General features: G+C 45.5%; 62 protein-coding genes (2 of these 62 cut by a window edge). 19 read left to right on the top strand and 43 right to left on the bottom strand.

Annotation, left to right across the window (positions count from 1 at the left end):
* The 23 genes from BM271_RS06425 to BM271_RS06315 all read right to left on the bottom strand — a co-directional run.
* Positions 1-298: the 5' portion of a F0F1 ATP synthase subunit epsilon gene (locus BM271_RS06425; RefSeq protein ID WP_046790966.1), read on the bottom strand. The gene continues 113 nt to the left of window position 1, outside the view; only the first 298 of its 411 coding nucleotides appear in the window; its start codon is at positions 296-298; its stop codon lies beyond the left edge, outside the window.
* 18 nt (positions 299-316) lie between these two features.
* A complete protein-coding gene (atpD, locus tag BM271_RS06420; RefSeq protein WP_046790967.1) occupies positions 317-1,729 on the bottom strand; it encodes a F0F1 ATP synthase subunit beta in 1,413 nt (470 codons plus the stop codon).
* Positions 1,730-1,754: 25 nt separating this feature from the next.
* Entirely contained in the window at positions 1,755-2,630 is an 876-nt protein-coding gene (gene atpG, locus BM271_RS06415) for an ATP synthase F1 subunit gamma (RefSeq protein WP_046790968.1), read from the bottom strand.
* A 32-nt stretch (positions 2,631-2,662) separates the two neighbouring features.
* Positions 2,663-4,171, bottom strand: a complete 1,509-nt coding sequence (gene atpA, locus BM271_RS06410) for a F0F1 ATP synthase subunit alpha (protein WP_046790969.1) — start codon at positions 4,169-4,171, stop codon at positions 2,663-2,665.
* A gap of 17 nt (positions 4,172-4,188) precedes the next feature.
* Entirely contained in the window at positions 4,189-4,731 is a 543-nt protein-coding gene (locus BM271_RS06405) for a F0F1 ATP synthase subunit delta (protein ID WP_046790970.1), read from the bottom strand.
* On the bottom strand, positions 4,731-5,246 hold the full coding sequence (locus BM271_RS06400) for a F0F1 ATP synthase subunit B (protein ID WP_046790971.1): 516 nt from the start codon (positions 5,244-5,246) through the stop codon (positions 4,731-4,733). Before BM271_RS06400 ends, BM271_RS06405 begins: the two co-directional genes overlap by 1 nt.
* Before the next feature lie 100 nt (positions 5,247-5,346).
* Positions 5,347-5,562: a F0F1 ATP synthase subunit C gene (gene atpE / locus BM271_RS06395; protein ID WP_046791568.1), complete on the bottom strand. Its 216-nt coding sequence runs from the start codon at positions 5,560-5,562 to the stop codon at positions 5,347-5,349.
* Between the two features lie 53 nt (positions 5,563-5,615).
* Entirely contained in the window at positions 5,616-6,350 is a 735-nt protein-coding gene (gene atpB, locus BM271_RS06390; protein WP_046790972.1) for a F0F1 ATP synthase subunit A, read from the bottom strand.
* Positions 6,351-6,363: 13 nt separating this feature from the next.
* A complete protein-coding gene (locus BM271_RS06385) occupies positions 6,364-6,717 on the bottom strand; it encodes an ATP synthase subunit I (RefSeq protein WP_046790973.1) in 354 nt (117 codons plus the stop codon).
* A 150-nt stretch (positions 6,718-6,867) separates the two neighbouring features.
* The gene (gene wecB, locus BM271_RS06380) at positions 6,868-8,001 is read right to left on the bottom strand and encodes a non-hydrolyzing UDP-N-acetylglucosamine 2-epimerase (protein ID WP_046790974.1); all 1,134 of its coding nucleotides are present in this window, start codon (positions 7,999-8,001) and stop codon (positions 6,868-6,870) included.
* Positions 8,002-8,021: 20 nt separating this feature from the next.
* Positions 8,022-8,651 (bottom strand): uracil phosphoribosyltransferase, encoded by a 630-nt coding sequence (gene upp / locus BM271_RS06375; protein ID WP_046790975.1) that lies wholly within the window; start codon positions 8,649-8,651, stop codon positions 8,022-8,024.
* A 61-nt stretch (positions 8,652-8,712) separates the two neighbouring features.
* A complete protein-coding gene (gene glyA / locus BM271_RS06370) occupies positions 8,713-9,948 on the bottom strand; it encodes a serine hydroxymethyltransferase (protein ID WP_046790976.1) in 1,236 nt (411 codons plus the stop codon).
* Positions 9,949-9,972: 24 nt separating this feature from the next.
* On the bottom strand, positions 9,973-10,533 hold the full coding sequence (locus BM271_RS06365) for a TIGR01440 family protein (protein WP_234960465.1): 561 nt from the start codon (positions 10,531-10,533) through the stop codon (positions 9,973-9,975).
* Positions 10,487-10,915, bottom strand: a complete 429-nt coding sequence (gene rpiB, locus BM271_RS06360) for a ribose 5-phosphate isomerase B (protein WP_046790978.1) — start codon at positions 10,913-10,915, stop codon at positions 10,487-10,489. The genes BM271_RS06365 and rpiB overlap by 47 nt, the downstream gene beginning before the upstream one ends.
* A gap of 63 nt (positions 10,916-10,978) precedes the next feature.
* Complete coding sequence (locus BM271_RS06355; RefSeq protein WP_046790979.1) at positions 10,979-11,386, bottom strand: arsenate reductase/protein-tyrosine-phosphatase family protein; 408 nt, start codon at positions 11,384-11,386, stop codon at positions 10,979-10,981.
* Positions 11,383-12,429, bottom strand: a complete 1,047-nt coding sequence (locus BM271_RS06350) for an L-threonylcarbamoyladenylate synthase (RefSeq protein WP_046790980.1) — start codon at positions 12,427-12,429, stop codon at positions 11,383-11,385. The genes BM271_RS06355 and BM271_RS06350 overlap by 4 nt, the downstream gene beginning before the upstream one ends.
* Positions 12,430-12,431: 2 nt before the next feature.
* On the bottom strand, positions 12,432-13,283 hold the full coding sequence (gene prmC / locus BM271_RS06345; protein ID WP_052749902.1) for a peptide chain release factor N(5)-glutamine methyltransferase: 852 nt from the start codon (positions 13,281-13,283) through the stop codon (positions 12,432-12,434).
* A complete protein-coding gene (gene prfA, locus BM271_RS06340; protein ID WP_046790981.1) occupies positions 13,270-14,349 on the bottom strand; it encodes a peptide chain release factor 1 in 1,080 nt (359 codons plus the stop codon). The genes prmC and prfA overlap by 14 nt, the downstream gene beginning before the upstream one ends.
* 100 nt (positions 14,350-14,449) lie before the next feature.
* Entirely contained in the window at positions 14,450-14,665 is a 216-nt protein-coding gene (gene rpmE / locus BM271_RS06335) for a 50S ribosomal protein L31 (protein WP_046790982.1), read from the bottom strand.
* A gap of 119 nt (positions 14,666-14,784) precedes the next feature.
* Positions 14,785-16,101, bottom strand: coding sequence for a transcription termination factor Rho (rho, locus tag BM271_RS06330; protein ID WP_046790983.1), 1,317 nt, complete (start codon positions 16,099-16,101; stop codon positions 14,785-14,787).
* A gap of 187 nt (positions 16,102-16,288) precedes the next feature.
* Positions 16,289-17,557: a UDP-N-acetylglucosamine 1-carboxyvinyltransferase gene (locus BM271_RS06325; RefSeq protein ID WP_046790984.1), complete on the bottom strand. Its 1,269-nt coding sequence runs from the start codon at positions 17,555-17,557 to the stop codon at positions 16,289-16,291.
* Between the two features lie 28 nt (positions 17,558-17,585).
* The gene (gene fsa, locus BM271_RS06320; RefSeq protein ID WP_046790985.1) at positions 17,586-18,236 is read right to left on the bottom strand and encodes a fructose-6-phosphate aldolase; all 651 of its coding nucleotides are present in this window, start codon (positions 18,234-18,236) and stop codon (positions 17,586-17,588) included.
* 309 nt (positions 18,237-18,545) lie between these two features.
* Entirely contained in the window at positions 18,546-19,403 is an 858-nt protein-coding gene (locus BM271_RS06315; protein ID WP_046790986.1) for a class II fructose-bisphosphate aldolase, read from the bottom strand.
* 113 nt (positions 19,404-19,516) lie between these two features.
* Here BM271_RS06315 and BM271_RS06310 point away from each other — a divergent pair, with 113 nt between their 5' ends.
* Positions 19,517-20,035, top strand: coding sequence for a DUF2529 family protein (locus tag BM271_RS06310; RefSeq protein WP_046790987.1), 519 nt, complete (start codon positions 19,517-19,519; stop codon positions 20,033-20,035).
* Positions 20,036-20,310: 275 nt separating this feature from the next.
* On the opposite strand, the gene BM271_RS06305 is transcribed toward BM271_RS06310, so the two are convergent.
* The 3 genes from BM271_RS06305 to BM271_RS06295 form a co-directional block, all read right to left on the bottom strand.
* On the bottom strand, positions 20,311-21,906 hold the full coding sequence (locus BM271_RS06305; RefSeq protein WP_046790988.1) for a CTP synthase: 1,596 nt from the start codon (positions 21,904-21,906) through the stop codon (positions 20,311-20,313).
* A 137-nt stretch (positions 21,907-22,043) separates the two neighbouring features.
* Complete coding sequence (rpoE, locus tag BM271_RS06300) at positions 22,044-22,571, bottom strand: DNA-directed RNA polymerase subunit delta (protein ID WP_046790989.1); 528 nt, start codon at positions 22,569-22,571, stop codon at positions 22,044-22,046.
* 73 nt (positions 22,572-22,644) lie between these two features.
* Positions 22,645-23,484 (bottom strand): GNAT family N-acetyltransferase, encoded by an 840-nt coding sequence (locus BM271_RS06295; protein ID WP_052749903.1) that lies wholly within the window; start codon positions 23,482-23,484, stop codon positions 22,645-22,647.
* Positions 23,485-23,648: 164 nt separating this feature from the next.
* On the opposite strand from BM271_RS06295, the gene BM271_RS06290 reads away from it, so the two are divergent.
* Together BM271_RS06290 and coaW are read left to right on the top strand one after the other, a co-directional pair.
* Positions 23,649-25,235, top strand: coding sequence for a BCCT family transporter (locus tag BM271_RS06290; RefSeq protein ID WP_143544908.1), 1,587 nt, complete (start codon positions 23,649-23,651; stop codon positions 25,233-25,235).
* 73 nt (positions 25,236-25,308) lie between these two features.
* Positions 25,309-26,106 (top strand): type II pantothenate kinase, encoded by a 798-nt coding sequence (coaW, locus tag BM271_RS06285; protein ID WP_046790991.1) that lies wholly within the window; start codon positions 25,309-25,311, stop codon positions 26,104-26,106.
* Here the strand turns inward: coaW and BM271_RS06280 are convergent.
* Entirely contained in the window at positions 26,101-26,814 is a 714-nt protein-coding gene (locus BM271_RS06280) for an ATP-binding cassette domain-containing protein (RefSeq protein ID WP_046790992.1), read from the bottom strand. The two genes, coaW and BM271_RS06280, sit on opposite strands and share 6 nt — an antisense overlap.
* Before the next feature lie 73 nt (positions 26,815-26,887).
* Here BM271_RS06280 and BM271_RS06275 point away from each other — a divergent pair, with 73 nt between their 5' ends.
* Both BM271_RS06275 and BM271_RS06270 read left to right on the top strand, forming a co-directional pair.
* Positions 26,888-28,354, top strand: a complete 1,467-nt coding sequence (locus BM271_RS06275; RefSeq protein ID WP_046790993.1) for a potassium/proton antiporter — start codon at positions 26,888-26,890, stop codon at positions 28,352-28,354.
* A gap of 50 nt (positions 28,355-28,404) precedes the next feature.
* Positions 28,405-29,019, top strand: coding sequence for a hypothetical protein (locus tag BM271_RS06270; protein ID WP_046790994.1), 615 nt, complete (start codon positions 28,405-28,407; stop codon positions 29,017-29,019).
* Positions 29,020-29,062: 43 nt separating this feature from the next.
* Here BM271_RS06270 and BM271_RS06265 read toward each other — a convergent pair whose 3' ends face one another.
* The 3 genes from BM271_RS06265 to BM271_RS06255 all read right to left on the bottom strand — a co-directional run bounded on the left by BM271_RS06265 (position 29,063) and on the right by BM271_RS06255 (position 31,765).
* Positions 29,063-29,479: an OsmC family protein gene (locus BM271_RS06265; protein WP_046790995.1), complete on the bottom strand. Its 417-nt coding sequence runs from the start codon at positions 29,477-29,479 to the stop codon at positions 29,063-29,065.
* Between the two features lie 75 nt (positions 29,480-29,554).
* Positions 29,555-30,772 (bottom strand): Nramp family divalent metal transporter, encoded by a 1,218-nt coding sequence (locus BM271_RS06260; RefSeq protein ID WP_046790996.1) that lies wholly within the window; start codon positions 30,770-30,772, stop codon positions 29,555-29,557.
* A gap of 51 nt (positions 30,773-30,823) precedes the next feature.
* Positions 30,824-31,765, bottom strand: a complete 942-nt coding sequence (locus BM271_RS06255) for an agmatinase family protein (protein WP_046790997.1) — start codon at positions 31,763-31,765, stop codon at positions 30,824-30,826.
* Between the two features lie 152 nt (positions 31,766-31,917).
* On the opposite strand from BM271_RS06255, the gene BM271_RS06250 reads away from it, so the two are divergent.
* The 6 genes from BM271_RS06250 to BM271_RS06225 all read left to right on the top strand — a co-directional run bounded on the left by BM271_RS06250 (position 31,918) and on the right by BM271_RS06225 (position 37,160).
* The gene (locus BM271_RS06250) at positions 31,918-32,262 is read left to right on the top strand and encodes an ArsR/SmtB family transcription factor (RefSeq protein ID WP_052749904.1); all 345 of its coding nucleotides are present in this window, start codon (positions 31,918-31,920) and stop codon (positions 32,260-32,262) included.
* Positions 32,262-33,566, top strand: coding sequence for an arsenic transporter (locus BM271_RS06245; RefSeq protein ID WP_046790998.1), 1,305 nt, complete (start codon positions 32,262-32,264; stop codon positions 33,564-33,566). The genes BM271_RS06250 and BM271_RS06245 overlap by 1 nt, the downstream gene beginning before the upstream one ends.
* 16 nt (positions 33,567-33,582) lie before the next feature.
* Complete coding sequence (gene arsC / locus BM271_RS06240; protein WP_046790999.1) at positions 33,583-34,002, top strand: arsenate reductase (thioredoxin); 420 nt, start codon at positions 33,583-33,585, stop codon at positions 34,000-34,002.
* A gap of 116 nt (positions 34,003-34,118) precedes the next feature.
* Positions 34,119-35,150, top strand: coding sequence for an NADH:flavin oxidoreductase/NADH oxidase (locus tag BM271_RS06235; protein WP_046791000.1), 1,032 nt, complete (start codon positions 34,119-34,121; stop codon positions 35,148-35,150).
* A gap of 46 nt (positions 35,151-35,196) precedes the next feature.
* Positions 35,197-36,084, top strand: a complete 888-nt coding sequence (locus BM271_RS06230; RefSeq protein WP_234960463.1) for an acetamidase/formamidase family protein — start codon at positions 35,197-35,199, stop codon at positions 36,082-36,084.
* Positions 36,081-37,160, top strand: a complete 1,080-nt coding sequence (locus BM271_RS06225; RefSeq protein ID WP_046791001.1) for a glycerate kinase — start codon at positions 36,081-36,083, stop codon at positions 37,158-37,160. The genes BM271_RS06230 and BM271_RS06225 overlap by 4 nt, the downstream gene beginning before the upstream one ends.
* A gap of 99 nt (positions 37,161-37,259) precedes the next feature.
* Here BM271_RS06225 and BM271_RS06220 read toward each other — a convergent pair whose 3' ends face one another.
* The gene (locus BM271_RS06220) at positions 37,260-38,093 is read right to left on the bottom strand and encodes an aldo/keto reductase (protein WP_046791002.1); all 834 of its coding nucleotides are present in this window, start codon (positions 38,091-38,093) and stop codon (positions 37,260-37,262) included.
* A gap of 195 nt (positions 38,094-38,288) precedes the next feature.
* Here BM271_RS06220 and BM271_RS06215 point away from each other — a divergent pair, with 195 nt between their 5' ends.
* Together BM271_RS06215 and murJ are read left to right on the top strand one after the other, a co-directional pair.
* Positions 38,289-39,311, top strand: a complete 1,023-nt coding sequence (locus BM271_RS06215) for an ATP-grasp domain-containing protein (protein ID WP_046791003.1) — start codon at positions 38,289-38,291, stop codon at positions 39,309-39,311.
* 14 nt (positions 39,312-39,325) lie between these two features.
* Positions 39,326-40,852 (top strand): murein biosynthesis integral membrane protein MurJ, encoded by a 1,527-nt coding sequence (murJ, locus tag BM271_RS06210; protein ID WP_046791004.1) that lies wholly within the window; start codon positions 39,326-39,328, stop codon positions 40,850-40,852.
* 43 nt (positions 40,853-40,895) lie between these two features.
* Here the strand turns inward: murJ and BM271_RS06205 are convergent, their stop codons facing one another.
* The 8 genes from BM271_RS06205 to BM271_RS06170 all read right to left on the bottom strand — a co-directional run bounded on the left by BM271_RS06205 (position 40,896) and on the right by BM271_RS06170 (position 47,825).
* Complete coding sequence (locus BM271_RS06205; RefSeq protein ID WP_082103695.1) at positions 40,896-42,056, bottom strand: aminotransferase class I/II-fold pyridoxal phosphate-dependent enzyme; 1,161 nt, start codon at positions 42,054-42,056, stop codon at positions 40,896-40,898.
* A gap of 32 nt (positions 42,057-42,088) precedes the next feature.
* Positions 42,089-42,616, bottom strand: coding sequence for a chromate transporter (locus BM271_RS06200; RefSeq protein WP_046791006.1), 528 nt, complete (start codon positions 42,614-42,616; stop codon positions 42,089-42,091).
* The gene (locus BM271_RS06195; protein ID WP_046791007.1) at positions 42,613-43,149 is read right to left on the bottom strand and encodes a chromate transporter; all 537 of its coding nucleotides are present in this window, start codon (positions 43,147-43,149) and stop codon (positions 42,613-42,615) included. The genes BM271_RS06200 and BM271_RS06195 overlap by 4 nt, the downstream gene beginning before the upstream one ends.
* Positions 43,150-43,159: 10 nt before the next feature.
* A complete protein-coding gene (locus BM271_RS06190) occupies positions 43,160-44,749 on the bottom strand; it encodes a gamma-glutamyltransferase family protein (RefSeq protein ID WP_046791573.1) in 1,590 nt (529 codons plus the stop codon).
* A gap of 82 nt (positions 44,750-44,831) precedes the next feature.
* Entirely contained in the window at positions 44,832-45,863 is a 1,032-nt protein-coding gene (locus BM271_RS06185; protein WP_046791008.1) for an SEC-C metal-binding domain-containing protein, read from the bottom strand.
* Between the two features lie 70 nt (positions 45,864-45,933).
* Complete coding sequence (locus tag BM271_RS06180) at positions 45,934-46,857, bottom strand: AEC family transporter (protein ID WP_046791009.1); 924 nt, start codon at positions 46,855-46,857, stop codon at positions 45,934-45,936.
* 12 nt (positions 46,858-46,869) lie between these two features.
* Entirely contained in the window at positions 46,870-47,157 is a 288-nt protein-coding gene (locus tag BM271_RS06175) for an AzlD domain-containing protein (protein ID WP_046791010.1), read from the bottom strand.
* Entirely contained in the window at positions 47,154-47,825 is a 672-nt protein-coding gene (locus BM271_RS06170) for an AzlC family ABC transporter permease (protein ID WP_159430859.1), read from the bottom strand. Before BM271_RS06170 ends, BM271_RS06175 begins: the two co-directional genes overlap by 4 nt.
* 126 nt (positions 47,826-47,951) lie before the next feature.
* On the opposite strand from BM271_RS06170, the gene BM271_RS06165 reads away from it, so the two are divergent.
* Positions 47,952-48,791: a Cof-type HAD-IIB family hydrolase gene (locus BM271_RS06165; protein WP_046791012.1), complete on the top strand. Its 840-nt coding sequence runs from the start codon at positions 47,952-47,954 to the stop codon at positions 48,789-48,791.
* Here BM271_RS06165 and BM271_RS06160 read toward each other — a convergent pair.
* Complete coding sequence (locus BM271_RS06160; protein ID WP_046791013.1) at positions 48,786-49,409, bottom strand: alpha/beta hydrolase; 624 nt, start codon at positions 49,407-49,409, stop codon at positions 48,786-48,788. The two genes, BM271_RS06165 and BM271_RS06160, sit on opposite strands and share 6 nt — an antisense overlap.
* 79 nt (positions 49,410-49,488) lie before the next feature.
* On the opposite strand from BM271_RS06160, the gene BM271_RS06155 reads away from it, so the two are divergent.
* Positions 49,489-50,415, top strand: a complete 927-nt coding sequence (locus BM271_RS06155) for a VOC family protein (protein ID WP_046791014.1) — start codon at positions 49,489-49,491, stop codon at positions 50,413-50,415.
* Positions 50,416-50,448: 33 nt separating this feature from the next.
* On the opposite strand, the gene BM271_RS06150 is transcribed toward BM271_RS06155, so the two are convergent.
* The gene (locus tag BM271_RS06150; protein ID WP_046791015.1) at positions 50,449-51,216 is read right to left on the bottom strand and encodes a MurR/RpiR family transcriptional regulator; all 768 of its coding nucleotides are present in this window, start codon (positions 51,214-51,216) and stop codon (positions 50,449-50,451) included.
* 152 nt (positions 51,217-51,368) lie between these two features.
* On the opposite strand from BM271_RS06150, the gene BM271_RS06145 reads away from it, so the two are divergent.
* Together BM271_RS06145 and BM271_RS06140 are read left to right on the top strand one after the other, a co-directional pair.
* Positions 51,369-52,946 carry an alpha-glucoside-specific PTS transporter subunit IIBC gene (locus tag BM271_RS06145; RefSeq protein ID WP_046791016.1) on the top strand — a complete coding sequence of 526 codons (1,578 nt, stop codon included), beginning with the start codon at positions 51,369-51,371 and terminating at the stop codon, positions 52,944-52,946.
* A gap of 24 nt (positions 52,947-52,970) precedes the next feature.
* Positions 52,971-54,296, top strand: coding sequence for a 6-phospho-alpha-glucosidase (locus tag BM271_RS06140; protein ID WP_046791017.1), 1,326 nt, complete (start codon positions 52,971-52,973; stop codon positions 54,294-54,296).
* Between the two features lie 224 nt (positions 54,297-54,520).
* On the opposite strand, the gene BM271_RS06135 is transcribed toward BM271_RS06140, so the two are convergent.
* Together BM271_RS06135 and BM271_RS06130 are read right to left on the bottom strand one after the other, a co-directional pair.
* Positions 54,521-55,120: a response regulator gene (locus BM271_RS06135; protein WP_046791018.1), complete on the bottom strand. Its 600-nt coding sequence runs from the start codon at positions 55,118-55,120 to the stop codon at positions 54,521-54,523.
* A complete protein-coding gene (locus BM271_RS06130) occupies positions 55,120-56,160 on the bottom strand; it encodes a sensor histidine kinase (protein WP_046791019.1) in 1,041 nt (346 codons plus the stop codon). Before BM271_RS06130 ends, BM271_RS06135 begins: the two co-directional genes overlap by 1 nt.
* Before the next feature lie 116 nt (positions 56,161-56,276).
* On the opposite strand from BM271_RS06130, the gene BM271_RS06125 reads away from it, so the two are divergent.
* Positions 56,277-57,206 (top strand): ABC transporter ATP-binding protein, encoded by a 930-nt coding sequence (locus BM271_RS06125; protein WP_046791020.1) that lies wholly within the window; start codon positions 56,277-56,279, stop codon positions 57,204-57,206.
* Positions 57,206-57,209, top strand: the 5' portion of a protein-coding gene (locus BM271_RS06120; RefSeq protein WP_046791021.1) for an ABC transporter permease. The gene runs 1,049 nt beyond the window's last position; the window shows 4 of its 1,053 coding nt (coding positions 1-4); it begins with the start codon at positions 57,206-57,208; its stop codon lies off the right edge, out of view. The genes BM271_RS06125 and BM271_RS06120 overlap by 1 nt, the downstream gene beginning before the upstream one ends.

The raw sequence follows: 57,209 nt of genomic DNA, 5'->3' as shown, positions 1-57,209 counted from the left end.
GTTCTTTTGCTGCAGCAGCCCGTTCAGTATCAATCTCACCGGCAGACTCACCAGCCTGAACAAGTACAGTCACTTTTTCAGGACGGATTTCAACGAAACCGTCTGTCACTGCAAAATACTCAAAGCGCCCATCGATTTTTGCGCGGAGGCCTCCGATTTTGAGTGCAGCTACTGTCGGGACGTGGCCGGCCATGACACCGAGCTCACCTTGTTTGGTCTGGAGTATGATAATTTCACAGTTCTCTTGAAAATAGACAGAACCGTCAGGTGTTACTACATCCAGTGCAATTTTATTCATTTGCTAACCCTCCCGATTTTAAACTTCTACACCCATCTCGCGTGCTTTATCAAGCACATCTGAAATACCACCGACAAGACGGAATGCATCTTCTGGGATATGGTCATATTTACCAGCAAGAATTTCTTTAAAGTCTTCAACAGTTTGTGAAACCGGTACATATGAACCTTTTTGTCCTGTAAACTGTTCAGCAACATGGAAGTTCTGAGACAGGAAGAACTGGATACGGCGTGCACGGTTAACTGTTTTCTTATCATCATCGGAAAGTTCATCCATACCGAGGATTGCAATGATATCCTGCAACTCACGGTATTTTTGAATCGTCGCCTGAACTTCACGTGCAACTTCATAGTGCTCTTCTCCTACAACAGCCGGAGACAGCGCACGGGAAGTGGATGCAAGAGGGTCCACCGCAGGGTAGATACCCATCTCAGAAAGACTTCTTTCAAGGTTTGTTGTTGCATCAAGGTGCGCGAAAGTTTGCGCAGGAGCCGGGTCAGTATAGTCATCGGCAGGTACGAATACTGCCTGGATGGAAGTAACTGAACCAACATTTGTCGATGTGATACGCTCCTGAAGCTGACCCATTTCTGTTGCGAGTGTCGGCTGATAACCAACAGCAGAAGGCATACGTCCCAAGAGTGCAGAAACCTCAGAACCTGCCTGAGTGAAACGGAAGATGTTATCGATGAACAGAAGCACGTCCTGTCCTTCTTCATCACGGAAGTATTCTGCCATTGTAAGTCCTGTTAAGGCAACACGCATACGTGCACCCGGCGGCTCGTTCATCTGGCCGAAAACCATTGCAGTTTTCTCGATGACTCCGGAATCTTTCATTTCGTAATAAAGGTCATTACCTTCACGTGTGCGCTCACCAACACCGGCGAATACTGAAATACCACCGTGCTCCTGTGCGATGTTATTGATCAGTTCCTGGATAAGAACTGTTTTACCTACACCGGCACCGCCGAAGAGTCCGATCTTACCGCCTTTTGTATAAGGAGCAAGCAGGTCGACTACTTTAATACCTGTTTCCAAAATTTCCATTTCTGTTTGCAGTTCATCAAATTTAGGTGCTTGACGGTGAATTGGATCTCTTCTTTCAGATTCAGGAATTGCTTCCTCAAGATCAATATGCTCACCCAGTACGTTGAATACACGCCCCAGTGTCACCTGACCTACCGGTACAGATATCGGCTTGCCTGTATTCCTTACTTCAGCACCACGCTGTAATCCATCAGTAGAACTCATCGCAATTGTTTTTACGACGTTATCTCCAAGATGGAGCGCGACTTCAAGAGCCAGGGTGATAGTTTTTCCGTCTTTTTCAATATCGACGAAGAGTGCGTTGTTCAATTCAGGAAGTTCCCCTTCATTGAATCTAACGTCAACTACCGGTCCCATGACTTGAATTACTTGACCTAAAGCCATTAGATTTCCTCCTACTCATTCTTGTTTATTCGAGTGCTGCTGCGCCGCCCACAATTTCAGTAATCTCCTGAGTGATTGCCGCTTGTCTAGCACGGTTGTATTGCAATGTCAGATCATCAACCAATTCTTTGGCGTTATCCGTCGCAGCCTGCATGGCTGTCATACGCATGGAATGTTCACTTGCCTTAGCATCAAGCAGTGCTCCATAGATCAAGCTTTCCGCATATTGAGGAAGAATCGTTTCAAGGATGGATTCCTTGTCCGGTTCGAATTCATATGATGAAAGACTCGAGGACTGTGACTCATTTGAAAGGTCACTGTCAGACAATGGTAATACTTTACGCATGTCAACTTCCTGTTGCAGAACAGAAATGAATTTATTATATACGATGAAAAGTTCGTCAAATTCTTCGTTGGCAAATGAACTGACTGCCTGCTGTGCGATTTCTTTCACGCTGCTGAAATCAGGTTGGTCTGCCAGTCCGGTACGGGAATTCGCAACAGGGTAATCACGGTTCTGAAGGAACTCCAGGCCCAGATTCCCGATTACAAACAGGTCATAGGAGTCGGCATTGTTGTTGTGGCGCTCTTTTATTTCATTCGTCACCACTTTCAGTACATTGGCGTTATAAGGTCCTGCAAGACCGCTGTCCGCTGTAATGACAATGTATCCTGTACGTTTGACCGGCCGTTCCTCGAGCATCGGGTGGGAACTTGTTGTGTCTCCGGATGCGATGGCCTGCACCGTCTCCTGGATCTTGTCCATGTAAGGCTGGAACTTTTTGGAGTTCTCTTCCGCTCTCTTAAGCTTCGAGTTCGCAACCATCTGCATAGCACGCGTGATCTGACTCATCTTTTTAGTAGATCCGATACGACCTTTTATTTCTTTTATTGAAGCCATGAATTCACCACCTTAATAATTATTCATCTTCATCAGTTAGAAGGATTGAATAGTTTCTTGAAGCTGTTTATCGCGCTCACATATGCTTCGTCATCAGGGAGCTGTTTAGTTTCACGGATTCCATCCAGTAGTTCTGGGTTGTTGGAGTCCAGCCAGCTGAGGAATTCATCTTCAAAGCGAGTGATGTCTCCAACAGGAATATCGTCCAGATGTCCGTTGACAAGTGCATAAAGGATTGCTACCTGGCGCTCGACCTGCAATGGCTTGTTCTCGCCCTGTTTAAGCACTTCAACAGTACGCTGTCCGCGTGCAAGTTTTGCTGCAGTCGCTTCATCAAGATCAGAGCCGAACTGGGCAAATGATTCAAGTTCACGGAATGCTGCAAGGTCAAGCCGCAGTGTACCTGCTACTTTCTTCATCGCTTTGATCTGTGCAGAACCACCAACACGTGATACTGAAAGACCGGCGTTGATCGCAGGTCTTACTCCTGAGAAGAACAAGTCAGACTGCAGGAAGATCTGGCCATCAGTAATGGATATAACGTTCGTTGGTACGAATGCACTGATATCCCCTGCCTGAGTTTCAATGAACGGAAGTGCAGTAATTGAACCGCCGCCAAGATCATCGTTAAGTTTTGCTGCGCGTTCCAAGAGACGGCTGTGCAGGTAGAACACGTCACCCGGATATGCTTCACGACCCGGCGGACGACGGAGAAGAAGTGAGAGTTCACGGTAGGCTGCTGCCTGTTTAGTAAGGTCATCATAGACGATGAGTACATGTTTGCCGTTGAACATGAATTCTTCTGCCATGGATACACCGGAATAAGGTGCAATGTAAAGCATTGGTGCCGGCATTGAAGCACCTGCAGAAACGACGATAGTATAATCAAGTGCACCGTTTTTACGCAATGTTTCCACTGTCGCACGTACAGTCGACTCTTTCTGTCCGATTGCTACATATACGCAGATCATGTCCTGATCTTTCTGGTTCAGAATTGTATCGATTGCCACTGTCGTCTTACCAGTCTGACGGTCACCGATGATAAGTTCACGTTGGCCGCGTCCGATCGGTACCAGTGCATCAATCGCTTTGATGCCGGTCTGCAGCGGTTCATCGACAGATTTACGGTCCATTACTCCCGTAGCAGGGCTTTCGATAGGTCTTGTCTTAGTTGCACCAAGCGGACCTTTACCGTCGATCGGCTGTCCAAGTGGGTTTAATACACGTCCGATGAGTTCTTCCCCGACAGGAACTTCCATGATACGCCCTGTACGTTTGACTTCATCGCCTTCTTTGATATCATCATACGGTCCTAGAATTACGATACCGATATTGTTTTCTTCGAGGTTCTGGGCAAGTCCCAGAACACCGCTAGGAAATTCAAGCAATTCTCCAGCCATTGCATCATTAAGACCATGAGCAAGTGCGATACCGTCACCAACCTGGATGACTGTTCCCACATCGGATACTTTCATATCTGCTTCATAGTTCTCAATCTGGCTTTTAAGAAGAGCGCTTATTTCGTCAGCTTTAATTGCCATCAAATATCACTCCTTAATTAACTGATAGTCCGTTCTCTGAATTGATTTTTCAAATCGGCAAGCTGTCCACGCAGGGAACCGTCATAGACTTTGGTTCCAATAAAGACCCTGATGCCGCCAATCAATTCTTCGTTCACTATATTTTCGATGAGCAGTTTGGAAAGACCAGTTTTTTGAATGAATACTTTTCCGATGGAATCAATCTCTTCATCAGAAAGTTCATATACTGATTCGATCACAACATGCTCCTGATTGTAATGCACGTTATATGCCTTGATGAAGTGTGTATAGACGGATTCAATTTCAGATAAAAGATTCCTGTCAGCCATGATCAAAAGCATATTATAAAGTGGTTTCACGACATCTTTGAATGCATGTTCCACAGTTTCTTTACGCTTGTCTTTAGCAATTGCAGGATTCACCATGAAATCAGAGAAATCCGTCACTTCCCTTACAGCTTTCATCACTTCATCAAAATCAGTTTTCACTTCATCAAGCTGACCGTTCTCAGAGACACTGCTGTAAAGCGCCTGGGAATATTTCTGTGCTGAACTCGCCATTATTTATCCCCTGCTTCCTGCAAGTACCTTGAAACCAATTCTTTTTGGTCCTCTTGATTGATTTCTTTGGAAATCATTTTCTCTGCAATCAGAACGGAAATTTCCGACACCTGACTGTTGATATCACGTATTGCTTTTTCTTTTTCTCTTTCGATGTCAACTTTAGCGTCTTTCATCATTTGATTTGCACGCGTATTGGCATCGTGAATAATATCTTCTTGTTCTTTCTTCGCCTGCTGCTTTGCGTTGTCCATCATAGAGGAGATTTCAGCCTGTGTATCTTTCAATACTGCTTCATTCTCTTCTTTAAGACGTACAGCTTCAGCTTTACGCTGTTCAGCATCATCAATCTCTGAGTGGATCAGATTCTCTCTTTCATCCATCACTTTTTTAAGTGGTTTCCACACAAAGTAGGAAAGTGCTCCGAGAAGAACCAGGAAAGTAACCAATTGCACTAAACTGCTTCCAATGGCTGTCGGAATTGTATCCGCAGCTCCTAAAATAAGAAATTCCACGTATGTACACTCCTTTCACGAGAGTTTCATTCTTTATTCATAGTCGACATAATAAGAGGGCGAAATCTTTGATAGAAGACTTCGCCAAATGTAACGTTTCTTAGAACATGAACATAAGCATGAATGAAATAACAATCGCGATGATCGGAACGGCCTCAACAACACCGATACCAATGAACATGATTGTCATGAGTGGACCACGTGCCTCTGGCTGACGTGAAACCCCTTCAACTGTTTTAGAAACGATAAGACCGATACCAACACTTGCGCCGAGTGCCGCAAGACCTGCTGCAATACCTACTGCGAGTAAGTTCATCATAAGATATAGTTCCTCCTAATATTTTTTGAATGATATTTATAAATTATATATTAATGATCGTCGCTAACTTTGTGGGATAGGTAGACCATTGATAACATAACAAAGATGAATGCCTGAATTGCACCGATGTAGATCGAGAAGCCCTGCCAGACCATCATTGGGATAAATCCTCCGACAAAGCCTAATGCGCCGCTCATCATTACTGTTGTCAGTAATGCAAGAAGGATCTCACCTGCATAGATGTTTCCGTAAAGACGGAGACCAAGCGTCAGATTGTATGTGAACTCTTCAAGTATTTTGAAGGGGACCATAAATCCAAACGGTTCCGCGTACGATTTGAGATAAGCTTTTGTCCCCCGCATTTTAACACCGTAATAATGCGTCAGAACGATCATTACACTTGCCAGTGTCAAAGTTACGGCTGGATCTGCTGTCGGTGATTTCCACCAGAGTGTATGATTTTCGTCAGGTGCTATAAAAGCGAAAGGCAGACCCACGAAGTTTGAAACTGCTATGTAAAGAATCAGTGTCAGAGCCAGGAAGTGAAACCTTCCTCCTTGTTTCCAGGCCATATTGCCGGAAATGATACCTTTGACGAAGTTCATCAGTACTTCCATAAGTACCTGACTTTTCCCTGTCGGTCTCACTGCGATATTCCTCGTCATGAAGAATGCGATCAGAAACACTATTAATGATGATATGATGATCATCATAGTTGTTGACAGGTCAAATGTTACTGGTAAACCAAAAACATCAATTGTCCATAACGGAGTTCCATGTTCCATTTTTTCACCTCTTTCACTTCGTCAATTCTTTAATCGCACGGAAAATAATCATGATATAGCTGAGGACGAGACCGCCTGCTATACCAAAAATGCTGAAGATGTCAGGGAATCTCACCCAAAACAAACATGTAACTATCACAATCAGTAACCGGGCAACAGTACCAGTTCTTATTTTACCTTCCGAACTGTCATAAGCTTTCTCCAAATTATAGTACCAGTTCCACAGCAGGAAAATGGACGCAGTGGTGCCAAGGAAAAACCCGGCTGCAATGGATGATTTGGTAAATAAATAGATGAGTAGGCTTATAGCAAGAGGGAAAAGTAAAAAATTCAGGAAATGTTTGTAAAATCGTCTGAAAAATGGCACTTTTAACACTGTCTCCTAGTGTGTTTTACGGTTATGTCTGGAAACCGTTACATTACTCTTGTAATGATATAGGAGTGCTTTTTTTATGTCAATAATATGTACGAAAATATTTGTTATGACAGTGCTCCCGACATATTATTGACATATTTTTCACACTCTGAAACTTTCCGGTTTCGCATCCAGTAATTCGTAATAATATTTTATATTTTCACAAATACGCTCAGATGCCTGTCCGTCACCGTAAGGATTGGGTGCAGATGCCATTTTTTCATACATCGCATTATCTGTAAGCAGCTGTTTCGTCAAATTATAAATGTTCTCTTTCTGAATGCCTGCCAGCTTAAGTGTCCCTGCTTCCACACCTTCAGGACGCTCTGTCGTATCTCTCAGCACCAATACCGGTTTGCCAAGGGATGGCGCTTCTTCCTGCACACCCCCGGAGTCAGTCAGAATGATGTGGCTTTTTGCCGCGAAGTTGTGGAAATCAAATACATCCAATGGCTCGATGATTTCAATACGATCATGATCAGATAGATATTTGTCTGCAATTTCACGGACTTTAGGATTTTTGTGAATTGGATAGACTACTGTGACATCTTCGAACTCTTCTACAATTTCCCGTACGGCACTGAAAATGTTTTCCATCGGCATACCGATATTTTCACGCCTGTGTGCAGTCAGCAGAATAACTTTATTATCTTTATGTTTCTCGATGATTTCACTTTCATAGTTTTCATTCACTGTTGTCTTAAGTGCATCGATTGCAGTATTTCCTGTAACAGAGATATACGTATCGTCCTTATTCTCTTTGAGCAGGTTTGTTTTTGACTGATCTGTCGGAGAGAAATGAAGATCCGCGAGTACACCTGTCATCTGACGGTTCATTTCTTCAGGAAAAGGTGAATATTTGTTGTTCGTTCTCAGTCCCGCTTCAACATGACCGATATCCACCTCATTATAAAACGCTGCAAGACTGCCAGCGAAAGTAGTCGTCGTATCCCCATGGACAAGAATCATATCCGGCTCGGCTTCTTTGATGACAGTCTCCAATCCTTCGATCACTCTGCCCGTCACTTCAGAAAGCGTCTGCCCCTGTTTCATGATGTTAAGATCGAAATCAGGTGTGATTCCGAAAATTTCCAGAACCTGGTCCAGCATTTCCCTGTGTTGGGCTGTAACCACTACAATCGGCTCAAGCTCCGGGTCCTTCTTAAGTTCCAGTACAAGCGGTGCCATTTTGATGGCTTCTGGGCGTGTACCAAAAATTGTCATGATTTTCTTCATTCTTTTTCTCCTTGTTGATTCTATTTTGTTCCGAAGAGTCTGTCTCCGGCATCCCCAAGACCCGGGACGATGTAACTTTTATCATTCAATTTTTCATCCAGCGCTGCGATGTAGATATCTACCTCAGGATGCGCCTCTTTTAATATTTCCACGCCTTCAGGTGCTGCAATCAGGCAGATAAACCTGATCTTGGTGGCACCTCGTTTTTTCACTGCCGTAATTGCCTCTACTGCAGATGCCCCTGTGGCAAGCATCGGGTCGATGACAAAAATGTCTCTTTCTTCAATATCTCCCGGGAATTTTGCGTAATATTCAATCGCTTCCAGTGTGTCAGGATCACGATATAGTCCGATATGTCCCACCCGGGCTGAAGGGATCAGTTTAAGTATACCCTCCTGCATTCCCAGACCGGCACGGAGTATGGGCACAATCCCCAATTTTTTACCGCTCAATCTTTTTGCCGTTGTCTTCTGAACCGGTGTATCCACTTCAACATCTTCCAGAGATAGATCCCGCGTCACTTCATATGCCATCAGCATTCCGACTTCATCGACCAGTTCCCTGAATTCTTTCGTCGATGTCTTCTCATCACGGATATAACTCATTTTGTGTTGAATCAACGGATGGTCCATTACTTGCACTTTGGACATAGTGTTCCTCCTGTCTTCTCAATTGTGCCGGAATAAGCCCATCTTATTCCGGCATCTTTTTTTATTGGTAGAGTGGGTATTTTGCAGTCAGTGCAGTCACTCTGTCTTTTAGTTCAGCGAACTCCTGACCATTTTTCACAGCTGTGAGCACTTCTGCCATAAGATCCGCCACTTCTCTCATATCATCTTCGTTAAAACCGCGTGTGGTCATGGCGGGTGTGCCCAAACGGATACCACTCGTGACAAATGGTGATTCTTCATCGAATGGAATCGCATTTTTATTACATGTGATGCCGATTTCATCCAATGCTTCTTCTGCCTGTTTTCCCGTCAGACCAAAAGTCTTCACATCAACCAGCAACAGATGCGTATCCGTACCGCCTGAAACGACACGGAGTCCTTTTTCCGTCAGTCTCTCAGCAAGTGACTTGGCATTTTTGATGACCTGCTCCTGATAAATCTTGAATTCAGGGTTCAATGCTTCACCGAATGCTACAGCTTTCGCTGCAATGACATGCATCAGTGGGCCGCCCTGGATTCCCGGGAAAATATTCTTATCAATTTTCTTCGCATGCTCATCCTTGGTAAGGATCAGGCCGCCGCGGGGACCTCTTAACGTCTTATGCGTTGTAGATGTAACGAAATCTGCATGTGGCACCGGATTCGGATGCAAGCCTGCAGCAATAAGCCCGGCGATATGCGCCATGTCCACCATCAGATAGGCACCGACCTCATCTGCGATTTCACGGAACTTGCTGAAATCGATTGCTGTCGAATACGCACTCGCACCTGCGACGATCATTTTAGGCTTATGTTCTTTTGCTTTTGCAAGAACATCCTCGTAATCGATCTGCTCATCTTTTTCTTTCACTCCGTAATCAACGAAATTGAAGAGTTTACCGCTGAAGTTGACCGGGCTGCCGTGTGTCAGATGTCCTCCGTGGTTCAAGTTCATACCGAGTACTGTATCCCCCGGCTCAAGCACTGAAAAGTAAACAGCCATGTTGGCCTGCGAACCAGAATGCGGCTGCACATTGGCATGGTCTGCTCCAAAAAGCTCTTTTGCACGTTCACGTGCGAGGTCTTCTACTACATCCACGTGTTCACATCCGCCATAGTAGCGTTTATGTGGGTAGCCTTCTGCATATTTGTTAGTCAATGTTGAACCTTGCGCTTCGAAAACAGCCTTTGATACAAAGTTCTCAGATGCGATTAATTCAATATTATTGTTTTGACGATCAAACTCTGCTTCCATTGCTTCAAAAAGTTTTGGGTCTTGTGACTCGATATGTGACATATTCTCTCTCCTTGAAATATATTATTAATAGTGAGCACGAGGGCCACCGATTAATTTCGGTCTGGAAAATGCTATCGTTACATTTGCGCGTCCCACCGTCTTCTGTTCCGTTCTGAACGGAACTGCGACATGACGCACATGCATACCAATCAATGTCTGTCCTATGTCGATGCCGCGGTCTGCCGTGACGTGCTCAACGACCACCGGTTCCCCGAGGTGTTGATAGGCGTACTCGCTCAGACTGCCTCCGGCTCCCCGGTGAGGCACAACATTTACAATCTCATAACCACGCTTTTTTGCAACTTTCTGTTCCATGGTTACGGCACGGTTGATATGTTCGCACCCTTGGAACATAATGTTGACATCAAATTTTTCTGCCATTTCGCTAAATGTCTCAAATATCACTTCGGCAACTTCCATCGAACTTTGTTTCCCGATATGATGACCAATCACTTCAGATGTTGAACATCCGATGACTATATCCTCACCCGGAACAAAAAAATCTGCATCTGTGAGATTTTCAATCAAAGCATCGATATCATTCTTCAATCTTGCAAACTCTTCGCTCATGTCTGCCACCTTCATATTCAGTATTCAGCCAAATATCGACAATATCATTTGCCAGCCCGGAGCCGATCACTCTCTCCCCCATGGCCAGCATATTCGAGTTGTTATGCTGTCTTGTTGCTTTTGCCGAGAAGCTGTCGTGTACCAGAGAGCAACGGATACCTTTTACTTTATTCGCGGTAATGCTCATCCCTATACCCGTACCGCAGATCAGGATCCCCCGGTCAAATTCGCCATCTGCAACTTTTTGTGATACCGGCTTTGCGTAATCCGGATAGTCCACAGACTCATCGGAATCCGGACCGTAATCCGTGACGTCCATCCCCTTTTCTGTCAGTTCCTGAACAACTGCCCTTTTGAGATTTACACCACCATGATCCGAAGCAATGACTATTTTCATAATTTCACCTCTTTGTTGATATTATATATGAAATTCATATTCAGCCAAATACTCTATAAATTTTTACAGTCCAAATTTATCAATATATGACTTAAGTTGATTGTACACTAATTCGTACTCTTTCGCAGAACCTCCGTAAGGGTCCAGAATCGGCACCTCGGACCCATCTGAAAATTCGCTGATCATTTTCACATCAGCCCCGGGAAAGCGCTGCTGTATCGCCATTTTGTGTTCCTCTGTCATTGTCAGCAGGAGGGCATCTTCAGTATCCCCCGTCCTCAATTGTTCAGGGGAGGAAGGCGGCACAAGCGACTCACGTTCTATTATATCAAGAGTGAACCTATTGGTCTCTCCGGCAATCACCATGAGGCCACGGGAAGCGAATTCCACATCCGGGAATTTTGTTTTTGCATAGCTTTCAGCCAGCGGGCTTCTGCATGTATTGCCGGTACACACGAATATTATCTTCATATATGATCATCCTTGATCACTTCATCACCGGCTGCTTTATAAATGCGGTTCATAAGCGCCTCGGTTTCAGCATTTTTGGAAAAGCCGTGTATATAGATCACGTCAACATCTGACTTATCCATCCTTCTCAGTGCGGCATACAGGTTCCTTGCCGCTTCACGGTGGCTGTCTTCACTTGAACAAAGACTTATGAAGTAGGCGCCCTCCGGAACATATTCTCTGCAGTTCTCAGGCGCAATGACCCCTATTTTTTCATCGCCGTCCGTGTCAATATGAGTATTATTCCTGAGTCCCCCCTCAATGACTGACAGTGGCTGACGCGGTGCATAATGCTTATATTTCATCCCCGGAGAAATCGGCTTTTCTGCACCTGTTTCATGTCTGTTCACAGTCTCCTCAAGTACACTCTCGAGTGCTTCTTTAGTAATGCTTCCCGGCCTTGCGATGCGGTAGGGATATTGTGTACAGTCAAGCACCGTACTTTCCAATCCGAACGTTGCGGGCTCACTTGCCACGACACCATAAACTTTACCGTTCAGATCATCAATGACATGCCGGTAGGCTGTAGGTGACGGCTTTCCGCTCAAGTTCGCACTCGGTGCTGCGAGTGGAAACCCGACATGTTCCAATATTGCATGGCCCACGGGATGGCTTGGCATTCTTACCGCCACCGAATTCAGCTCTGCCACAGTATTGCCTGCAAGCATACTGCCTTTAAGCGGGAGTATGAACGAAATCGGTCCCGGCCAGAAATGGGTCATCAATGTCTGAACCTTCGGATCCCGCAGCTCTGTGAAATCATCCAGCTGTTCCACACTGTGGATATGAACAATCAGAGGATTGTCACCCGGACGGCCTTTTGCGGAGAAGATCTTCTGTATGGCTTCTGAATTTCTGGCATCCCCCGCCAGACCGTAGACTGTTTCAGTGGGAATGCCTACCACTTCACCGTAGGTGAAGGCTGTTTTTATCTCATCCAGTTTATCTTTCGTATCTCTGTTTTTCAGCTGGTCAATATTAATTTCCCAAACTTTTGTATCCATGATCAATCCTCCCACCTGAAGAAAAGTATTCTGTCCTGTCCATTCATATCTTTTTTGAGTTCGGGCCGGGTGCCCGGCCATACTTCTTTGATGTAGGTACTGAGTGCTGAATATTGGCGCCAGCCAATTTCAAAATAGACAGTGCCTCCCTGTTTCAGTACAGTTGGCAATCCATCGATCATCCGTTTATAAAGTTCCAGCCCCCCGTCTTCGGCAAAAAGTGCCAGATGAGGTTCGTGACGGTAAACGGAGTCATCCATTTCATTTCTTTCATTATAGCTTATATACGGCGGGTTCGACACTATGCAGTCAACCATGATTCCTTTATCTATTAATGGCTCAAAAAGGCTGCCTTGCAGCATTCTGGGTGAGACCCCCAGCTCTGCAGCGTTCTCTTTGGCGACTTCAAGCGCCTGCTTGGAAATATCGGTCAGGATCACTTTATTATTCTTCCAATACTTCTGCAATAAAAGACCGATCGCCCCTGTTCCGGTGCCGATATCAACGACTGTTCTGCCATCGTCGGATTCCCTTCCCAGCACAAATTCGACAAGTTCTTCTGTTTCATTCCTCGGAATCAGCGTGTGTTCGTCCACTTTCAGCTTATGACCGTAAAACCAGCCGAAGCCTGTCACATACTGAAAAGGTTCTCCGGCTGCTGCTCTTTCAACTGCCTTTTCGTATTGGATACGCCTGTCATAAGGCACCGAATCATCAGCATGGAGCATGAAGTATGTACGGTCCATGCCAAAAAGGTCTTCAAGCAGAAGTGTCGCCACCCTTGGTTCTGCGTCAGATAAAATTAAAGAGGCTTCCGCCTCTTCAATCATCCTTTTGTAGCTATAGTGTTGCATTATTCAATTCATCCAGTTTGCTGGTCTGTTCCTCGATTGTCAGGGCATCGATTATTTCATCGAGTTTCCCTTCAATGATCTGGTCGAGCTTTTGGATGGTCAATCCTATGCGGTGATCGGTCACGCGGTTCTGAGGATAATTATAAGTCCGGATACGTTCGGAACGGTCTCCTGTACCAACAGCACTCTTTCTTTTTTCCGCATATTCCGCATGGGCTTCCTGCTCCATCAGATCATATATGCGTGCCTTTATTACCTTCATTGCACGTTCACGGTTTTTAATCTGTGATTTTTCATCCTGTGATGTCACAACCACCCCCGTCGGCAGGTGAGTGATCCTCACTGCCGAGTCGGTCGTATTGACGTGCTGGCCGCCTGCACCGCTTGAACGATAAGTATCGATTTTCAAATCTTCATTGCGGATATTCACTTCCACATCTTCCACTTCCGGCAATACTGCGACAGTGGCGGTTGAAGTATGGATCCTGCCGCCGGATTCAGTCTCGGGCACACGCTGTACACGGTGAGCACCATTTTCATACTTCAGCTTCGAAAAGGCCCCCTGTCCCTGGATCATGAAGCTGATCTCCTTATATCCGCCCTGGTCGTTGGAATGGGCTTCAACAACTTCAGTTTTCCATCCATGGTCTTCAGCAAACCTGGAATACATTCTGAACAGGTTCCCGGCGAATATCTGTGCCTCATCTCCGCCTGCAGCACCACGGATTTCCATGATGACGTTTTTATCATCATTAGGATCTTTCGGAATGAGTTCGAACTTCAGCTGCTCTTCCAATTCAGGAATTCGCGATTTAGCTCCTGATAGTTCCTCTTTAAGCATATCGAGCATTTCTTTGTCGTCAGTTTCGCCCATCATCTCTTCGGACTCTTCAATCGTTTCTTTCTGGAGTTTGTATTCTCTGTAGATTTCAACCGTCTTCTGCAGATCACTTTGTTCTTTGGAATACTCTCTCAGCTTATCTGAATCACTGACTACATCCGGGTCACTCAGCAGTTCATTAAGCTGCTCGTAACGATTTTCTATGATTTCGAGTTGATCAAACATAATTTTCACCTTTTTCGTCCTTATAATCCTGTTAATTATACCATATTTCAGGCATAAAAAAACTGCATTGAAGTTACACTTCAATGCAGTGATTTCTTTATTATTCGTTGGCGCTTTTGAAACCGAATTTTTTGTTGAATCTTTCAATACGGCCATCAGCAGATGCGAATTTTTGACGTCCAGTGTAGAATGGATGACATTCAGAGCATACCTCTACTTTGATATCCTCATTGTTCACTGAGCCTGTTTCAAATTCGTTACCGCATGAGCACGTAACTTTGACTTTGTTATATTCCGGATGAATTGCTTGTTTCATTACTTTCAGCTCCTTTGCCCTGAACCATCTGGAACAGAGTTTATTAGTGGCTTTTACCACTTCGACATTAATATATTATACACCCCGCGGTGTAAAAAATCAAGAGGCGTGTTTCAGTTTTAAATGACAGGCTTCCCTGTGTTTTGGGAAGAGAGCATGCGCTTCCTCAGAACATCGAAAAACTCCTCATTGGCCTTCGTCTGTTTCAGTATTCTCAGGAATCTTTCAGTGAAGTCCGGTGCATCTGTGAACAGATTCCTCAACTGCCACAGTATGTCGAGTTCCTTCTTATTAAGAAGCAGTTCTTCTTTTCTCGTGCTGGAACGCTTGATGTCGATTGCCGGATAGATCCGTCGTTCGCTTAAATTACGGTCCAAGTGCAGTTCCATGTTTCCCGTCCCTTTGAACTCTTCATATATGACATCATCCATACGGCTTCCCGTGTCCACCAGTGCAGTGGATAATATGGTGAGGCTGCCGCCCGCTTCAATATTTCTTGCCGCCCCGAAAAAATGTTTCGGGCGGTGAAGACTGGCAGGATCCAGACCGCCGGAAAGCGTTCTGCCGCTCGGCGGAATGACCAGGTTATATGCACGGGCAAGTCTTGTGATGGAATCCATCAATACTATGACATCCTCTCCCATTTCAACAAGGCGTTTCGTTCGTTCAAGCAAAAGCTCAGCCACTTTCACGTGATGTTCAGGTGGCTCGTCAAAAGTGGAATGCACAACTTCTGCATCTTCGACTGAACGTTCCAGATCCGTAACTTCTTCAGGGCGTTCCCCGATGAGCAGTATGAACAGTTTTGTATTTGGGTGGTTTTCTGTGATTGCATTGGCGATTTCTTTCAATAAAGAAGTTTTTCCGGCTTTCGGCGGAGCAACAATCATACCGCGCTGCCCGAAACCGATCGGGGTGATAAGATCCATTATACGCGTGGACAGATCGTTTGATTTGTTTTCCAGATGGATGCGCGTATCCGGGTAGAGTGGAGTCAATGCTTGGAAGTGGGGTCTTTTTTTCACATCTTCTGCATTCTGATCATTTATAAAATCAACCTGAAGCAGACCGTAATATTTTTCATTATCTTTGGGCCGTCGTACTTTGCCAGTAACCTTATCCCCTTTTTTCAACTCGAATCTGCGGATCTGGGATGCGGAAATATAGATATCCTTCTCCCCTTTGGAAAAGTTCACCGTTCTTAAAAAACCGTAACCGTCCTGTTGAATATCATCCAGAACTCCTTCCATATAATAGTTGCCGTCCTTCTCCATCTCGGCTTCCATTATCGCCAGGACCAGTTCCTTTTTATTCAGCCGGCTGTAATTGGAAAGTCCCAGTTCTTTAGCACGTACTGTAAGTTCTTTCGTATTATTCTTTTTATAGAGTGCATCAAAGGATTCATATTTCAATCCTTCCTTTTCTCGCTCTGCCATAAATTCACTTCACTTTCATATATTCGGAGCCCTCGGATCGTTCAGGGTTTTAAATAAGGGAAACTTTGAGTTTTTAACAATTTCATATTCTACACTATAAACATTTAAAATGAAAGAAGTGCCGGCAATGGACAAAATATGTACAAAAAATCCCGGCTTATCTTTAAATAAACCGGGATGATCATAATCAATCTTCGGAAATTTCTTCACGCCATATATCGGCACCGAGACTGTCGAGCTTTTTAACGATGTCAGTGTAGCCCCGGTCGATATGGTTTACATTGTGTATTGTGGTAACGCCATCGGCAATCAGACCTGAGATGAGAAGACAGGCACCTGCACGCAAATCGCTTGCATACACGTTCGCACCTTTTAGCTCTGACGGATAGACAAGTGCCGAGCCGCCTTTTTGCTCAATCTTACCATCCATACGGTTCAATTCATCCACATGTCTGAATCGGGCCGGATAGATCGTCTCTGTTATTTTACTCACACCATCCGCTTTGAACAGAAGCGGTGTGAGCGGCTGTTGCAAGTCTGTGGCAAAGCCCGGATACACTTGAGTCTTTACAGAAATCGGACGGTATTCATCCGGTTTTGTAATCGTGGCGTAATCATCACCGATTTCAATTTTGACACCAAGCTCCTCGAGCTTTGCAGTCAGCGATTCCATATGTGTCGGTATGATATTACGGACGGTAAAGTTATCGCCTGCAGCTGCTCCGGCAATCATGTAGGTCCCTGTTTCGATTCTGTCAGGGATGATATTGTGTGTTGTACCATGAAGTTTTTCGACACCGTTGATTTTGATTGTGTCAGTGCCTGCACCGCGGACATCTGCCCCCATATTGTTAAGCAGGGATGCAACATCCACGATTTCAGGTTCTTTCGCAACGTTTTCAAGAACTGTACGTCCTTTTGCACAACTTGCGGCAATCATCAGGTTGATCGTCGCACCAACGGAAACGACATCGAAGAAAATCTTCGCGCCTTTCAATTCCTCCGCCACAAGGTACATCGCGCCGTGTTCATTGGTGACTTTGGCACCAAGCGCTTCAAATCCTTTAATATGCTGGTCGATCGGACGCGGACCGAGCGGACATCCTCCCGGCAAACCGATCACACATTTCTTGAAACGGGCGAGCATGGCCCCCATCATATAATAAGATGCACGTAAAGACTGCACTTTAGTGTTCGGCAAAGGCATGTTCTCAGCCTCTTCAGCATTGATTTTCAATACTGTACCATCCAGATCCGTTTTGATATTAAGGTCATTTAAAAGGCTCATCAACGTCTCGACATCCGAAATTTCCGGAAGTCCTTCCAGTATCACGTCCCCCTCTTCAGCCATCAATGAAGCAGGAATGAGGGCAACTGCACTATTCTTTGCACCACTGATTTCGACTTCGCCGGAGAGCGTTTTGCCTCCCTTGACTTTTATCACTTCTTTACCCATAATCCTTCTCCTTATACGGTAGACCCGTCTATTGGTCTTTGATGCTGTTCCAGTCGTTTAAGAACTGATCAATGCCTTTGTCTGTAAGCGGATGCTGTGTGAGTTTCTTCAGCACTTTATACGGAATCGTCGCAATATCAGCACCACGCAGGGCAGCACCATGAATGTGCCCTTCATTTCTGATGGACGCTGCTATGATTTCTGTATCGATTTCATGAACAGTGAATATATAATTGATGTCTTCGATCAGGTCAAGACCTTCCAGTCCGATGTCATCCAATCTGCCGATGAACGGCGAAACATATGTCGCACCCGCCCGTGCTGCAGTCAATGCCTGAACTGTGTTGAAAACTAGTGTTACATTTGTTTTGATGCCTTCAGATGCAAGCACTTTGACAGCTTTCATCCCTTCTTCAGTCATAGGGATCTTGACGATGATATGCTCATGAAGTTTAGCAAGTTCGCGCCCTTCTGAAATCATTCCTTCCGCATCGAGTGCAATGACCTCGCCGCTGACAGGACCTCCGACAAGCTCGCATATTTCAACGAGACGGTCATGGAAAGAGATTCCTTTCTCTTTGGCTACAAGTGAAGGGTTCGTTGTAACACCGGCCAGTACACCCCACTCATTTATTTCTGTGATTTCATCCATGTTAGCTGTATCAATAAAATATCTCATTATTTGGGCACCTCCGAAAAATTATTGGTCATTCCATTATAAAGTAGTTTGGAGGGAATGGGCAATGAATTTGACGGCTTCCCCGAGTGTATACGTTTTCTCTATGAAGTGCGTGCTGTAATCTGCAACTCTGAACACCTGCATATACCATATATTGATAATGTCAGAAACAGTTCAATGATTCAATTAAAACTTGATGAAAATTCATTAAAATATGCTGGAGTCCGTAAATTGATGAGTTTCTTACATTCACTGTTTTTCGTAATAAAAAAGCCTGCCCTCACGGGACAGACTCCTCTCAATCGGTTATTACGCTTTGTTGGAAGTACCGAATTCTTTGATTTTGCCTTGTACAGTCGCTTTGACTGCTTCACGTGCCGGTCCAAGATATTTACGTGGATCGTAAACTTCTGAATCATTGTTCAGAACATCTCTTACTGCTTTTGCTGAAGCAATCTGGCTTTCAGTGTTAACGTTGATTTTGGCGGTTCCGTAGGAAATCGCCTTTTGGATATCATGAGTCGGAATTCCTGTTCCTCCGTGGAGAACCAGCGGAATATCGGACTGGTTGCCGATCTCTTCCATTTCTTTGAACCCAAGGTTAGGTTCACCTTTGTAAGGGCCGTGCACTGAACCAAGTGCAGGTGCCAGGCAGTCGATACCTGTGCGCTCTACGAGCTCGCGGCATTCCTCGGGATCTGCATAGATGACACCGTCTGCAATTACATCGTCTTCCTGTCCGCCGACAACGCCAAGTTCCGCTTCAACAGAAACACCTTTAGGATGCGCGTATTCAACGACCTTTTTAGTCGTTGCGATGTTTTCCTCAAATGGGCCATGGGAAGCATCGATCATGACTGAAGTGAATCCAGCTTCAATCGCCTCAACACATTTTTCGTAGCTGGAACCATGGTCAAGGTGAATTGCGACCGGAACAGTGATGTCAAGATCTTCTATGAGGGCTTCGATCATTTTGACAACTGTTTTCATACCGCTCATATATCTTGCAGCACCTTCGGAAACACCAAGGATTACAGGTGCATTCTCTTCCTGGGTCGCCATCAGGATCCCCTGGGCGAATTCAAGATTGTTCACGTTATACTGTCCAACAGCATAACCTTCTTTCCTTGCTTTATTAAGCATATCTTTCATTGATACTAAAGGCATTATAATTTTCCTCCTAAAATTCGTTACTTCTAATTGATTATAGCAAAAGCATTTAATTATTAGCAATCGTTTGGTAATATTGCTTTACCATGAAAAAGAACGGAGAGAATGTAATGGATAAAATTTTACAGACTCAACTCGTGAATATCTACAATCATATCGATGCCCAGTCAGAGGAAATAGAGATGGCCGCGAGACTCCTCTCACAGGCAGTACACTCCGAAGGCGGAATATATATAAAGACATTCCATGATATTGCAGGAATGGAAAACTATCTGCTTGAAGGCACACTGTCACTGCCTAAAGTGAAGCGTCTGGACGCCATTTCCGAGGTCGGTTCACCCGACAGAGTACTCGTCTCCGCCGACATGTTTGATGAAGAAGTAAAAGCATTCGTTGAAGCACTTGAGACAGCTGATATCGAATTTGTACTGGTATCCAATTTCAACAAACACGAGTCGGAAAAGATGGATCGGATCCACCACTACATCGACCTTTCATCCCCCCGGCCGCTAATTCCAACACCCAACTTCGATAAGATTGTAAATCCGTATATGAGTGCCTTCCTGTATCTCTACAACCATTTATATGTACTGATAGATGAGATGACGAATGAGGATTATTGGATGTAGAATATTTTCGCAAAACCGGAATGGGGCTTCCCATTCCGGTTTTTAGTTCTGAATGAAGGGATGATTCCCGAAGGAGGATCATCCCTTCATGGGTATTGACGGGATCCTTTCACCCCCTTCTCTTATTACAGAGGACATATTCACGTCCGGTTTTATTGCAAAGGGACAGACATCCCGCGCTTCAATGATTTTTATCCATCAATCTGGAAGCAACAATAAGCCCATGTCACCCCCCCTTCACCAAACGGCGGAGGGGGCTTCATTTAATATACATTCTATTTCATGCTTGCCTGGATCAATCCTTGGAATAATGGATGCGGTCTTGTTGGTCTGGACTGGAATTCCGGATGGAATTGCACTGCCACGAAGTATGGATGATCCTTCAACTCGATCATCTCCACCAGCCGTCCGTCCGGAGAGGTTCCAGAGAATACCATCCCCGCCTCTTCCAGCTGTTCTTTATATTTGTTATTGAATTCATAACGGTGCCTGTGTCTTTCGTCAACACTTTCCACACCATATAATTCACTGGCAATCGTGCCTGCTTTAATATCGCATGGGAAACTTCCAAGGCGCAGTGTACCGCCAAGGTCTACAACATCCTTCTGATCCGGCATCAAGTCGATTACCGGATGCGGTGTTTCCGGATCGAGTTCACTGGAATGTGCATTTTCCAAACCGACTACATTACGTGCGAACTCCACTGTTGCAAGCTGCATTCCAAGACAGATTCCGAGTAACGGCACTTTATTCTCTCGTGCATAACGGAGTGCATGGATCTTGCCTTCCACTCCGCGTTCTCCGAAACCGCCCGGCACAAGGATGCCGTCTGCGCCTGCAAGTTCTTCTTTATAGTTGTCTTCAGCCAGATTCTCTGAATTGATCCACTTGATATCGATCTCGGCCTGCTGTTCATATCCCGCATGCCTGAGTGACTCTGCCACTGACAAGTATGCATCCTGCAAGGATACATATTTACCCACCAAGGCGATTTTGATTGTACGGTTGATTTTACTCAGATTATCCAGCAAGTGTTTCCAATCTTCGAGCTCTGCTTCCTGAGTGCTCTCAAGACCCAGTCTGTCGATGACCAGGGAGTCCATGTTCTGTTCCTGAAGACGGATGACGATATTATATATCGTTTCTTCGTCCCGTGCTTCAATCACGCTTTTTTTATCAATATCACAGAAGAGTGCAATTTTATCTCTCAGATCCTCAGCCATCTCATATTCGGAACGGACAACGATCATATCCGGCTGGATACCAAGGCCTCTCAGTTCTTTCACGCTGTGCTGTGTCGGTTTCGTTTTCATTTCGCCTGCAGCCTTGATGTATGGAAGCAGTGTACAGTGAATAAACATTACGTTTTCAGAGCCGAGATCGCTTCTCAGCTGTCTGATAGACTCCAGGAATGGAAGTGATTCTATGTCCCCTGTCGTACCGCCGATTTCAGTTATGACGATATCCGCATTGGACTCTTCACCAGCTTGTAACAGGCGGGATTTAATCTCATTCGTTATATGAGGAATCACCTGCACCGTGCCTCCAAGGTAATCGCCGCGGCGCTCTTTTCTAATCACTTCAGAATAGACTTTCCCTGCTGTAACATTGGAATATTTATGAAGATTTATGTCGATGAAACGCTCGTAATGCCCGAGATCAAGGTCAGTTTCTGCACCGTCTTCTGTGACGAAGACTTCACCGTGCTGGTACGGGCTCATTGTTCCCGGATCTACGTTCAGGTATGGATCGAACTTCTGAATTGTTATGGAAAATCCTCTGTCTTTCAATAGTCTTCCCAGTGACGCAGCTGTGATGCCTTTGCCAAGGGAAGAGACTACGCCGCCTGTTACAAAAATATATTTAGTCATTGCACTTCCTCCTGTAAAAATAAAAATAGCTCCCTTCCACACTTGGTGAAAAGGAGCCGTTCTTTACAATCCCTGTTTCAGGGAGCCCAATAAAAATAATATCACTTTTAAAAAGAAAGTCAACTGGAATCTCTGCTTTAGAGGTCCGGTTTATCTTCGTAGCTGTCTTCCAGCTCATCAGTATCATCATATTCGACACTCTCGTCGATGGAGTCATCCATAGCCTCATCGAGGTCATCTTCCGATTCCACTTCGTTGTCATTCAAAGGAGAATCAAGATCTTCTGTATCATCTTCGACAAGTTCCTTATCCTGATCGAACGCTTCCACTTCATCATAGACAATCGGGTCTTCTTCCTCTACTGCGAGTTCTATTTTGTGAATCGTAGGTGCAATCTTATCTGAAATATCATCTACAGAATACCAGTCTCTCAGACCCCAGACCCCTTCTCCGGTGCTCAGAAATCTGCCGTCGGTATTTAAATCTGTATAAAATTGAAGTACACGGTTTTCGATTTCATCATCTGTATAACCGCCTACCTTTTTGAACTTATCAATAATATCATAGAGGTTCTTTTCCTTGCCCTGTTCCTGTAAATAAATATGGGACATGTCGATGAAAGAGTTCTCATCCATCATTTCCTTGGAGTAATCATCCAGTCGCATCCAATTCATCCTTTCCAGTCTGGAATGTCAAAAAACATCATACATTTAAACGACGTATGAATCAAGCACTAATTTAATAGTTTATATACTTCTTGTAAAGCTTCGAATTTTCATCTTCATCAAATTTAACAAAACCGACACGCTCAAACAATCTTATTTTCTCTGCCGCATCATCCATATGAACAATCAAATCTCTGATTTCAGGCATGTTCCTTCTTAAGAATGTACCGAACTGACGCAGTGCAGTCGAAGCGATTCCACGGTTCCGTTCTTCCAATTCTGTATAAAGATGGGTGATCCTTAATACCTCTTTATCCACTTCCCCCTCTATATAACCCACTTTTTCCTTTTTATTCAAAATGATCTCTATTCTGACTTTCGGCAGAACGGCTGATTCGTCGAGTTTCAATTTTACATTATGTACATATTTTTGATCCAGATCCAAATAATATAAACGCTCCTTACCGATCGGTCCGTCCTCCTTAGTCGCAGTGTGCATAAAACCTGCCCGCTCATACAGACTCCAGGCGGCCTGATTTTCCGCGTCTACCACCAGGTAAAGATGATCAAGCGCTTCGTATTTCCCCTGGACATACTGCGGCAGAGCCATAGCAACTTTAGTCCCGTATCCCCTGCCCTGCAGCTTTTCATTAATAGACAGAGACCTGATATATACGACTTCATGCGGCGTATCGTACCCTTCATGCTGATAATATTTATGAAGCACGAAAAATCCCACAATTTCCTGATCCTCATTCTGTACTACACAGGGTGTGCGGTATGGATCTTTGAGCGCATCATCAAGCACATCCATAGGCAGACTCGAATACACCTGCTGCTTCTCACTCAGTTCGAATGCTTTTAAATTCCCTCGATCTTCCTCTTGATAATCGCGAATTATGATGTCGGTCATATTGAAACCCCTTTTTGACAAGTTTATTCATTTTGTTATTATACTAACTATACCCTTAAGAGTTTATTATTGTCACCCAGATATCGAAGCGTGATTTATTGCGTTTATTATACAGTAAATGGGGGTACAGCAAAAAGAATTTGCAAAATTTAGGGGGAGAAATTTTGAAAAAAGAAAATTTAGCGAATGATTCAGATGATGAAATTCCGAAAAAGCCAGAAAAAAATTCAAGATTAGGGCTTGTTTTCTGGGTATCAGCAAGCGTAATTCTGTTTGCGGCGATTCTCGCCATAATAATACCCGATAGATTCCAGATAGCCTCAGAATCAGTCTATGGCTGGATTTCGAATTACTTCAGCTGGTTCTTCATGATTGCAGTTTTTGGTTTTGGTGTTTTTCTTATATTTCTTGCACTGTCTCCGTACGGCAGGGTCAAATTGGGCGGAGACCAGTCAAAGCCGGAATTTTCATTCCGTTCCTGGATAGGGATGTTATTTTCCGCAGGCCTTGGTGTAGGGCTCGTATTCTTCGGTGTGGCTGAACCGATGAGTCACTACATGATTTCGCCGTTTACAGGTGGACCGATTGAGAATGAAGATGCCGCAAGGATGGCAATGGGCTATTCATTCTTCCACTGGGGTATTTCCCAATGGTCGATATTCGGTGTCGCGGGACTCGCTATTGGTTATTCTCAATACCGCAAACAAAAAAATGGTCTCGTATCAACTTCTCTTGAGCCGCTTTTCGGCACGGAATATAACAGGAAAGCCAGAAAAGCGATTGATATTCTCGCCGTAATTGCAACAGTAACCGGGATGGCCACTTCCGTCGGCCTTGGCATCATGCAGATGGATGGTGGTTTGAATATCGCCTACGGAATACCTTCGGGTGCCCTGACGCAAATCATACTTACTGCTGTAATGACGGGTCTTTTCATACTTTCTACTACGACAGGTTTAAAAAGAGGCATCAAATGGCTGAGCAACCTGAATATGATCCTCGCAGCAGTCATCACCATTTTCGTAATGGCCATGGGTCCTTTTACGTTCATCATGGAAAGCATCATCGTCGGACTCGGGGATTATATTTCAAATTATGTCGGCTACTCACTCAGGATGCAGCCCTATTCGGGAGAAGTCTGGGTCCAGGAGTGGACTGTCTTCTACTGGGCGTGGGTTATTGCCTGGAGTCCATTCATAGGTTCATTCGTAGCACGCGTATCCAAGGGACGGACAATCCGCGAGTATGTAATGGGGATTCTCATTGTCCCGCCAATACTGTCATTCCTGTGGATTGGCGCTCTCGGCGGTACAGCTATCTATTCCGATTTATTTAACGGCACGAATATCGGAGGGCTTGTACTGGAAGATGACACTGCCGCATTGTTTGCATTGTTTGACCAGTTGCCGCTGACAGAGTTGTTCTCGGCTCTTGCGATTCTGCTGATTTTCACTTTCCTGGTCACGTCGGCAGACTCTGCAACGTTCATAGTAGCCGGAATGACATCAGGGAATACAGAAAATCCTGGAATGAGATTGAAGATTATCTGGGGTGTGCTTCTCGGCCTCCTCACTGTAACTTTGATCATCGCCGGAGGATTAACCAGTCTTCAGGCAGCTTCCCTGCTTGCAGGACTTCCGTTCGGTGTCATCCTGATCCTTATGATTGTCGCTGTTTCCAAGTCGCTCAGACGGGAGCCGAACGACTCGATGAAACGCAGACAGAAAAAAGGCAAAAGGAAAAACGTATAAATTTCATGTTAAAAAAGAAGAATGTCATTGGTATAATAAATCCAATGACATTCTTTTTTGTTGGAGGCTAATTATGAAAATCGGAATTGACGCAGGTGGGACACTTTTAAAAATCGTCTACCTTAAGAATGGAGAAAGACGGTTTGAAAAAAGATCATCTTCAGAAATAGATATCCTGATTGATGAACTTAATACCCATCATACAGAAGATGAGATATATCTTACCGGCGGTAAGGCGGAATATATGGATGAGAAATTGAACTGTACATATGGAATGTCAGTCGAGTTCGACGCGACATTCCGAGGGTTGACTGCACTCATGAAAGAACAGGAATTATCAATCGGCCGCTTCGTCTACCTGAACGTCGGGACAGGCACGAGTTTTCATCAGGCAGATGAAGACGGGCAGACACGGGTAGGCGGGTCTGGAGTCGGCGGCGGCACTCTGATGGGGCTGTCCAAACTTCTTACTGACATGGACTCCTATGATGAGATCATCAAACTGGCCGAAAAAGGAAACAGGGATGAAGTCGATCTTCAGGTCCACCATATTTATGCCGGCCGGCCTACCCCGATTCCGGGAGATCTCACTGCGAGCAACTTCGGCAATGTCCTCAGCGGCAACATTCATAATTTGAGCAATGCAGACAAGCTCCAGGCAGTCATCGGCCTGGTTGCCGAGACCGTAACCGCAATCGGCATAAGCCTCGCTGATGGATTCGACACGAAAGAGATTGTCTTTATCGGTTCCACCCTGCTCAATAACGATGTAATGAGAGAAATCATAGAGAGATATGCCGGACTCAAGGGAGCCAATGCCCATATTATCGAAAACGGTGAATATTCCGGCGCAATCGGGGCAGTATTATAGAGTATTGTGAAAGACCACAAAGCTGTCTTTCCGCCTCTCTATTGTGAGTGGAATGGAATAGCAATCGGAAAGCATTTCTGATGTGACTCTGTCCGGACCGATCCCCGAAGCAATCACCCTGCCGTCTTTGATCATCGTAACAGTATCTGCATAAGTCATCGCAAGGGCTGCATCATGCATGTTTGCGATGATTGTTTTTTTGTCCGCTTCAGCTTTCATCCATTTCAATATCTGATGCTGATATTTAAGATCCAGTCCCTGTTCAACCTCATCAAGCATCATGATGTTTTTTTGCTCCATCGCGATCTGTGCACACTGCACCCGCTTGAATTCCCCGCCGGACAACACTTCTATCGTCCGGTCTGTGAAATTTTCCAGCTCAAATGTTTCAATCAGACTTTGATACAGATCTTCATTCTGATGATCAGCTGTCATATTGATATACTCATCTGCAGTGATTCGGAACACGGGACTGTCTTGCGGAAGGTAGCTTAGAAACTGATGTGTCGTTCCAACCTTACTTCCCCTGTAATAAATATCCCGCATCTTTATAGAATCATCACTGTATCCAAGTATCGCCCTCATCAATGAACTTTTCCCGCTGCCGTTCGGCCCGAGTACGGCATGGAGTCCTTTCCCAAAACTTAAATCTTCTATATTCATCCGGAATTTTCCATAATCCAGTTTAAGCTTTTCAATTGTAAGCACACCGGTCACCTCCGCTAGTATTTTATAAATCAGTACCCTATAATCATAATTAAAGAAGCCATGGAGGTCTTAGATGTCATTTTTTCTGGATCAACCTATATTGCTGATTGCAGTGCTGCTCATATCCGGAGTCATGATGACCCGGTTTGCCTCCGGCCTCGGAGTTCCGTCCCTCGTACTGTTCATTATTATCGGTCTTCTGTTAAACCAGATAATCTATTATGATAATGCACAACTTACCCAGACCATTGGTATGGCCGCTTTGGTAGTCATACTTTTCGAGGGCGGTCTGCAGACGAATATATCAAGAATCAGGAAAGTTGCCGTACCCGCATTGCTTCTGGCAACGATTGGCGTGCTGCTTACCAGTTTCATCCTGGGTATATTCGCATACTTTATATTGGATCTGGATTTAATGACTGCTTTTCTGCTCGGTGCAATAGTCGGTTCAACCGATGCAGCTGCAGTATTCGCTGCTTTTGGCAGTAAAAGCATTAAAGAAAAATTGTCTTCTACCCTGGAAACTGAGTCCGGAACCAACGATCCCATGGCCGTCTTCCTGACAGTCACCATCATTTCCATCATCGAAATGCCCGGCGGCACAAATGTCCTGTCTCTGATCCTCACATTTTTCTGGCAGATGGGCGCCGGACTGGCTGCCGGTATCCTCATTGGTAAGATTGGCATATCTGCCATCAATAAAATCAGTCTTGAAGCTTCCGGCCTTTATCCTGTATTGTCTCTCGGCTTCGCAATGTTTGCATTCGGAATCACAGAATTCGCAGAAGCCAGCGGCCTGCTCGCCGTCTATGTCATGGCCGTCTTCATGGGCAACCGGTCTCTGACTTACAAATATTCCATACTGCGTTTCAATGAAGGACTTGCATGGACAATGCAGATCGTCATGTTTATAATGCTCGGACTTCTAGCTTTTCCGGAAGAATTTTTCAATTATGCCTTTGAAGGCATTTTAATGGCACTGATATTGATGTTCATCGCAAGACCGATCGGTGTATTCCTTACACTCGTTTTCAGCAGATTCAACTTTAGAGAGAAATTGTTTCTCTCATGGGCTGGCCTCCGGGGATCAGTGCCGATCGTATTGGCCACCTATCCACTTGTCGATGAGATTGAGCATGGTTATATGATTTTTAATATCGTCTTCTTCATCGTAATATTTTCCGCTTTGCTGCAGGGCAGTACCATTACACCTGTCGCAAAGTGGCTGGGCTTTGAAAAAGATGAATGTGAGAGTCCCTCACATTCTACAGAGCTGCTCACTCTCGGGCAAACAAAAAATGATATATACGGAATCGAATTGCCAAAGAATTATGCATATGAAGATGTGAAAATCAGAGATTTGGACCTGTCTGAAAATATACAGATAATCGCCGTGCTGCGTGAAAATGTTCTTATCACACCGGACGGTGACACTCGAATGCATTCTGATGACTTCATTTATGTAATGATGCCCCGCAGGCTGCGCAAAGAGGCAGAAGAATATTTCGGCAGATCCAAAAAATCAGGAATGGGTAAATAGCATGTTTAAGAAGTCTTTAACAGATAATCAAAAAGCAGGAGTTGAATATAATGAAATTTTTCCTGATCCTATCATTTGTATCACTGGCTTTCACTGCCTGCTTTGGCATCTCCGGAGATCCGGCAGATGAAAGAACGCCGGAGGAATCAACAGAAGAAGATACAGAGGAAGTCCGCACCGAAGAAAAACAGGCTCCGCCTGAAATCAATCCAATCGATGTAACCCGTCCTGCTTTCATATCAAATTTTTTCAATGGAAGCTACGAGTACAGGACGGTCACCGTCCATTCAAGCTACGCATACATGGTGGACACTCTGGGGGAGCCGGCCGGGAAAGGCAGTAGCATTGACGGCACATATTATCATTATGATCACATCGGATTCAACTTTCCGTCTTCTGTTGAAAATGTGGAAAACCTGAGTGAACTTAAAGCGGACGGCATCATCATATTCCCTGAGAATTTTTACAAAAATGATGCTGTGGAAAACTTTGGCTGGCCAACATCAGATGAAACTTCCGATTTCCGTATGATCTACGATAGTGATAACGACAATGGTTATTATGTCATGATGAATTATACACAGGAAGACCGGATTTCAGAAATCATCATCCAGTTTAAAGATCTGTCAGAAACAGAGTTTTATACGGACGAAGGCGCTGATTAATTTAAAACAGGTACATCCAGATTTTTGGATGTACCTGTTTTTCCTATTGACGTTCCCCATTAAGTTCAAGATGGGTTATCACTTCTGCATTCAATGAGTTGATGGCAGAACAATATTTATCGGCTGACAAATCGACTGCTCTTTGTGCGACCTTTGCTTTCACATCTCCCCTGATCTTCACTGTCAGATCCACCTTCTTGAAGCTTTTGGGTTCAGTGTCTCTTCTGTCGCCCTCGATATCTATCTCAATGGACTCAATCTTATCCATCTCGCGGCGCATGATGACACAAAGGTCGATTCCCATGCATCCAGCCACGCCATGGAGAACCATTTCCATCGGTCTCGGGCCGCTGTCATTACCGCCCACTTCACCCGAAGCGTCCATCGTAACGTCATATCCCGAGCTTTCTCCAACCGAATTGAAAGCCATGCCGCCCTGCCATTTTGTCTTCACTTTCATACTTACTGACACCCTTTCCAACTATACTCATACTAATTATAAATCAAAACGCCTGTAGTTTGAAATTCATTCATCTTATGCAAAGGCAGTTACGGCATCCACAAGACTGTAGACACCCAGGAATGAAACGACAGCCGCCACTGCCCAGCCGACGATATTAAGCCATAAAGGATTTACATGTCTGCCCATGAAGTTTTTCTTATTGATGACAACCATGATGAGTATGGCAATGATGGGCAGGATCAGACCGTTGAGAGCCTGTGCAAACAGCAGCACTTCAAGCGGTTCAAAGCCAAGCGCTGATGTTACGATACCCAGACCGATGACGAGGCTGAATACGATTTTATATTTGGTACCGTTGACACCGCCCTCCCATCTCATGAAACTGCTTACTGTCACTGCTGCACCCATCGGAGAGGCGATTGCTGAGGATAAGCCGGCTGCAAACAGGCCGATACTGATGAAGAATGGCGCCCAGTCTCCCATCAGCGGTTCGAGTGGCGCCGCCAGTTCAACGATGCTTGTCACTTCACGCCCCTGGATCAAAGCACCGGCAGTGATAAGTATTGCAGCGGTAATGATGCCCCCGACGGTAATCGTGATGATCGTATCCCAGCGGGATTCCCTCAGCCCTTCTGCACTGTCCCATTTTTCACTTACTGTAGAAGCATGGATGAAGAAATTATACGGCACCACCGTAGTACCGATCAAAGCGACGATCATTAAAATGGATCCGTTTGGAATACCCGGAATGAAGGCCCCTTTCAATATCTCCACGATACCCGGACCGGAAACGAACATTGTTGTTATAAAAGTGAAACTCATCAGCACAATCAGAACAAGCATCACTTTTTCTATGATTTTATAACTGCCGCTGAGCCCAAGCATCAGAATGACTATACCGACTATCGGTGCCACATAATTTTCAGGCACGCCAAATAAATAAGAGACACCGAGCGAAGTGCCGAGCAGGTCACCGCTGATATACGCTGCACAGCCTACGCAGACTGCAATCATGACAATCCAGACTGCCGCGAATTTAAGTATGACATTATCAAACAGATCACGTATGTTTTCACCCAGTCCCTGCTTTGTTACAATACCGATTCTTGCAACCATCTCCTGGAGTACAATCGTCGCAATGATTGAGAAAATAATTGCCCAGAGTAATGCGAAACCAAAACCGGCTCCGGCACGTGTTGCTGTGGTCACAGTCCCCGGTCCGATGAAAGAGGCTGTAACAATCGCCCCCGGACCAAAAATCTTCAGTTTTTCCTTGATTTTAGCAAACATATTTTCTACACCCCTAATGTTTAAAAAAGGAAGGGTTCCCCCTTCCTTCACTTATTTATGATGTCCGCCGTGAATATGTCCGGCCAGGACATATAATACTGCCGTGGATACAAAGTGCGCAGAATTTTGGTTGGCATCCTGCTGCGGGTATACTTCGACGAAATCCATACCGCAAAGCCCTCTTTTCGCAAATTCATAAATCATCGTCACCAATTCATACGAAGTGAGGCCGTTCCCGTCTACCGGTCCTCCCGGATTGAATGCGAAATCAAGAACATCGCTGCAAATTGTCAGGTAGACGACATCCACATCTTTTGATGCCATGTCATAGATTTCATTTGCGTAAGCTTTTAAATCCTTCGCTTCTTTAATATCATTGATTGTCAGAGTAACTGCACCGTTCTCCTGCGCATATTTACCGGTTTCAGGTTTGTTTCTTGGTCCTTTTATGCCTGTATGGATCAGACTTTCATTCCTCACCCCTTCAGTTTCATAGAGACGCATGAACGGCGTACTGCGTGCAAATTTATCCCCCTCATGATGCGGCATGTTGTCATAGTGCGAATCGAGATGTATGATCCCCACTTTTTTGCCTGTATTCGTCAGCGCTTTGACTACCGGATAGGTAATCCCGTGATCTCCGCCAAGACCGACAAGGAATTTCCCGGACTTCCACAAATCTTCCGTGAATGTCTCAATGCGTTCCATTGTCCCTGGTACATCATGAGGTATAACACTCACGTCCCCCACATCACCAATGGACATATGGTCTTCCACATTGATGTGATCCAGTTCCGGCAGATAAGTGCTGTATCTGGCAGAAGAAATCCTGATCTGTTTAGGACCAAGTTCACTGCCTGTATAATCTCCCCAGGTGCATGCCCCTTCCCACGGCACGCCGTAAACAAGCGCGTCTGTATCATAGTCACTCGCACCCGTTAAGTTTTTCCCGCCAAGCATCGGGGGTGTATTACCATAGATATTTGAATTCATCGATGATTCCTCCATGTTATTAATATTCAGACAATATGATATTCATTTATCCTAAATAAGGAAGTTTCAAACAAGTATTGACCATATAATTAATTGCCCTTATAATAAATATATTACATAAGCATTCTATTATATAGATTGGGGTTTAAAAATTGGAAATAGTTAAAATGAACATCTCAGATACTGCAGAAATTTTTAAGGTTCTCGGTGATACGACAAGACTTTCTATGATCGCCATGATGAATAAAAAGGAATGCTGCGTCTGTGACTTTACCGAATGCTTCGGAATGAGCCAGCCTGCAGTGAGCCAGCATTTGAAGAAACTGCGAAATCTGGGACTTGTTAAAGCGAGAAAGGACGGATACTGGACTTATCTGTCGCTCGATAAAGAAAGTAAGTACTATGATATGATTCCTGCCCTCATTTCAGCCATACCGGAAATTGATGCACAAGTAGACCAGCTGCTTTCTGCATGTGAAGGAGAGTCCTGTTGTTAATGGAAAGTTCCACTGCCGTAATTGCCATAATTATATTTCTTGCCACTTTGTTTCTCGTAATCAGACAGCCAAAAGGCCTGGGTATCGGATGGTCAGCCTGTGCGGGTGCCCTCATCGCGCTGATTTTCGGTGTCGTCAGTTTTGGAGATGTGGCGACCGTCTGGGGAATCGTATGGAATGCAACGCTTACTTTCGTCGCGGTCATCCTCATTTCACTCGTATTGGATGAAATCGGGTTCTTCGAATGGTCCGCGTTACATATGGCCCGGATTGCCCGCGGGAATGGATTGAAGCTGTTTGTCTATATCATTCTCCTCGGTGCTGTTGTTGCTGCACTCTTTGCCAACGATGGTGCGGCACTGATTCTGACGCCAATCGTTCTTGCGATGGTCAGGAATCTGAATTTCACAGAAAAAATGGTCATGCCCTTCATCATGGCCAGCGGATTCATCGCTGATACTGCGTCGCTGCCGTTTATCGTAAGCAACCTGGTCAATATCGTTTCCGCAGATTTCTTCGGAATCGGATTTATAGAATATGCTTCAAGGATGATTGTTCCCAACCTGTTCTCCATCCTTGCAAGCATCATCGTCCTCTATATCTTCTTCAGAAAAGATCTGCCGGCTGACTACGACGTTAAAGAACTTAGAGCGCCGCGCGAGGCGATCCGTGATCTTAAGATGTTCAATTGGTCCTGGGTTGTACTGGCGTTCCTGCTTATCGGATATTTCCTCAGTGAACCGCTTGAAATACCGGTATCGATCATCGCGGGCATCATTGCCCTGTTCTTTATCATCATGGCCAGAAACAGCGACGCTGTACCCATCCGCCAGGTGATAAAAGGCGCACCATGGGATATCGTATTCTTCTCACTCGGTATGTATGTAGTTGTATACGGCCTTCAAAATGCCGGTCTGACAAACATTTTAGGAAACTTCATCGGATTTGCAGCCGACCAGGGGTTATTCATCGGAACGATGGTGATGGGCTTTACTGCCGCAATATTATCTTCTGTGATGAACAATATGCCGACAGTCATGATCGATGCCCTTGCCATTGCGGAGTCCGGCGCAACCGGACTGGTCAAAGAAGGACTGATCTACGCCAACGTGATCGGTTCGGATCTGGGTCCGAAAATCACACCGATCGGTTCCCTCGCCACACTGCTCTGGCTGCATGTACTTAAGAAAAAAGGCGTCCATATCTCTTGGGGATATTATTTCAAAATAGGAATCATACTCACAATACCGGTCCTGTTCATTACATTATTCGGATTGTTTGCATGGCTCCTCATCATTTCATAACTAAAGGAGACTCAATATGTCAAAACCAATTATTTATTTTCTATGCACAGGAAACTCCTGCAGAAGCCAGATCGCCGAAGGTTTCGGCCATAAATATCTGGGCGGGAGCTACGACGTTTATTCCGCTGGGATTGAAGCACACGGTATGAACCCCAGGGCCGTATCAGTCATGGATGAAGCCGGTGTGGATATTACCGGCCAGTCATCGAACATCATCGACAAAGACCTCCTGGATAAATCGGATTATGTCATCACGCTCTGCGGAGACGCCGATGAGAACTGTCCTGTGACGCCTCCTCATGTCACCCGGATGCACTGGGGATTTGACGACCCTGCCAAAGCGACCGGTACGGACGCGGAAGTGTATGCCGCATTCCAGGATGTCAGAGACGCTGTCGAAGAAAGAATTCTTGAATTTAAAGAGAACGGAAAATGAATCTCCATCCCCCTTCTGAAATCGAAGGGGGATTTTTATGAAAAATCGAGTCTTTATCTTTGATGTTTACCTGACTTTCCGTAACAATAAAATTAACATTAAAGGAGGAATTTTTGATGTCTACATTATTTGAACCTTACAGGATTAAGAATCTGGAACTTCGCAACAGGGTGGTTATGGCACCAATGTGCCAGTACAGTGCTGAAGATGGAATCCCCAATGAATGGCATTTCACACATTATACTTCACGGGCTGTCGGCGGTACTGGTCTCATCATGGTTGAAATGACGAATGTCGAAGAACGGGGAAGAATTACAGACCATTGTCTGGGCATCTGGTCCGACGGTCATGTTCCTCACTATAAACGGGTAGTAGACGCCTGCCACAGGCAGGGCGCAAAAATCGGCATCCAGCTTGGTCATGCAGGCAGGAAAGCCCAGGATACAGAAGAACCTGTATCCAGTTCTCCAATCGCCTTCAGTGATGAATTCAAAACACCGCACGAACTGACTGCCGGGGAAGTCGACGAAATGGTGGATGCATACAAATGGGGGGCTGTACGGGCTGTCGAGGCGGGATTTGATACGATTGAAATCCATGGTGCCCATGGTTATCTGATTCATCAGTTCCAGTCCCCTCTTACGAATAAAAGAGATGATGAATACGGACAGGACCTCGGTCTGTTTGGAAGCAGGGTCATCGAAGCGGTCAAATCCGTCATGCCTGAAGACATGCCGCTGATCATAAGGGTTTCTGCTGTTGAGTTTGCTGAAGGCGGCTATGATCTGGAGCATGGCATTGAGCTTGCCAAACGCTACAAAGAAGCCGGAGCCGACGTGATTGATGTCTCAGCCGGCGGAGAAGGCACGCCGTCCAAAGATCGTTTTCCGGGTGCCTACCCCGGCTACATGGTGCCTTATGCAAGAAGCATAAAAGAAGAGGCAGATATCCCAGTCATTGCAGTGGGTCTGCTTGAAGACGTGAACGTCGCCGAGCATATCATTGCATCCGAAGATGCCGATCTTGCAGCAATCGGCCGCGGGCTGCTTCGCGATCCTTACTGGGTGATGAATGCAAACCGCAAACAGAATCCTGCGGACAGATCCTTCATCCCCGAACAGTATGAAAGAGGGTTCAGAAAGATTTAAAGGGGTGTTTTTTTGAAATACACATTGGATGACTCCCATCTCTACTATGACAATGTCCAAAGACATCGATCCTGTGCTGCAAATTGATGACGGAGATACTGTGCGTATCCATACGGTCGATTGTTTTGAAAATCAGATCACCTCTCCTGATATGGATTTTGATACTGTGGACTGGAGCCGGCAGAATCCTGCAACAGGACCGATCTTCGTCAACGGTGTAGCTGCCGGGGATGTTCTTAAAGTCACGATCGGAAAAATCGAGCTCGAAGACAGAGGGCTTGCAACGGTCGGGCCCTCGGGCGGTGTTATGAAAGATTATATTGAAGAGCGTTTTATAAAAATGTTTGATGTGGATACAGCGCTTAATACAACGGGGTTCAATGGGTTGGAAATACGGCTCAATCCTATGATCGGCGTCATCGGCAATGCACCATATGATGCGCCGGTGCCAAACAGTACCCCCGGAGCCCACGGCGGGAATATGGACTGCAAAAAGATAACAGAGGGCACAGTGCTCTATCTGCCCGTTTTCCATGACGGAGCACTATTCGGCCTGGGGGATGTACATGCCAGGATGGGGGACGGCGAAGTTGGCATCAGCGGTCTGGAAATCGGTGCAGCAGTTACAGTCAAGCTGGAAAAGGCTGCCAGTATCAATACGAACCATCCCGTGCTGATTGATGAGGAAGGCATCAATATGATGGTTTCACATGAAAGTCTGGACGAAGCGGTAGATGAATCCGTCAGACAGATGATCAAACTGCTCAAACCCCATACTGATCTGCCGCTGCCTGAAATCGCAATGTTGATGAGCCTTGTGGGAGAAGCTCAGATCAACCAGGTAGTCGATCCATTGAAAACGGCACGCTTTTTCATTCCATATTATCTTTTGGATCACTATTCGATTGATTACGGTCAGGAGTTGAAATCATGAAAATCGTACTTGCTCCGGATTCCTATAAAGGGACGTTGAATCAAAAAGATGTTGCGGATATTATGGCCAGAGTTCTCAAAGAAAACGGCCATGCCGGCATCCCCAAACCAATGAGCGATGGCGGGGACGGACTGCTCCATTGCTTTGGCAATGAAGGCTACGAAAAGATTGATTTGAATGTCACCGGGCCCGAGGGTCACACTGTGCCGGCTGTTTATTACATGAGTGAAGATACTGCTGTCATCGAAACAGCAGAGGCATGCGGGCTGCACCTGTTGACAGGTTCCGGACCAATCAGCCGGACATCATACGGAGTCGGCGAACTCATCCTGCATGCAGTGGACCGCGGCGCCCGGCATATCATCCTCGGCTTGGGTGGTTCGGCAACCAATGATGGCGGCTTCGGCATGTTCATGGGACTCGGCGGCATGGCCAAAGATACTTTTGGACAGCCTGTCTCAGTAATGAACGAAGATATCGCAAATATCGAAGAAATACTCACAGACAGTCTTTTCAATCTGGATGATGTGTTTATGACGATTGCTTCAGATGTCACCAACCCACTATTCGGGCCTGACGGCGCCATCTCTGTATTTGGACCGCAAAAGGGGATTGAACCAGGACAGGTTGAAACGTTTGAAGACCTGCTGATCCATCTGCACCATAAAACCACACAGGTTTTCGGAAAAGATTACAGCAAGGTCCCCGGTGCAGGTGCGGCCGGAGGGCTCGGATGGATGCTTATGAACTTAGGTGCAGCCATGGAAAAAGGCGGAACACTGGTTGCTGACATGATTGGACTTGAAGAAGCAATCAAAAACGCTGACCTGGTCGTTACAGGAGAGGGTAAAAGCGATTTCCAGACAATGGACGGAAAAGCTCCTTCAATCGTTGCTGAAATTGCAGACAGGCATGGAAAACCCGTGTATCTGATATCCGGTCAGATTACCGAAAATCTTTCCGGCCACTTTGCTGGAACCTATGCGTTGGCTGATGATTATACTGATGTTGAAGCAGTCATGGAAAATACCGAGGAGTATTTGGCAGAATTGATCAGAAAAGTATTCAAGCAGTAAACTGAGAACAGGTTGAGAGACCTGTTCTTTTTATTATGTGACCATTGTCTGCATCAACGAAAGCATAAGAAAACCGGGACTGCACGTCCCGGCACGCCATCAATCGTCAAAGCTGAAATCATCCGGATCCTTCCCGAGCCTGTTATTCGTATCCAGTGTGTCGAGCTGATTCATATCCTCTGCTGTAAGTTCAAAATCGAAGATATCGATATTCTGTTGGATCCTCTCAGGCGTCACGGATTTCGGGATGGTGGATACACCTGTCTGGAGATCCCATCTCAAAACGATCTGTGCAGGTGTTTTTCCGTACTTTTTAACGAGTTCCTGAATGACCGGCTCATCGAAAAATACGCCGCGTTTGAGTGGCGCCCATGCCTCCATCTGAATATCATGTTCATCACAGAAGATCTTCATTTCTTTTTGGGCCAGCTGCGGATGATATTCCAATTGGTCCACCATGGGTTTGACAGTTGCGATCCGGAAGACCTCTTCCAGGTGCTGACTGTGGAAGTTGCTCACTCCGATTGCTCTTACCTTTCCATCCTCATAAAGTTTTTCGAGCGCCCTCCACGCATCTGTATATTTTCCTTCAATCGGCCAGTGGATCAGATAAAGATCGAGATAATCCATCTGCAGTTTTTCAAGACTTGTTTCAAACGCTCTCAATGTCTCTTCGTATCCAAGATCATCATTCCATACTTTTGTTGTAATGAAAAGTTCTTCACGTGAAACATTCGTTTCTTTCAATGCATCGCCCAGTGCCTTTTCATTATCATAGAAAGCGGCTGTGTCAAAATGACGGTAGCCCGAATCAAGTGCTGCATCGATTGTTTCTTTCATCTGTTCTTCCGGAATTTTATATACACCAAATCCGATTACCGGCATCTTTACACCGTTATTCAGAGTATAGGTGTCCTGCTTTGAAATTTTCATGCGCACATCCTCCTGGTATATTTTATTTCAAAATAAATGAAGGGGAAATCGACCGCCTTCATTTAACTGTATTTTAACATCAATATAATAATATTTTAATTTTATTTAATCATAAATACCGTGTATGGTCTGTTAAAATATATTATAGATACTTACTGGGAAAATATAAGCAGAAAAAGAATGGATGGTTTTAAAATGAATACAATAAATGTTTTGGTCACTGGAATCGGAGGACCCATTGCACAGGGGATTATCCAGGGGCTGAGGGAACGCCGGGATGTCAGTATAATTGGTACGGACAGACGGAAAGTCACTTCCGGCCATCATTTCTGTGACCAGACATACCAGGTGCCGCGCTATACAGATATAGAAGCCTATACTGATACTGTATATAAAATATCGGAAAAGGAAAAAATCGACATCATTTTCCCTTCCCTTCATGAGGAAGTATTCATATTCCATGAAAGCCGCGACGAATTCAAACCGATCATTGCACTCCCTGTCAGTGATGATTTCCCTGCTCTGATGCATAAGGAGTCTGTTTATGAAAAACTTGAAGCTTGCGGACTCGGAGAGTTTATTCCGACATATAAAGGTTTCGATACAGCCCAGGATCTTCGACAGATCAAGTCACAGATTTTCAATGATGACTCCCACTTCGTCGTTAAAACGGTAAACAGTTATGCATCTCTTGGTTTTGCCATTTTGACAGACAAGGATAATTATATAAATGCATTGAAAACAGGTAAAAGGAATGTGTTGGATTTTGAAGATTACTGCCTGACGATTGATGCCCGCGAACGCAAACTCGCCATGACTTATTTTAACGGCACAGAATACAGTGTCGACGTATATCTTCACGACGGTAAAGTGATAGTTGCTGTGCCGCGGGAACGGACGGGTGTATCCAATAATATTGTACTAGACGGAAAAGTCGTTCATAATGAAGCTTTAATCAAAGCTTCTACGAAAATTACGGAAGCACTCGTCAATGACGGATTCATCAATATCCAGTTCATGGAATCAGCTGAAGGCTATAAATTGACAGATATCAACCCGCGGTTCTGCGGCAGCCAGGTGATGAGTCTGGGCGCAAAAGTCAATTTCCCCTCACTGTTCCTTGAATATTGTTTACTGGGGAATCACATCAAAGTCAATCCTGTATGGAATACGAGGATGCTGAGATTCAGGGACCAGATTTTCGTATACGAAGAATAAATAAGAGGGTTAAGATGAAAAAAGCAGTCATACTATTGATGGTACTGACCATCATTTCCAAAGTTTCAGGTTTCTTAAGAGATTTGACACTTGCCTATTTCTACGGCGCTTCTGAAGTCAGTGATGTCTTTCTGCTGGCAATCAGCATACCAACTGTCGTATTCGGAGTCATCGCGGCCGGAATTTCAACCGGCTATATCCCCCTGTACTCCCGGATTGAAAACCGTTTGGGAGAAAGAGAGGGGATAAAATACACAAATAATCTGATCAGTATACTGATGGTGATCTGTACCGGAATTGTCATTCTGGTGCTGATTTTCACAGAGTATCTCGTTAAAATATTTGCTGTCGGTTTCGAAGGGGAAACACTGACCCTTGCCGTCCTGTTCACCCGCTTCAGCATATTCGGCATATATTTCACCATAGTCATACGAATCCTCAGTGCCTACCTGAACTACAGGCAGGTATTCGCAGTGCCGTCACTCATCGGCATACCGATGAATGCAGTACTGATTGCAGCGATCATTATAAGCAGTAAGACCGAATGGATATATGTACTGGCTGCGGCAAATATTCTGGCACTGTTCGTCCAGTTTCTGATCATCGTGTTTTTTTCATACCGGCATTCTTTTCGTTTCCAGCCGGTATTCAATCCAAAAGACAGGCACATCAAGGAAATGGCAGTGCTCGCCCTGCCAGTCATACTGGGGTCGGGCGTATCCCAGATCAACCGTCTGGTCGACCGTTCACTGGCGTCCTGGATTTCCATCGGCGGGATATCATCCATCAATTACGCCAATACGCTGAACACTTCCTTCATAGGAATTTTCGTCTCTTCTTTTGTAACCGTCTTTTATCCGGACATATCGAAGAAAGCAGCCAAAGGTGATATTGAAGGGCTTAAACATACTATGAATCAGACAATTACAGGCGTATTGCTGCTGATCGTCCCTGCCACAATCGGTTCCATGGTTTTTGCTGAACCGATTGTACGCTTTCTGTTCGACCGGGGTGCTTTCGATGAAAAAGCTGTCCAGCTCACTACAGCCGCATTTTTCTTCTACTCCATAGGAATGGTGGGAGCCGGCATCAACCTGATACTGACACGTACATTCTATTCCCTTCAGGATACAAAGACACCGATGGTCAACAGTGCGATTGCGGTAGCTGTCAATATTCTCCTGAATTTCATGCTGGCGCCCGTTCTCGGCATCGGCGGACTGGCCCTTGCCACAAGCATCGCCACCCTGCTTACAGTGATGCTCCTGTTTAAAGGGCTGCAGAGGAAACTCGGCAGGCTGCACCTGAAAAGACTTGTGCCTTCTGTCATCAAAATTACAGGGGCCGCTGGGGTATCATCGTTCGCAGCATGGCTGATGTTCAATGTAGCCGGAACCGGTGCGGAAGATAAAACAACACTGGTCTTTGCTCTCCCCCTGATGGTCCTTCTGTATTTCGGACTCATCTACACGATGAAAGTGGAAGGTGCCGACCAATTCGCAAATTCTGTTCTGACACGCTTCAGAAAAAAAAATAAATAAAAACAGGGCCGCCCATTTCCAATTGAGATGGATGGCCCCTGTTTTAATCTTCTTTTTTCCCGCGCAAAAATCCTTCCAGCCGGTCTGCCGCCTCTTCAAGGTTTTTCATGCCTGTTGCAAATGAAATCCTGATATGACCTTCCCCATACTTTGAGAATGCAGAACCAGGCACGACTGCGACATGGGCTTTCTCCAGCAGTTCAACCGCGAAATCGAATGAGCTTTCATTATATTCTTTTATGGATGGGAATATATAAAACGCTCCCCTTGGCAGTACAACATCCAGTCCCATATCCATAAGCCGCTTATAAATATAGTTCCTTCTTTCTATATACGCCGCATTCATTTCCACGGGTGCATCAGCAGCACCGGTCAATGCCTCAAGTGCTGCAATCTGACTCGGCATGCTTGCACACAAAGTATTGTACAGATGGACAAGTGTCAGTTTCTCAATCATTTCGTCACTCCCCAGGAGCCATCCGATACGCCATCCCGTCATCGCATGGGATTTGCTGAGCCCGTTGACGGCGAGTAGTTTACCCTTGATTTCAGGATAAGTTGTAAATGAGTGATGCGTCCCGTCCAAAGTATTTTCCGAGTACATTTCATCAACAATGACAAAAATATCGTGCCTGTCAAACAGTTTCACAAGGGACTCTATGGTTTCTTTCGGATAAATTGCCCCTGTGGGGTTATTCGGGTAATTGAGAAGCACTGCTTTTGTCCTGTCCGTTATTGCCGCTTCAATCTTTTCGGCAACAGGAACAAAATCTGTATCCGTCGTATCAACCAGTACCGTTTTTGCACCCAGCATGGTTACTATAGGTTCATAACCTGTATAGATCGGGGCAGGCATGATCACTTCATCCCCGGGATTGATAATTGTACGGAAAATCGTATCCAGTGCCTCGCTCCCGCCATTTGTAACAATGACCTCATCATCGGGATTATAATCTGCACTATATTTCTTCCTGTAGAACTCTGTAATCGCCGTCCTCAGTTCAAGCGTTCCCCGGTTATGGGAATATTTCATAGGCTGATCTTCTACAGCCTTCATGACTCGGTTCCTTATAGATCCAGGTGTCGGAAAATCCGGCTGGCCCAGTGTCAGATCAATACTGCCCGGCATCTGGGCCACTCTGTTCGCCATCTGCCTGGTTCCCGGTACACCTACGTTTTTCAATAATCTGTTCAACTCCGGCACATTCATTCTCCTTTATCAGTAATTCTATGCATTCATAACAGGATTGCCCCGTACACCAGTCCGAAAATGATCACCAGTGCAGGATGTATTTTAAATTTCTTCAGCATTATAAAGCTCGCAGTCATCAGAATAACTGTGTGTACAGCGCCTGATTCCACATAGGCACTTCCGAAAAAATCAAACGCAATCACGCCGAGCAGAATCGCAATCACCGGTCTGATCAGTGTCGTGAGCGTTTCAAATTTCTTCGTCCCTTTCATTTTGTACAGCACACCCGCCAGAAAAACCATCAGCATCAGTGAAGGAAGCACGGTTGCGGCAACTGCAGTCACCGCTCCAAACACACCGCCGACTTCAAAACCGATGAATCCCGCCATCTTGGTGGCAATCGGACCCGGCAGGGCATTGCCAAGCGCAAGGACTTCTGCGAATTCCTGTGAACTCATCCATCCATAATTCTGCACCACTTCCTGCTCGACCAGAGGAATGGATGAAGGTCCACCCCCGTATCCCAATACGCCGGGAATGAAGAATGCGATGAATATCTTCAGATAAATCATATTCTCCCTTCCTTTCTGAACAGGCTGAAAGCAACAATCAATAAAATGACAATTGCCGGGTGGATGTCAAGCACTGCGAGCAGCAGGAATGAAACAAGTGTAAACAGGGTGATGAATTTCCAGGTCGTCTTCGCTTTCGCCTTTTCCAGAAACTCATACGTCAATATGATCAGCATGACGCCGACAACCGGTATGACGCCGTGGCTCATCCCCTGCACCCAGGGAAGGTCCTTGAATTCCGTAAACAGTTTGAGCAGGACAATCATCAGGATGATCGTAGGCAGAATGGCAGCAAATACTGCATTCACCATGCCCACCCATCCTTTTTTCATAAAACCGATATAGCCCGCCAGTTTTGTAATGATCGGACCGGGAAGCACATTCGCGATTGCCAGGGAATCCTGGAATTCCTCATCCGTCATCCATTCATATGTATCCACCACTTCTTTATGGACCAGTGGTATGGAAGCCGGCCCTCCGCCATACCCCAGCATGCCCACTTTGAAAAAAGCCCAAAATATCTTCATCTGCATAATTTTTCACCTAATATATAGAAATTGAACCATCAGTCCGTGATTCACTGCCCCCTATGAGAACACCGTCTTTGCCGCGTATGATGATCTGTCCCCTGCCAAAGCTATTCGGTTCCAGATTCACGCTGATCCTGTGACCCCGCCGTGCGAGACTCCGTGCAATATCATGATCGAAGCGGTCTTCCACTTCGACTTCCATACCTGATTTGAACTGCCACCTTGGCGCATCCAGTGCACTTTGCGGATTCATTCCGTAATCGATCAGATTCATCGCCACCTGCAGATGACCCTGCGGCTGCATGAATCCGCCCATGACACCAAACGGTCCTACAGGTTTCCCGCCTTTGGTAATAAAGCCCGGTATGATCGTATGAAAGGATCTCTTTCCGCCGCCAACATAATTTGGATTGTTTTCATCCATTGAGAAACTATGGCCCCGGTTATGTAAAGCCAGACCCGTCTCCGGGATGACGACCCCTGAGCCGAAGCCCATGTAGTTGCTTTGGATATAAGAGACCATATTGCCCTCCCCGTCAGCCGTCGCCAGGTATACTGTGCCGCCGCGGGGGAGGTCACCGTGTTCCCTTAAGGCTGCGCTTCCGCCGATTTCTGTCCGTCGCCGTTCCAAATATCCAGGTTCCAGCAGATCTTTACCCGACACCGTCATATGATCCCTATCCGCCACAAATGTGGTCGTATCAGCAAATGCCTGCTTGATTGCTTCGATCTGATAATGATACGCTTCCTCGTCCAGATGTCTGAACTCATCATCCTTCAGCATTCCAAGCGCCATCAGAGCAGTGATGCCCTGGCCGTTTGGCGGGATTTCATGGATATCATACCCTTTGTAATCCACACTGACCGGGTCCACATAATCGATTTCAAAATTTTTCAGATCCTCATGCGTAATCAACCCGCCGGTCCTTTTACTGTATTCCACTATTCTATCAGCAAGTGCACCTTCGTATACACTTTTCGCTTCTGTCTCCGCAATCTCCACAAGCGTATCCGCATGATAAGGCAGAGTTCTGATTTCGCCCGCCTCCACATTGCCGAAAATCTCAAGCCACGGGCGGATCTCTTCGAAGTTTTCCACTTCTCTGCTGAAATTTTTATACGCCGTCCGCCAATATCGGGCGACCGTAGGAGTGATGGCGAATCCATCTTTTGCTGCACGTATTGCCGGTGTGAGCACTTCTTTCAGCGTCAGCTTCCCAAACTTGCCTATCAGGCTTGCCCATGCCGCGGGCACGCCGGGAACATTGACAGGCAGCCAGCCGTACTTGGGCATTTCGCTGTATCCCCTTGACCTGATTTCTTCCATAGACAGCGTCCGGGGTGAACGGCCGCTTGCATTCATGCCATGGAGACTGCCGTCCATCCAGGCGATCATGAAGGCATCCCCTCCGATTCCATTGCTGGTCGGCTCCACTACAGTCAGTGCAGCTGCGGTGGCAATCGCGGCATCCATGGCATTCCCTCCACGTTTCAGCATTTCTATCCCTGCTTCTGTGGCCACCGGATGGGTGGTCGCCACCATTCCATTTTTTGCATACACACTGAACCGTCTGTTCAAATACGGATATTTATAATGGTCCATCTGCCAACATCCCCTTTCTGAAAATTCAATCATGAAATGATATAAATAAAGCCCTGCAACACTCAACAGGGCTTTATAAATTCTATGCTCCGCAGCATTTTTTGTATTTTTTCCCGCTGCCGCATGGACAGGGATCATTTCTGCCTACTTTGATCTCCTTGACGACAGTCTTGGTTTTAAGCTCTGTTTCCTTATGGCCACGATATTTGAAATGTCTCGTATTAGTCACAATACCTGCAATATTCCCGAAGAATTCACGCTGTTCTTCCGCATCTTCGAATTCCACACCGAGAGATATCAGGTACTGTACCACCTCATCCTGTTTCGCGCCTTTCATGATCAGCCGGAGCAGGGAAATATATGCATCATGCAACTGCGTTTTTGATACATCCACTTTTTTTGAGATCCATTTCTTCAATTCAGTATGGTACTCGGATTCATCAATGAAATTCGGATCGCTGAACTTGATGAATTTAGCAAACTCAGGCTCATAGTAAGGACGGTCCCCCTGCAGTTTACGCACCATATTATACTGGGCATCGTTCATGTCGTCTATGATTATCTCCTCGTTTTCCTGATCGATTGTGATGTCATACGGAGACGCTTCAAGGAAGTCTGTGATTTCTTCGGTTGTAATATCCATGCCGTAGTATTTTTTGAAGAGGTGGATCAGCTGTTTGAAACTCACTATGCCATACAGGTGGAGAGAGGCCCGGATCAGATTCAGTTTCCTCTGGACTGCAATGCGCTTTTCTCTGTTCTCGCCGGTATCGACTTCGCTGAAAAGACGTTGCACCGTTTCTGTAATGAAGTACCGGTCCTCCTGTTCCATCTCTTCAAATGCATAACCCATGATGTAGAGACCGAAGATCTCTTCGAGTCTGTAGTAGTTTTCTTTTTTATCCCCTGCTGCCGCTTCCCAGTTTTTAAAAGATGCTTCATCGATGTAGCAAAAAGCATAAGCTGCCGTTTCCGGCTGCTCCTGCTTTTTCGCAATTGCGTCGATCAGTTCATCTTTTTTCAGTTTGGAAAATTGCTTCACCGACAGCGTCCGCGCCATCTGCTTCAGATCACTCACATTGTACACATTCAAATATTCATTAATATTTGCCATAGTGGAAATCTCCTTCGTTCCGTTTATCTTCCATCCATTTTACCATAACAGAGGTGGTTTTGATAAATCATCAGAACATGTGCAGTGCCACATAGATGACAAGGGACACCGTGACTGTACTTAAAAGTGTACTCATCATGACAATCTCCGCGGCATACTCCGGATCATCGCTGTATTGCTGGGCAATGATCGAACTGTTGACAGCTGCCGGCATGGCAGACGTGATCAGTATGGCCTGGGCGGTGATTCCTTCGACGCCGAATAATAAAAGCATCATGAATGCCACAGCCGGACCAATCACGAGCCGCGTCAGACTTGCTGTAAATGCACTGAACCTGAGCCGCCTGAACTTTATGCCCGCAATCTGGGCTCCAAGTATGAAAAGGACCAGCCCGATCATTGCGTTACGCATGTAATCCAGTGCGGAACCGACGGGTGCCGGTACGCCGATTTCAAAGTAATTGAAGATCAGCCCGAGCGCAAGACCATAGAAGATCGGCATTCTGAAGTATCCCAGCATGGCCCTCGCCCTCCCTGAATTTTCCGCACTCAGGGAGAATATGCCGTATGAGTAGGCAAGCATGTTCTGGAACACAACCATGATGACCTGCACACTCATCGCGTACGGATCGCTCCTGAAGACCAGATCATTGACCGGGACACCGTAGTTCCCGGCATTATAAAACAAGTTTGAGTTTGTAAAAAGGATGCTCTGTCCCTTGTCCAATCCGATGAACTTCGCAATGAAGCGGGTGATCACAAATGTTACGAATGCATAGAGTCCCAGGAAAAGTATGATTTTGAAAAGCAGTGAAAAATCGATGTCTGATTCATACAGGCTCATGAATATGAAGGCCGGCATCACATAATGTATCGCAAGTTTTGCCAGCGTCCCCCGGTCCAGCCTGTATTTGAGCTGGACGACATAGCCGACGGATACTATGATGCCGATCGGCAGTATGACATTCATGAATATGAAGATGAAGCCGCTCATAACATTTTCCTCCTACAGCATGATCAGATATACAAATACAATGGAGCCCAGGACGATAAAGAACAGCGGGATTTTCAAAAATGACAGTACCGCGGCAAATATTGCGCCGAGGATTCCGTATACAGGACGCTCCACTGCCGTCAGAATCCCCGGAAAAATCAGGACCCCGAGTGCGGCATAAGGTATATAGTTTAAATATGTAACAAGCCATTCCGGTAAAGACAGTCTGGTGACGAAAAATGCAGGAAGGATACGGGTGACGATTGTCGCCAAAAATAAAAAGATGATCAGAAACGTCATTCGGATGCCCCCATTCTGTCGATTAAAACACCCATGAGAGCCGCAAGCAGCATCGCGATGATGATGGCGAAACCCGACGGCACCATCGGAATGACACTCAGTATTCCATGAAAGAGCATCCCGGAGACTGCAACAAGCCCGTATTTATAATGTACACGCACCGCCGGAATCAGAAGTGCGATAAACAGTGCATAAAGAGCGATGCCGCTCGCAATCGTCCATGAATCACTCATCCAGTCACCCGCCACGTATCCGACTGCCGAGAAGATCACCCAGAAAAGGTATGCGATGATGAAAGTGACAAAGTATTTCGGAAAAGCTCTTCCCGGCGGGTCTGTGTTTGCAGTGACTGCGAACGATTCATCAGTGACGTATGAGGATAAAATCAGCCGTTTTATAAAAGATTCGTGCCTTAAATCATAATTCACTTTAAAAGCCATGACAAAATGTCTAGAATTAAGTATGAATACTGCCATAACAATCGCTGCAGCTCCGCTCGTGTTCAGCATCTGCAGTACGAGAAACTGGCTGGCTCCCCCGTAGACCATGATGCTCATCAGAGTGGTGTCAAAAAGGGAAATGAGCGGTTTTGCAGTGATTCCGAAAGCGACAGCCACCGGCAAATAGCCCATACCAATAGTCAGGCCGTCCATTATCGGCTTTTTCAAGCCCCATTGTGTCATAATATCACCCATTTATAATAATAAATAATATTGAATATTTTAACACATTAATTCGGTTTACGGCATTTATTATTACGCAATCACTTATATTTTAATGAGGAGACTGGAAACATGAAAGCACTTGCCCTGGATATGGACGGTACAATACTCGACCATAGAGCAGAATTCCCGCTTACTTTATCCGATACGCTCGCAGAACTGAAGGAGAAGGGAATGTATATATTTTTCGCAACAGGAAGAACAAGCCACGAAATACAGAGCATAACACCCGATCACTGCCCGCTCGACGGATATGTCGCTGCAAGCGGCATGGGTGTATATGCCGGGGGTTTCCAGATTGAATCCACTTCATTCAGTCCGGATACAGTTGAGAGAATGATTGAAGAAGCCAGAAAACGTGAAATCTATTATGAAGTGCATACACTGGAGAACTCTTCCCGTACACATCTCCAGGATAAGGAATACACAATCAGGGATTTTAAATTGAAGAGACCGGCGTCACTGAAGGCATTTGAAATCGACTTTACCGAAAACAGCCTGGAAAATGAGGCACAATGGGTCGACGCCCTCCCCTATGAGGATGTTGTCAAAATCTTCTTTTTCAGCATTGATGAAGAAAAGATACGGGCCTGGTACGATTTCCTGCAGAAAAATCAGGAGACGGCTGATTATGCACTTTATACGACAAGCGTCCATAACGCCGAAGTGATGAAGAAAGGGAAGGATAAGGCCACGGGCATCAAGGCTCTGTTGGAACATTACCATATCGATTTTGAGGATGTCCATGCAGTCGGTGACTCCATGAATGATCTGCCTTTGTTTGAAAAGGCCGGGAAAGCTACTGCTATGAAAAACGCGGATGAGGCCATCAAGTCGGCCGCCTTTGATGTCACCGATCATACATGTGATGAAGACGGCCTCGAAAAGTACTTAAGGGCCGAATACTTATAGATCATCCATCATATTTTCCACTTTCAAATACCAAACGTGACCTTCCATGAGCTCTTCAGAGACAATCTCATGGCCTCCGTCCGTCAGCTTGACTTCCACTGATGCACCTTTTAACTCGAGGTGCTTTTTTAATTCATACGCCTCGCCCGCAGTTGCCATCATATCTCTTGCCCCTGCGGTAATCAGCACGCTGTTTTCAAGAAGTATATCTTTTCTGATCAGTTCGCTCCTGTATGCCGGATGCAGGAACAATCCACCGGCGACAGGAATTTCATGGTTAAGCATGAGATATGCTGCCATATTCGCTCCATTGGAATACCCGATGTAGACAGCTTTACTCAGATCCAGGCCATAAACGGATGCGAGCTCCTCTATCTTGGAGGCGGTTCTGCGCCCCTCCTCTTTCAGGCTCTCCTGATCATATTCATGGAAAGAGATCCTCTTGAAATATCTCGTCTGCCCATTTTCGTCCACTGCGCCGCGCAGGGCAAGTACATTTGCGGAACCATTCACCATCGTCGCCACTTCAAGCAGGTCCGTTTCCCTCCCGCCTGTGCCGTGGAACAGTATCAAAGTGCGATCACTGCCATTCTTGCCTTTTATAAACAGATGTTCCATGTAAGATCGTCCTCCTTTATTAGAGTTTAACCCATCTCTATTATATACTGATAGTAATTGATATTAAGGAGCGATAACCATGACAGTAAAAGGCATCCACCATGTATCGTCCATCACGAAGGAAATATTGGATAATCACGATTTCTATACAAATATATTGGGGCTGAGACTCGTCAAGAAGACAGTCAATCAGGATGATACCGGCATGTATCACCTATTCTATGCAGATTATAAAGGTACTCCGGGCACGGATATCACTTTTTTTGAAATCTTCAATGCCCCGAAATTCCAGCCGGGCACCAACAGCATCTCAAGAACCATATTCAGAGTCCCTTCAATGGAAGCACTGGAATTCTTCAGAAAACGCTTCGATGAAAAAGGCGTGTATCATGAAGGTTTCGTAGAGCGCTACGGCCATACTTCCATGATTTTTGAGGACCATGAAAAACAGCGGCTCGGCCTCATGGTAGATCCGGAATACAGCGGCTCCGAACCCAATTCAACGGCTGAAATCCCAAAAAAATTTGCCATCACTTCAATCGGTGCCGTGGAAATCACTGTACAATATCTGAAGGCCGCACTGCAGCTCCTCGAACTGCTCGGCGGAAAAGCCCGGGGTGATATTACCGGCGAAAGTACAGAAGCTGAAGTCAGAGTCGGCGGAGATTCCGTCTATATAGTGGAACAAAGAGACAGCCGGATCGAAAAAGAAGGATACGGCAGCGTCCACCACTTCTCCCTGAGGGTCGAGGATGAGGAACATCTGCAAAAAATGCTTGAGAAGCTGAATGCGGAAAAGTGGCCGAATTCAGGAATCGTCGACCGCTATTATTTCAAAGCTGTCTATATACAGAGCGCTGGCGGCATAACAATCGAACTCTCAACAGACGGCCCCGGATTCGATACGGACGAATCTCTGCAGACACTCGGAGAAAACCTTTCACTCCCGCCAAGACTCGAGGAGCAGCGGGACTTCATAGAGACTTATCTCACACCACTGAGCTGAATGATTCCGGACGGAAAACACCCTGAGATTGACTCATGAATCAGTCTCAGGGGTGTTTTCCTTCTTCCAGTTGCTGAACTTCCTTAAGATCACATCGAAGACGATATGATAAGGCAGGAAACTGGAATTATTTATACCGTTGAAAAGATGAAACGGTGTACTGTTTACGTATATGTTGAACATCGCATTTTGCGCAAGAAGATTATCCTTCAATGTCGTCACACTGATGTACTGTATATTTCTCGCTTTGATCAGATGGATTATCTCCCCGAAGTTTTTCGTCTCACCGGATAAGGATATGATCAACAAAAGCTCCCCTTCTGTTAACTGTTCAATCCCATTCATCAGTTCCCGTTCATTTTTCAATACCATCGACCGCTTGTAAAGAGATAAGAGCTGACGCTGCACATCGTTTGCAACTTCCAGCTGCGCTGTCCCTGTGCCATAAATATAAATAAAGGGTGCCTCGTCTATCATTCGGTTGAGTTTTTCAAAGTTCAGCTGATCCAGGTGCTTCAATGTCTGTTGTATGTCGTGATCAAGCAGCTCCATCAAATCCTGCGCCTCTTCTCCCTGCGCATCATTCAATTTGATATATGATTTCAAGTCACTGTAGCCGTCGAATCCAAGTTTCTTCGCCAGCCGGTGTATCGATGAGATGGATGTGTGGGATAACTCTGCCAGTTCCTGTATTTTCATCACTCTCATTTTATCTATGTTGTCGTGGATGACTTTGATCATATACAGATCATTATCACTCAATATCCCGTAATATTGATTTACAAGCTTGTCCAAAACCATTTTCCGCATCCCCTGTCCTTTGTGAAAATATTTCCGTCAAATGTAAATATAATCATATCGTACTATTCTATTTCTAAATAAGTCAAACGTATTGGAAAATGAAATCGCTTCCTTTAGAGTGTTCAATAAGATGAATAAAAGGAGTTTTGCCCATGAATGCTGTTAAACGATTTGGAAGCGCCATGATTGTTCCTGTTCTGCTTTTTGCCTTCTTCGGGATTGTCGTAGGTCTTGCGACTTTATTTAAAAATCCGAATATCATGGGAGACATCGCTGCAGAAGGCACGATGTGGCACAACATCTGGTCGATCATCGAAAGCGGCGGCTGGACGATATTCGATCATATGGAGCTTGCATTTGTCATCGGACTGCCGATTTCACTTGCGAAAAAAGCCCAGGCAAGAGCAACATTGGCTGCATTGATGATCTATCTGGTATTCAACAACTATATCAATACGATACTTACACTATGGCCGGAAACTTTCGGCGTCGATCTGTCACAGGGCGTGGAGAATCTGACGGGTGTCAAAGAGATTGCCGGCATCGCCACTCTGGATACGAACATCATCGGAGCGATTTTGATATCCGCCATCGTCATCTGGATCCACAACAATTTCTACGATACCAAACTGCCTGAAGTGCTTGGGATTTTCCAGGGTCTGTCGTTCGTTGTGGTCATCGGGTTCTTCCTGATGATTCCGCTGGCATTCCTGGTGGCGTTCATATGGCCCTATGTGCAGACCGGCATCGCTTCCCTGCAGGACATCATGCTGCAGTCCGGATATATAGGCGTGTGGATATTCCATTTTCTTGAGAGGATATTGATTCCGACAGGGCTGCATCACTTCATATATACACCATTCGAGTTTGGACCTGCTGCAGTTAATGAAGGACTGAAACCGCATTGGATTGCCAACTTAGCCGAGTACAGCAGTTCTGATGCACCGCTCAAAGAGCTGTATCCCTATGGATTCCTGCTCCAGGGTAATATTAAAATATTCAGTTGTCTGGGAATCGGTCTTGCCATGTATTTCTCCACACCTAAAGAGAATAGAAAAAAGATGCTGGCACTTGTACTGCCCGCAACAGCAACGGCTGTATTTGCCGGCATTACAGAGCCTTTGGAATTTACATTCCTGTTCATAGCACCCTTCCTGTTTTTGATTCATGCCCTTCTTGGTGCAACAATGATAGTAATCATGAACATGTTCGGTGTCGTCGGCCTCATGGGCGGCGGTCTGATAGATATTGCAGCAATCAACTGGATTCCGCTTGCTGCGAGTCATGGCAATACCTACATCGTCCAGGTTGTCATCGGACTGATCTTTACGGCGATCTATTTCTTCACATTTAAAATACTGATTGAAAAATTCGATATCCCGCTCCCGGGGCGAAAATCTGGTGAAGATACGAAATTGTACACCAAAAAAGATTATCAGGATATGAAAAAAGGCGAGCCTCTTGTTGCCGCGGAAAGTTCCGGCAATGAATATGAAGATAAAGCCCTCTACTATTTGGATGGATTGGGTGGTAAAGAAAATATCAAAGATGTGACCAATTGTGCAACACGGCTGCGGGTGACGGTCAACGATCCCGGCCAGGTAAAAGGCAACGACTACTTTACGAGTGGACAGATGGCACATGGAATCGCAATAAGCGGCACGAGCGTGCAGGTGATCGTGGGGCTCAGCGTCCCGCAGGTCAGAGAGTATTTTGAAGGACTGGTCTAATAAAATTTACAGGAGGAATTTACAATGAAAAAATTCAACATTACAATCGCAGGCGGCGGCAGCACTTTTACACCTGGTATCATTTTGATGCTGCTTGACTATCTTGATGAATTTCCGATTGATACGATCAAACTTTATGACAACGATGAGGATAGACAGAAGACAATTGCGGATGCATGCCGCATCTTATTGGAAGAACGTGCCCCTGGCGTGACTTTGACTGCCGGCACTGATCCTGAAGAAGCTTTCACTGATGTTGATTTCGTCATGGCCCATATAAGAGTCGGCAAGTATGCGATGCGGGAACAGGATGAAAAAATACCATTGAAACATGGTGTGCTCGGTCAGGAAACATGCGGTCCGGGAGGCATCGCCTACGGCATGCGCTCCATCCCGGCTGTACTCGAACTTGTTGATTATATGGAAAAGTATTCGCCCGATGCCTGGATGCTCAACTACTCCAATCCCGCTGCGATAGTTGCTGAAGCTACACGCAGACTCCGACCGGATTCCAAAATTCTGAACATCTGTGACATGCCGATCGGGATTGAAGAGCTGATTGCCAAAAATCTGGGCCTCTCTTCACGCAAAGAATTTGAAGTCGACTATTATGGTCTGAACCATTTCGGATGGTGGACTGATATCCGCGATAAAGAGGGGAATACTCTCATGCCGCAGGTCATCCAGCATGTAAGTGAAAATGGATATGCGACCGATGGCAGTTCAGAACTTGAACAGCAGGCAAGCTGGAACAGTACACTGAAGAAAGCGAAAGATATCCAGGCCCTTGACCCTTCAACGATACCGAACACTTATTTGAAATACTACTTCTTCCCTGACTACGAAGTGTCAAATGCAGATCCGGAACACACACGTGCCAACGAAGTGATGGAAGGCAGAGAGAAATTCATCTTCAGTGAGTGTCAGGCAATCATCGATAAAGGCACGGCGGCAGATACAGCCCTGACGATTGATGAGCATGCATCCTACATCGTAGACCTTGCCAAAGCAATTGCATTCAATACGAAAGAAAGGATGCTCATGATTGTTGAAAATAACGGTGCCATCTTGAATTTCGATCCGGCAGCAATGGTTGAAATCCCATGTATCGTCGGCAGCAAAGGACCTGAAAAACTGGTTGTCGGTGAAATTCCGCAGTTCCAGAAATCATTGATGGAACAGCAGGCAGGTGTAGAAAAACTGGTAGTGGGGGCTTTCGAAGAAAAATCGTACCACAAACTTTGGCAGGCTTTGATACTGTCCAGGACGGTACCAAGTGCATCCGTGGCAAAAGACATACTTGATGATCTTATAGAAGCAAACCGGGGGTATTGGCCGGAACTGACGTAACGGCATCAACGGTTTCACTGGATTCAGAGAACGATGCAGGCGCGTAACAGAAAGTTTTCATTAAAAGCGACGAAAAAGGACGGAAAGCTCCTGTATAATTGGAGTGTCCGTCCTTTTCTGTGTTGGCAGGGCGTAGAATTGCGGCCGTGTATCCGAAAAGGCGAAATCACGCCTACGAATAAAAAACCGCATACCAAAAAATACCCGCCCGCGGCATCCTGTTTCTAATTTTTATAATAGTACACGGCAAGCTGTGTCCGGTCCCTCAGATCAAGCTTGGTCAGCATCTGCGAGATATAATTCCGCACCGTCCCCTCGCTCAGGTACAGTTTCTCCGCTATTTCCCTGTTGCTCATACCTTCAGCAACCTGTGCCAGTATTTCCTGCTCTCTCGGTGAGAGTTCCGCCAGTGCTTTGAAATGGGATCTGGTGGACATGCTTTTTACGATATCACTGTCAAAAACCATATTTCCGGACCCGACTGCCTGGATTGCAGGCAGTATCCCTTTGAAATTGTCTTTGAGCAGATATCCTCTGCAGCCGATTTTGAGCGCTTCATGTATGTACTCATCATCTTTGAATGTGGTAATCAGCAGTATGTTCGCTTTTTCGTCTTCCGCAAGGATTTTCCTGCTCGCCTCAAGTCCGGTCATCCCTGTCATTCTTATATCCGTCATAAGAAGGTCCGGTTTGTGCCTGTGATACAGATCGATTGCTTCTTCCCCGCTGTCCCCCGTCGCCAGAACAGTGTGTCCGGAACCCTCCAATATCGTCTGCAGTGCACTCACAACCAATGCATCATCATCGACAATGACTATATCCATCACCTGATTCCCTCCTTGTATAATGTAATATGGACGGTAAATCCTTCATCATAGAACGTATTGAAGATGCCGCTGTATTTCGCCACGGTTTCCTGCATAGACAAAAGCCCCATACCTTTCGTTTTCCGTGGTTCCATTGTTCCGTCATCCTTGATTGATATTGTCAGGAAGTCATTCTTTTCCTTTATAAAGATACCCACACCGGAAGCGTCCGAGTGTTTCTTGATATTTGTGAGAGATTCTTTGACTATGGACAGGATATCTATCCTCACTTCATGACCGATGTCCATATCAACGTCATAATAAAAATTCACATCAAACCCGTCCATCTCGTTTGTATAGTCTTCAATTCTCGTTTCTAGATCGATTGAGGTTTCATACAGATGATGGATGCTCATCCTGATATCATCCATCCCCGACTTCAGCCTGCGTTGTAATAAACTCAATGATTCTTTTATTTTCTCCTCGTCCCTGACATACTGCAGCGACTCGATCAGAAGTATGCTGCTGCTCAATGAATGGCCAAGTGCATCATGCATGTCACGGGCAATTCTGTTCCTTTCATTCAGTCCCGCCATATGAATATCCTTCTCGTGGTTCTTCAGCAGCTCATTATGCTGCTTTCTGAGCAGCAGGTTATCGTTCGTCAGCTGGTCCCGGATCTTTTTATTCTCCTGTTTGAAACCTGCCATCATATCCCTCAGATAAACCATGTAGATGACGATGGCCGACAGCACGATCAATGAAATCTTCGGAGCCGCCAGATAAAATATGAATGTCACCAAAGACCATCCCCTGTAACGGCCGGCGACTGAAAAACTGAGCAGCGGCACATAATAGCTCCAGCCGGGATGAAGAATGATGTTCACAACAAATATTCCGCTGATGACGAGGATGGTGAACCGGCGGCTGAACAAATCCACAGAGAAGAATAATATGAAGGAAAGCAGTGCAACAATCAGACTTGCCTGGCCCGTGTCCACAAAGTAGAAAGCCGTCAGTATGAAGTACAGAATCAGCTTTTCTATGATTATCCTCATGCCCTCACCCCGATTTCATGACATCTGTCACCCTTTATCATTATTTTATACACTAACAGTCACTTTAATAACAGTATAAACTTAATGTAACAAAGATTAAACGAGGGGGAACCAATATGATCATGATGGACGGAGTCGTCAAAAGGTACAATGATCTGATTGCACTGGATCATTTTTCATTCACCGCAAGAGACGGAGAGATTGTCGGGCTGCTCGGCCCCAATGGCTGCGGAAAGACGACAGCCATCAACTGCATGCTTTCACTGCTCACTTTTGACAGCGGGGAGATAGAGATTTTCGGTGAAAAAGTCGATTCCAACAATAATACGGTCAAGCGGCGCATCGGCATCGTGCCGCAGGAACTTGCCATTTTCGATAAATTGAATGTATACGAGAATATTGATTTCTATTGCGGGCTTTATGTCAGTGACAACAAAGAACGAAAGAAACTTGTAGAGGAAGCGATCGATTTTGTAGATCTTGAGAAATACCGGAAGTTCACACCCGGAAAGCTGAGCGGTGGCCTGAAGCGCCGTCTGAATATTGCCTGCGGCATTGCACACAAACCCGAGCTCCTCTTCATGGACGAACCCACAGTCGCAGTCGATGCACAGAGCAGGCACTTCATCCTGGAAGGCATTAAAAAAATGAAGGCAAAGGGAACGACCGTCATCTATACAACCCACTACCTGGAAGAAGCAGAGCAGCTGTGCGACCGCATGGTAATCATGGATCAGGGACGGAGCATCGCACAGGGTACAGTCAGTCAGCTGCAAAAGTCCATTTCCACCCAGGAACGTGTGGAAGTCGGATTTCTGACAGAAGACCAGGACATGAAGAAGCGGCTTGAAGAATTGCCGCATGTCGTGAAAGTGAGCAGCAAGAATGGCAATTATCTCATCCATTTTGAAACACAGGAAAACAACCTGCCGAATCTCATCAAATTCATAGAATCCAATGATCTGACCTACACAGAACTCACGAGTGAAAGGTCCACATTGAGCGATATCTTCCTGGAACTTACGGGCAAGGAGTTGAGAGACTGATGA

Source organism: Salinicoccus halodurans (assembly GCF_900114445.1).
GTDB classification, from domain to species: Bacteria; Bacillota; Bacilli; order Staphylococcales; family Salinicoccaceae; genus Salinicoccus; species Salinicoccus halodurans.
Note: the sequence above shows the minus strand (reverse complement) of the source record. Positions and strands in the feature narration are given on the sequence as shown.

What these genes read in the sequence shown, in the direction of transcription:
- BM271_RS06350 (WP_046790980.1), bottom strand. Translation starts at nt 12,429, where the DNA reads ATGGATACAAAAGTTTGGGAAATTAATATTGACCAGCTGAAAAACAGA.
- atpG (WP_046790968.1), bottom strand. Translation starts at nt 2,630, where the DNA reads ATGGCTTCAATAAAAGAAATAAAAGGTCGTATCGGATCTACTAAAAAG.
- wecB (WP_046790974.1), bottom strand. Translation starts at nt 8,001, where the DNA reads ATGAAGAAAATCATGACAATTTTTGGTACACGCCCAGAAGCCATCAAA.
- atpD (WP_046790967.1), bottom strand. Translation starts at nt 1,729, where the DNA reads ATGGCTTTAGGTCAAGTAATTCAAGTCATGGGACCGGTAGTTGACGTT.
- prmC (WP_052749902.1), bottom strand. Translation starts at nt 13,283, where the DNA reads ATGCAACACTATAGCTACAAAAGGATGATTGAAGAGGCGGAAGCCTCT.
- glyA (WP_046790976.1), bottom strand. Translation starts at nt 9,948, where the DNA reads ATGTCACATATCGAGTCACAAGACCCAAAACTTTTTGAAGCAATGGAA.
- BM271_RS06265 (WP_046790995.1), bottom strand. Translation starts at nt 29,479, where the DNA reads ATGAAAGTGAAGACAAAATGGCAGGGCGGCATGGCTTTCAATTCGGTT.
- coaW (WP_046790991.1), top strand. Translation starts at nt 25,309, where the DNA reads ATGAAAATCGGAATTGACGCAGGTGGGACACTTTTAAAAATCGTCTAC.
- BM271_RS06235 (WP_046791000.1), top strand. Translation starts at nt 34,119, where the DNA reads ATGTCTACATTATTTGAACCTTACAGGATTAAGAATCTGGAACTTCGC.
- BM271_RS06245 (WP_046790998.1), top strand. Translation starts at nt 32,262, where the DNA reads ATGGAAAGTTCCACTGCCGTAATTGCCATAATTATATTTCTTGCCACT.
- BM271_RS06185 (WP_046791008.1), bottom strand. Translation starts at nt 45,863, where the DNA reads ATGGCAAATATTAATGAATATTTGAATGTGTACAATGTGAGTGATCTG.
- BM271_RS06195 (WP_046791007.1), bottom strand. Translation starts at nt 43,149, where the DNA reads ATGCAGATGAAGATATTTTGGGCTTTTTTCAAAGTGGGCATGCTGGGG.
- BM271_RS06125 (WP_046791020.1), top strand. Translation starts at nt 56,277, where the DNA reads ATGATCATGATGGACGGAGTCGTCAAAAGGTACAATGATCTGATTGCA.
- BM271_RS06405 (WP_046790970.1), bottom strand. Translation starts at nt 4,731, where the DNA reads ATGGCGAGTTCAGCACAGAAATATTCCCAGGCGCTTTACAGCAGTGTC.
- BM271_RS06365 (WP_234960465.1), bottom strand. Translation starts at nt 10,533, where the DNA reads ATGAAGGTGGCAGACATGAGCGAAGAGTTTGCAAGATTGAAGAATGAT.
- BM271_RS06295 (WP_052749903.1), bottom strand. Translation starts at nt 23,484, where the DNA reads ATGACCGACATCATAATTCGCGATTATCAAGAGGAAGATCGAGGGAAT.
- BM271_RS06130 (WP_046791019.1), bottom strand. Translation starts at nt 56,160, where the DNA reads ATGAGGATAATCATAGAAAAGCTGATTCTGTACTTCATACTGACGGCT.
- BM271_RS06145 (WP_046791016.1), top strand. Translation starts at nt 51,369, where the DNA reads ATGAATGCTGTTAAACGATTTGGAAGCGCCATGATTGTTCCTGTTCTG.
- atpE (WP_046791568.1), bottom strand. Translation starts at nt 5,562, where the DNA reads ATGAACTTACTCGCAGTAGGTATTGCAGCAGGTCTTGCGGCACTCGGC.
- BM271_RS06260 (WP_046790996.1), bottom strand. Translation starts at nt 30,772, where the DNA reads ATGTTTGCTAAAATCAAGGAAAAACTGAAGATTTTTGGTCCGGGGGCG.
- murJ (WP_046791004.1), top strand. Translation starts at nt 39,326, where the DNA reads ATGAAAAAAGCAGTCATACTATTGATGGTACTGACCATCATTTCCAAA.
- BM271_RS06140 (WP_046791017.1), top strand. Translation starts at nt 52,971, where the DNA reads ATGAAAAAATTCAACATTACAATCGCAGGCGGCGGCAGCACTTTTACA.
- arsC (WP_046790999.1), top strand. Translation starts at nt 33,583, where the DNA reads ATGTCAAAACCAATTATTTATTTTCTATGCACAGGAAACTCCTGCAGA.
- BM271_RS06255 (WP_046790997.1), bottom strand. Translation starts at nt 31,765, where the DNA reads ATGAATTCAAATATCTATGGTAATACACCCCCGATGCTTGGCGGGAAA.
- BM271_RS06180 (WP_046791009.1), bottom strand. Translation starts at nt 46,857, where the DNA reads ATGAGCGGCTTCATCTTCATATTCATGAATGTCATACTGCCGATCGGC.
- BM271_RS06305 (WP_046790988.1), bottom strand. Translation starts at nt 21,906, where the DNA reads ATGACTAAATATATTTTTGTAACAGGCGGCGTAGTCTCTTCCCTTGGC.
- BM271_RS06165 (WP_046791012.1), top strand. Translation starts at nt 47,952, where the DNA reads ATGAAAGCACTTGCCCTGGATATGGACGGTACAATACTCGACCATAGA.
- rho (WP_046790983.1), bottom strand. Translation starts at nt 16,101, where the DNA reads ATGGCAGAGCGAGAAAAGGAAGGATTGAAATATGAATCCTTTGATGCA.
- BM271_RS06215 (WP_046791003.1), top strand. Translation starts at nt 38,289, where the DNA reads ATGAATACAATAAATGTTTTGGTCACTGGAATCGGAGGACCCATTGCA.
- BM271_RS06270 (WP_046790994.1), top strand. Translation starts at nt 28,405, where the DNA reads ATGAAATTTTTCCTGATCCTATCATTTGTATCACTGGCTTTCACTGCC.
- BM271_RS06355 (WP_046790979.1), bottom strand. Translation starts at nt 11,386, where the DNA reads ATGAAGATAATATTCGTGTGTACCGGCAATACATGCAGAAGCCCGCTG.
- rpmE (WP_046790982.1), bottom strand. Translation starts at nt 14,665, where the DNA reads ATGAAACAAGCAATTCATCCGGAATATAACAAAGTCAAAGTTACGTGC.
- atpA (WP_046790969.1), bottom strand. Translation starts at nt 4,171, where the DNA reads ATGGCAATTAAAGCTGACGAAATAAGCGCTCTTCTTAAAAGCCAGATT.
- BM271_RS06220 (WP_046791002.1), bottom strand. Translation starts at nt 38,093, where the DNA reads ATGAAAATTTCAAAGCAGGACACCTATACTCTGAATAACGGTGTAAAG.
- fsa (WP_046790985.1), bottom strand. Translation starts at nt 18,236, where the DNA reads ATGAGATATTTTATTGATACAGCTAACATGGATGAAATCACAGAAATA.
- prfA (WP_046790981.1), bottom strand. Translation starts at nt 14,349, where the DNA reads ATGTTTGATCAACTCGAAATCATAGAAAATCGTTACGAGCAGCTTAAT.
- BM271_RS06325 (WP_046790984.1), bottom strand. Translation starts at nt 17,557, where the DNA reads ATGGGTAAAGAAGTGATAAAAGTCAAGGGAGGCAAAACGCTCTCCGGC.
- BM271_RS06155 (WP_046791014.1), top strand. Translation starts at nt 49,489, where the DNA reads ATGACAGTAAAAGGCATCCACCATGTATCGTCCATCACGAAGGAAATA.
- BM271_RS06160 (WP_046791013.1), bottom strand. Translation starts at nt 49,409, where the DNA reads ATGGAACATCTGTTTATAAAAGGCAAGAATGGCAGTGATCGCACTTTG.
- rpoE (WP_046790989.1), bottom strand. Translation starts at nt 22,571, where the DNA reads ATGCGACTGGATGATTACTCCAAGGAAATGATGGATGAGAACTCTTTC.
- BM271_RS06150 (WP_046791015.1), bottom strand. Translation starts at nt 51,216, where the DNA reads ATGGTTTTGGACAAGCTTGTAAATCAATATTACGGGATATTGAGTGAT.
- BM271_RS06275 (WP_046790993.1), top strand. Translation starts at nt 26,888, where the DNA reads ATGTCATTTTTTCTGGATCAACCTATATTGCTGATTGCAGTGCTGCTC.
- atpB (WP_046790972.1), bottom strand. Translation starts at nt 6,350, where the DNA reads ATGGAACATGGAACTCCGTTATGGACAATTGATGTTTTTGGTTTACCA.
- BM271_RS06135 (WP_046791018.1), bottom strand. Translation starts at nt 55,120, where the DNA reads ATGGATATAGTCATTGTCGATGATGATGCATTGGTTGTGAGTGCACTG.
- BM271_RS06225 (WP_046791001.1), top strand. Translation starts at nt 36,081, where the DNA reads ATGAAAATCGTACTTGCTCCGGATTCCTATAAAGGGACGTTGAATCAA.
- BM271_RS06310 (WP_046790987.1), top strand. Translation starts at nt 19,517, where the DNA reads ATGGATAAAATTTTACAGACTCAACTCGTGAATATCTACAATCATATC.
- BM271_RS06315 (WP_046790986.1), bottom strand. Translation starts at nt 19,403, where the DNA reads ATGCCTTTAGTATCAATGAAAGATATGCTTAATAAAGCAAGGAAAGAA.
- upp (WP_046790975.1), bottom strand. Translation starts at nt 8,651, where the DNA reads ATGTCCAAAGTGCAAGTAATGGACCATCCGTTGATTCAACACAAAATG.
- BM271_RS06175 (WP_046791010.1), bottom strand. Translation starts at nt 47,157, where the DNA reads ATGACGTTTCTGATCATCTTTTTATTTTTGGCGACAATCGTCACCCGT.
- BM271_RS06230 (WP_234960463.1), top strand. Translation starts at nt 35,197, where the DNA reads ATGACAATGTCCAAAGACATCGATCCTGTGCTGCAAATTGATGACGGA.
- BM271_RS06200 (WP_046791006.1), bottom strand. Translation starts at nt 42,616, where the DNA reads ATGATTTATCTGAAGATATTCATCGCATTCTTCATTCCCGGCGTATTG.
- BM271_RS06190 (WP_046791573.1), bottom strand. Translation starts at nt 44,749, where the DNA reads ATGGACCATTATAAATATCCGTATTTGAACAGACGGTTCAGTGTGTAT.
- rpiB (WP_046790978.1), bottom strand. Translation starts at nt 10,915, where the DNA reads ATGAAAATAGTCATTGCTTCGGATCATGGTGGTGTAAATCTCAAAAGG.